Source organism: Nonomuraea sp. JJY05, from assembly GCF_043496855.1.
Classification (GTDB): domain Bacteria; phylum Actinomycetota; class Actinomycetes; order Streptosporangiales; family Streptosporangiaceae; genus Nonomuraea.
In genome coordinates this window covers 336,278-392,577 of the sequence record NZ_JBIEIS010000006.1, presented here as the reverse complement: position 1 = coordinate 392,577, position 56,300 = coordinate 336,278, and the positions used below count along the sequence as shown (strand labels likewise).

At 71.0% G+C, this 56,300-nt stretch carries 50 protein-coding genes (2 of these 50 running past the window's edge); 24 read left to right on the top strand and 26 right to left on the bottom strand.

The features are described from left to right. Positions 1–1,202 carry the 5' portion of an efflux RND transporter periplasmic adaptor subunit gene (locus tag ACFKCF_RS11400; protein ID WP_394492954.1) on the bottom strand. It extends 481 nt beyond the left edge of the window, so the window shows 1,202 of its 1,683 coding nt (coding positions 1–1,202); the start codon lies at positions 1,200–1,202; the stop codon falls past the left edge of the window. A 176-nt stretch (positions 1,203–1,378) separates the two neighbouring features. Between ACFKCF_RS11400 and ACFKCF_RS11395 the strand changes: the two genes are divergently transcribed. Genes ACFKCF_RS11395 through ACFKCF_RS11370 form a run of 6 tightly spaced genes read left to right on the top strand, consistent with a single transcriptional unit; the run spans position 1,379 to position 7,243 of the window. Beyond that, positions 1,379–2,500 carry an efflux RND transporter periplasmic adaptor subunit gene (locus ACFKCF_RS11395; RefSeq protein ID WP_394492953.1) on the top strand — a complete coding sequence of 374 codons (1,122 nt, stop codon included), beginning with the start codon at positions 1,379–1,381 and terminating at the stop codon, positions 2,498–2,500. Continuing rightward, positions 2,497–3,240, top strand: coding sequence for an ABC transporter ATP-binding protein (locus ACFKCF_RS11390; RefSeq protein WP_394492952.1), 744 nt, complete (start codon positions 2,497–2,499; stop codon positions 3,238–3,240). The genes ACFKCF_RS11395 and ACFKCF_RS11390 overlap by 4 nt, the downstream gene beginning before the upstream one ends. Next, positions 3,237–4,490 carry an ABC transporter permease gene (locus ACFKCF_RS11385; RefSeq protein ID WP_394492951.1) on the top strand — a complete coding sequence of 418 codons (1,254 nt, stop codon included), beginning with the start codon at positions 3,237–3,239 and terminating at the stop codon, positions 4,488–4,490. The genes ACFKCF_RS11390 and ACFKCF_RS11385 overlap by 4 nt, the downstream gene beginning before the upstream one ends. 10 nt (positions 4,491–4,500) lie before the next feature. Next, a complete protein-coding gene (locus ACFKCF_RS11380) occupies positions 4,501–5,043 on the top strand; it encodes a hypothetical protein (RefSeq protein WP_394492950.1) in 543 nt (180 codons plus the stop codon). Then, complete coding sequence (locus tag ACFKCF_RS11375; RefSeq protein WP_394492949.1) at positions 5,040–5,735, top strand: response regulator transcription factor; 696 nt, start codon at positions 5,040–5,042, stop codon at positions 5,733–5,735. Before ACFKCF_RS11380 ends, ACFKCF_RS11375 begins: the two co-directional genes overlap by 4 nt. 47 nt (positions 5,736–5,782) lie before the next feature. After that, on the top strand, positions 5,783–7,243 hold the full coding sequence (locus ACFKCF_RS11370; RefSeq protein ID WP_394492948.1) for a sensor histidine kinase: 1,461 nt from the start codon (positions 5,783–5,785) through the stop codon (positions 7,241–7,243). A gap of 195 nt (positions 7,244–7,438) precedes the next feature. Here the strand turns inward: ACFKCF_RS11370 and ACFKCF_RS11365 are convergent, their stop codons facing one another. Next, a complete protein-coding gene (locus tag ACFKCF_RS11365; protein ID WP_394492947.1) occupies positions 7,439–8,815 on the bottom strand; it encodes an FG-GAP and VCBS repeat-containing protein in 1,377 nt (458 codons plus the stop codon). Positions 8,816–8,935: 120 nt separating this feature from the next. Here ACFKCF_RS11365 and ACFKCF_RS11360 point away from each other — a divergent pair, with 120 nt between their 5' ends. Continuing rightward, complete coding sequence (locus ACFKCF_RS11360) at positions 8,936–10,165, top strand: cytochrome P450 (RefSeq protein ID WP_394492946.1); 1,230 nt, start codon at positions 8,936–8,938, stop codon at positions 10,163–10,165. Between the two features lie 100 nt (positions 10,166–10,265). On the opposite strand, the gene ACFKCF_RS11355 is transcribed toward ACFKCF_RS11360, so the two are convergent. From ACFKCF_RS11355 to ACFKCF_RS11325, 7 genes are all read right to left on the bottom strand, one after another. Continuing rightward, positions 10,266–11,693, bottom strand: coding sequence for an MFS transporter (locus tag ACFKCF_RS11355; protein WP_394492945.1), 1,428 nt, complete (start codon positions 11,691–11,693; stop codon positions 10,266–10,268). Between the two features lie 5 nt (positions 11,694–11,698). Next, positions 11,699–12,298 carry a TetR/AcrR family transcriptional regulator gene (locus tag ACFKCF_RS11350; protein ID WP_394492944.1) on the bottom strand — a complete coding sequence of 200 codons (600 nt, stop codon included), beginning with the start codon at positions 12,296–12,298 and terminating at the stop codon, positions 11,699–11,701. A gap of 868 nt (positions 12,299–13,166) precedes the next feature. Then, a complete protein-coding gene (locus tag ACFKCF_RS11345; protein ID WP_394492943.1) occupies positions 13,167–13,811 on the bottom strand; it encodes a heme oxygenase (biliverdin-producing) in 645 nt (214 codons plus the stop codon). A gap of 128 nt (positions 13,812–13,939) precedes the next feature. Beyond that, entirely contained in the window at positions 13,940–15,100 is a 1,161-nt protein-coding gene (locus ACFKCF_RS11340; protein ID WP_394492942.1) for an alpha/beta hydrolase, read from the bottom strand. A gap of 362 nt (positions 15,101–15,462) precedes the next feature. Then, on the bottom strand, positions 15,463–16,824 hold the full coding sequence (locus ACFKCF_RS11335; protein ID WP_394492941.1) for a phenylacetate--CoA ligase family protein: 1,362 nt from the start codon (positions 16,822–16,824) through the stop codon (positions 15,463–15,465). A 206-nt stretch (positions 16,825–17,030) separates the two neighbouring features. Beyond that, positions 17,031–17,687 carry a response regulator gene (locus ACFKCF_RS11330; protein ID WP_394492940.1) on the bottom strand — a complete coding sequence of 219 codons (657 nt, stop codon included), beginning with the start codon at positions 17,685–17,687 and terminating at the stop codon, positions 17,031–17,033. A gap of 55 nt (positions 17,688–17,742) precedes the next feature. Beyond that, positions 17,743–19,170: a sensor histidine kinase gene (locus tag ACFKCF_RS11325; RefSeq protein WP_394492939.1), complete on the bottom strand. Its 1,428-nt coding sequence runs from the start codon at positions 19,168–19,170 to the stop codon at positions 17,743–17,745. Positions 19,171–19,347: 177 nt separating this feature from the next. Between ACFKCF_RS11325 and lon the strand changes: the two genes are divergently transcribed. Next, positions 19,348–21,705: an endopeptidase La gene (lon, locus tag ACFKCF_RS11320; RefSeq protein ID WP_394492938.1), complete on the top strand. Its 2,358-nt coding sequence runs from the start codon at positions 19,348–19,350 to the stop codon at positions 21,703–21,705. A 96-nt stretch (positions 21,706–21,801) separates the two neighbouring features. After that, positions 21,802–22,899, top strand: coding sequence for a Fic family protein (locus ACFKCF_RS11315; RefSeq protein WP_394492937.1), 1,098 nt, complete (start codon positions 21,802–21,804; stop codon positions 22,897–22,899). On the opposite strand, the gene ACFKCF_RS11310 is transcribed toward ACFKCF_RS11315, so the two are convergent. After that, positions 22,896–23,321 carry a MarR family winged helix-turn-helix transcriptional regulator gene (locus ACFKCF_RS11310; RefSeq protein ID WP_394492936.1) on the bottom strand — a complete coding sequence of 142 codons (426 nt, stop codon included), beginning with the start codon at positions 23,319–23,321 and terminating at the stop codon, positions 22,896–22,898. The two genes, ACFKCF_RS11315 and ACFKCF_RS11310, sit on opposite strands and share 4 nt — an antisense overlap. A 110-nt stretch (positions 23,322–23,431) precedes the next feature. Between ACFKCF_RS11310 and ACFKCF_RS11305 the strand changes: the two genes are divergently transcribed. The 7 genes from ACFKCF_RS11305 to ACFKCF_RS11275 all read left to right on the top strand — a co-directional run bounded on the left by ACFKCF_RS11305 (position 23,432) and on the right by ACFKCF_RS11275 (position 31,599). Further along, complete coding sequence (locus tag ACFKCF_RS11305) at positions 23,432–24,595, top strand: FUSC family protein (RefSeq protein ID WP_394492935.1); 1,164 nt, start codon at positions 23,432–23,434, stop codon at positions 24,593–24,595. After that, entirely contained in the window at positions 24,579–25,886 is a 1,308-nt protein-coding gene (locus ACFKCF_RS11300; protein WP_394492934.1) for an alpha-amylase family protein, read from the top strand. The genes ACFKCF_RS11305 and ACFKCF_RS11300 overlap by 17 nt, the downstream gene beginning before the upstream one ends. 267 nt (positions 25,887–26,153) lie before the next feature. Further along, complete coding sequence (locus ACFKCF_RS11295) at positions 26,154–27,110, top strand: methionine ABC transporter ATP-binding protein (protein ID WP_394492933.1); 957 nt, start codon at positions 26,154–26,156, stop codon at positions 27,108–27,110. Continuing rightward, the gene (locus ACFKCF_RS11290) at positions 27,107–27,763 is read left to right on the top strand and encodes a methionine ABC transporter permease (protein WP_394492932.1); all 657 of its coding nucleotides are present in this window, start codon (positions 27,107–27,109) and stop codon (positions 27,761–27,763) included. The genes ACFKCF_RS11295 and ACFKCF_RS11290 overlap by 4 nt, the downstream gene beginning before the upstream one ends. A 9-nt stretch (positions 27,764–27,772) precedes the next feature. Further along, positions 27,773–28,594 carry a MetQ/NlpA family ABC transporter substrate-binding protein gene (locus tag ACFKCF_RS11285; protein WP_394492931.1) on the top strand — a complete coding sequence of 274 codons (822 nt, stop codon included), beginning with the start codon at positions 27,773–27,775 and terminating at the stop codon, positions 28,592–28,594. Positions 28,595–28,673: 79 nt separating this feature from the next. After that, positions 28,674–30,209, top strand: a complete 1,536-nt coding sequence (locus ACFKCF_RS11280; RefSeq protein WP_394492930.1) for an AMP-binding protein — start codon at positions 28,674–28,676, stop codon at positions 30,207–30,209. Between the two features lie 154 nt (positions 30,210–30,363). Beyond that, positions 30,364–31,599: a S1C family serine protease gene (locus ACFKCF_RS11275; RefSeq protein WP_394492929.1), complete on the top strand. Its 1,236-nt coding sequence runs from the start codon at positions 30,364–30,366 to the stop codon at positions 31,597–31,599. A gap of 67 nt (positions 31,600–31,666) precedes the next feature. Here the strand turns inward: ACFKCF_RS11275 and ACFKCF_RS11270 are convergent, their stop codons facing one another. The 8 genes from ACFKCF_RS11270 to ACFKCF_RS11235 form a co-directional block, all read right to left on the bottom strand. Continuing rightward, positions 31,667–32,407: an ABC transporter permease gene (locus tag ACFKCF_RS11270; RefSeq protein WP_394492928.1), complete on the bottom strand. Its 741-nt coding sequence runs from the start codon at positions 32,405–32,407 to the stop codon at positions 31,667–31,669. Continuing rightward, on the bottom strand, positions 32,400–33,281 hold the full coding sequence (locus ACFKCF_RS11265; protein ID WP_394492927.1) for an ABC transporter ATP-binding protein: 882 nt from the start codon (positions 33,279–33,281) through the stop codon (positions 32,400–32,402). The genes ACFKCF_RS11270 and ACFKCF_RS11265 overlap by 8 nt, the downstream gene beginning before the upstream one ends. 4 nt (positions 33,282–33,285) lie before the next feature. After that, positions 33,286–33,612 carry a transcriptional regulator gene (locus ACFKCF_RS11260; protein WP_394492926.1) on the bottom strand — a complete coding sequence of 109 codons (327 nt, stop codon included), beginning with the start codon at positions 33,610–33,612 and terminating at the stop codon, positions 33,286–33,288. Further along, positions 33,609–34,232, bottom strand: coding sequence for a hypothetical protein (locus ACFKCF_RS11255; protein WP_394492925.1), 624 nt, complete (start codon positions 34,230–34,232; stop codon positions 33,609–33,611). The genes ACFKCF_RS11260 and ACFKCF_RS11255 overlap by 4 nt, the downstream gene beginning before the upstream one ends. An 83-nt stretch (positions 34,233–34,315) precedes the next feature. Further along, positions 34,316–36,010, bottom strand: a complete 1,695-nt coding sequence (gene cydC, locus ACFKCF_RS11250) for a thiol reductant ABC exporter subunit CydC (protein WP_394492924.1) — start codon at positions 36,008–36,010, stop codon at positions 34,316–34,318. Further along, positions 36,007–37,719 carry a thiol reductant ABC exporter subunit CydD gene (gene cydD / locus ACFKCF_RS11245; RefSeq protein WP_394492923.1) on the bottom strand — a complete coding sequence of 571 codons (1,713 nt, stop codon included), beginning with the start codon at positions 37,717–37,719 and terminating at the stop codon, positions 36,007–36,009. Before cydD ends, cydC begins: the two co-directional genes overlap by 4 nt. 16 nt (positions 37,720–37,735) lie before the next feature. Continuing rightward, a complete protein-coding gene (locus tag ACFKCF_RS11240; RefSeq protein WP_394492922.1) occupies positions 37,736–38,500 on the bottom strand; it encodes a cytochrome d ubiquinol oxidase subunit II in 765 nt (254 codons plus the stop codon). Positions 38,501–38,513: 13 nt separating this feature from the next. Beyond that, on the bottom strand, positions 38,514–39,683 hold the full coding sequence (locus tag ACFKCF_RS11235) for a cytochrome ubiquinol oxidase subunit I (protein WP_394492921.1): 1,170 nt from the start codon (positions 39,681–39,683) through the stop codon (positions 38,514–38,516). Positions 39,684–39,935: 252 nt separating this feature from the next. Between ACFKCF_RS11235 and ACFKCF_RS11230 the strand changes: the two genes are divergently transcribed. Then, positions 39,936–40,292, top strand: coding sequence for a helix-turn-helix transcriptional regulator (locus tag ACFKCF_RS11230; protein WP_394492920.1), 357 nt, complete (start codon positions 39,936–39,938; stop codon positions 40,290–40,292). On the opposite strand, the gene ACFKCF_RS11225 is transcribed toward ACFKCF_RS11230, so the two are convergent. Further along, positions 40,264–40,932, bottom strand: coding sequence for a permease prefix domain 1-containing protein (locus ACFKCF_RS11225; protein WP_394492919.1), 669 nt, complete (start codon positions 40,930–40,932; stop codon positions 40,264–40,266). The genes ACFKCF_RS11230 and ACFKCF_RS11225 overlap by 29 nt on opposite strands. 106 nt (positions 40,933–41,038) lie before the next feature. On the opposite strand from ACFKCF_RS11225, the gene ACFKCF_RS11220 reads away from it, so the two are divergent. Genes ACFKCF_RS11220 through ACFKCF_RS11210 form a run of 3 tightly spaced genes read left to right on the top strand, consistent with a single transcriptional unit; the run spans position 41,039 to position 42,166 of the window. Continuing rightward, positions 41,039–41,392: a VOC family protein gene (locus ACFKCF_RS11220; protein WP_394492918.1), complete on the top strand. Its 354-nt coding sequence runs from the start codon at positions 41,039–41,041 to the stop codon at positions 41,390–41,392. Beyond that, positions 41,389–41,721 carry a helix-turn-helix transcriptional regulator gene (locus tag ACFKCF_RS11215; protein ID WP_192792535.1) on the top strand — a complete coding sequence of 111 codons (333 nt, stop codon included), beginning with the start codon at positions 41,389–41,391 and terminating at the stop codon, positions 41,719–41,721. The genes ACFKCF_RS11220 and ACFKCF_RS11215 overlap by 4 nt, the downstream gene beginning before the upstream one ends. Next, entirely contained in the window at positions 41,711–42,166 is a 456-nt protein-coding gene (locus ACFKCF_RS11210; RefSeq protein WP_394492917.1) for an SRPBCC domain-containing protein, read from the top strand. The genes ACFKCF_RS11215 and ACFKCF_RS11210 overlap by 11 nt, the downstream gene beginning before the upstream one ends. Here the strand turns inward: ACFKCF_RS11210 and ACFKCF_RS11205 are convergent. After that, complete coding sequence (locus tag ACFKCF_RS11205) at positions 42,163–43,527, bottom strand: pentapeptide repeat-containing protein (RefSeq protein ID WP_394492916.1); 1,365 nt, start codon at positions 43,525–43,527, stop codon at positions 42,163–42,165. The two genes, ACFKCF_RS11210 and ACFKCF_RS11205, sit on opposite strands and share 4 nt — an antisense overlap. Before the next feature lie 148 nt (positions 43,528–43,675). Between ACFKCF_RS11205 and ACFKCF_RS11200 the strand changes: the two genes are divergently transcribed. Together ACFKCF_RS11200 and ACFKCF_RS11195 are read left to right on the top strand one after the other, a co-directional pair. Continuing rightward, positions 43,676–45,334, top strand: a complete 1,659-nt coding sequence (locus ACFKCF_RS11200) for an ExeM/NucH family extracellular endonuclease (RefSeq protein ID WP_394492915.1) — start codon at positions 43,676–43,678, stop codon at positions 45,332–45,334. Positions 45,335–45,918: 584 nt separating this feature from the next. Then, on the top strand, positions 45,919–46,284 hold the full coding sequence (locus tag ACFKCF_RS11195) for a thioredoxin family protein (protein ID WP_394492914.1): 366 nt from the start codon (positions 45,919–45,921) through the stop codon (positions 46,282–46,284). Between the two features lie 15 nt (positions 46,285–46,299). On the opposite strand, the gene ACFKCF_RS11190 is transcribed toward ACFKCF_RS11195, so the two are convergent. From ACFKCF_RS11190 to ACFKCF_RS11180, 3 genes are all read right to left on the bottom strand, one after another. After that, positions 46,300–47,106, bottom strand: coding sequence for an SAM-dependent methyltransferase (locus ACFKCF_RS11190; RefSeq protein WP_394492913.1), 807 nt, complete (start codon positions 47,104–47,106; stop codon positions 46,300–46,302). A 275-nt stretch (positions 47,107–47,381) separates the two neighbouring features. Beyond that, the gene (locus ACFKCF_RS11185; RefSeq protein ID WP_394492912.1) at positions 47,382–48,719 is read right to left on the bottom strand and encodes a class II 3-deoxy-7-phosphoheptulonate synthase; all 1,338 of its coding nucleotides are present in this window, start codon (positions 48,717–48,719) and stop codon (positions 47,382–47,384) included. 92 nt (positions 48,720–48,811) lie between these two features. Then, complete coding sequence (locus ACFKCF_RS11180; RefSeq protein WP_394492911.1) at positions 48,812–50,008, bottom strand: FAD-dependent oxidoreductase; 1,197 nt, start codon at positions 50,006–50,008, stop codon at positions 48,812–48,814. Between the two features lie 119 nt (positions 50,009–50,127). Here ACFKCF_RS11180 and ACFKCF_RS11175 point away from each other — a divergent pair, with 119 nt between their 5' ends. Both ACFKCF_RS11175 and ACFKCF_RS11170 read left to right on the top strand, forming a co-directional pair. Then, positions 50,128–50,991 carry an anti-sigma factor domain-containing protein gene (locus ACFKCF_RS11175; RefSeq protein WP_394492910.1) on the top strand — a complete coding sequence of 288 codons (864 nt, stop codon included), beginning with the start codon at positions 50,128–50,130 and terminating at the stop codon, positions 50,989–50,991. A gap of 51 nt (positions 50,992–51,042) precedes the next feature. Further along, a complete protein-coding gene (locus ACFKCF_RS11170) occupies positions 51,043–53,262 on the top strand; it encodes a M64 family metallopeptidase (RefSeq protein WP_394492909.1) in 2,220 nt (739 codons plus the stop codon). Here ACFKCF_RS11170 and ACFKCF_RS11165 read toward each other — a convergent pair. The 3 genes in view from ACFKCF_RS11165 to ACFKCF_RS11155 are tightly spaced (at most 9 nt apart) and all read right to left on the bottom strand, a layout consistent with a single transcriptional unit that may run on beyond the window. Further along, complete coding sequence (locus ACFKCF_RS11165) at positions 53,206–54,201, bottom strand: phosphotransferase family protein (protein WP_394492908.1); 996 nt, start codon at positions 54,199–54,201, stop codon at positions 53,206–53,208. The two genes, ACFKCF_RS11170 and ACFKCF_RS11165, sit on opposite strands and share 57 nt — an antisense overlap. A 9-nt stretch (positions 54,202–54,210) precedes the next feature. After that, the gene (locus ACFKCF_RS11160) at positions 54,211–55,209 is read right to left on the bottom strand and encodes a LacI family DNA-binding transcriptional regulator (RefSeq protein WP_394492907.1); all 999 of its coding nucleotides are present in this window, start codon (positions 55,207–55,209) and stop codon (positions 54,211–54,213) included. Then, a protein-coding gene (locus ACFKCF_RS11155) for a GH1 family beta-glucosidase (protein WP_394492906.1) crosses the window boundary here: on the bottom strand, positions 55,190–56,300 show its 3' portion. It continues 299 nt past the right edge of the window; 1,111 of the gene's 1,410 nt are visible here — the last part of the coding sequence; the start codon falls outside the window, past its right edge; its stop codon occupies positions 55,190–55,192. Before ACFKCF_RS11155 ends, ACFKCF_RS11160 begins: the two co-directional genes overlap by 20 nt.

The window sequence follows — 56,300 nt, the reverse complement described above, 5'->3', positions numbered from 1 at the left end:
CCGAGGCTGACGAAGGTGCCGGTGCCCGCCTGGTCGCCGGCCGCGCCCGCCAGCGACAGGACCGTGCCCGCCGCCGGGGCCACGATGCGGGTCGCCCGTACGGCGTCGGCGGCCTGCTCGAGCGCCGCCTCCGCGCGGTCCACGTTCGCGCCGGCCTGCTCCACGCTGACGCCGCCCTGCCCTTGGCCTTGGCTCTGATCCTGGCTCTGGGTCTGACCCTGGCTCTGGCCGGCCGAGCCCGTGCCGCGGTCGCAGGAGGACTGCGAGTTCGGCCGGGCGGCGCCACCCGTCGGCCTGGTGCTCGGTCGCGCCGACGGCTTGCCGCTGCCCGTGGGGCGGCCGCTCGCCGACGGCTTCGCGCCGGTGGACGGCTTGCCGGAACTCGTGGCGGACGGGGTGGCGTCCGAGGTCGGGCGGCTCCCGGTCTGCTCGGAGCCCCCGCCCGGGGAGCCGCCTTGGGAAGCGCCGCCGGTCGCGGTGGCGGTGACGGTCGTGGTGACGGTGGCCGTCACGGTGACCGTGGCTGTGGCCGTGGCCGTGACCGTGACCGTGGGCTGCGGCTCGGGCCCGGGGTGGGTGGGGCCGGGGTCCGTGGGTACGGAGGTCGGCGTGCTGGTGGGGCGCGGGGTGGAGCTGGTGGCCGGGCTCCCGTTTTTCACGGAAACGCCCTGAGCGGGAGGAGCCGTCGGCCCCAGCGCGCCGTTCGCCCCGCCGGTGGGCGTCGCCGCGCCGTTCCCGGACGTGGCCGGCGCGGCGCCGTTCCCGGACGTGGCCGGCGCGGCGCCGTTCCCGGACGGCGTGCAGGCCGCGGGGCCGGCAGCGCTGGTCGTCGGGGACGCCGCCTTCTCCTGGGCCTCCTCCAGGGCCTCCTCGGCGGCGGCGAGATCGGCCTTGGCCGCCGTGTACGCCTCCCGCGCCGAGCGCCCGTCGATCCTGGCCAGCACCTGCCCCTTCTTCACCTTGGTCCCGACTTTGACGTACACCTTGGTCAGCGTCCCCGAAGAGCCGAACGCCAGGTCCCTGCGCGAGCCGTCCACGGTGTTGCCCGCCGCGCTGACCGTGGCCGTGACCTGGCCGCGCTGCGCGGCGGCGAGCCGTACCTGGACGGCGGGCGGGGCGTCGTCGCGCAGCGCCAGCGCCAGGCCGGACCCGGCCACGAGCACGGCCAGGGCGAGGCCGCCCAGCGCGAAAGTCGGTCTCATGGCGGCCCATCCTGGCGGAGCCGGCTCGCGCCAGGCTGCGAGCCGCCTAAGAGTTACCTGTGTGCCCGGAGGGGCCCCCAGGTTGTCAGCGAACGTTCAGCTCGCTCGCGGCTCCGGCGCAGCCTGGTGTGCAAGGGTCACCGCCTGTGAAGGTGTCGACAAGGCGCAGAGCGCTGATGACCAACGGAGCGCTGGTGGTGCTCCTGCTGGGCGGTGCCGCGCTCGCGTACGCCCAGCTCGGCACGGGACAGGCGGCGGGCCAGACGGTTGTCAGGACCGTGACCGCGAGCCGCGGCTCCGTGGTGGCCTCGGTGTCCGCGTCGGGCGCCGTCGAGAGCTCCAAGTCCAGGGCTCTCTCGTTCGGTACGACGGGGACGGTCGAGAAGGTCTACGTCAAGGCCGGCGACAAGGTGAGCAAGGGCGACATCCTGGCCAGGCTCGACGACGACGCCGCGCAGGAGAGCCTGTCGGCGGCCAAGGCCACGTACGACGAAGCCGTCGACGACGGGACCTCGACGGCCCAGCTCTACGCCTCCTACATCAAGGCCCGCAACGCCTACCGGGAGGCCCAGCGCACGGTCGCGGCCACCGTGCTGAAGGCGCCGTTCAAGGGCACGGTCACGGCGGTGAACGGCTCGGTCGGCGGCAGCAGCTCTGGGTCCGCATCCGGGTCGGGTTCGAGCGCGGGTTCCGGCCAGGGCACGGGCCAGTCCTCGGGCCAGTCCTCGGGCTCAAGCGGCGCTCAGAGCTCCGGCGGCTTCGTCGAGCTGGCCGACACCGGCAAGCTGCAGCTCGTGGGCACCTTCACCGAGTCCGACGTCGGCAAGCTCAAGAACGGCCAGGAGGCCACGGTCACGTTCGACGCCTTGCCGGGGGTGACCGCGACCGGCAAGGTCACCCAGATCCAGCCGGTCGCCTCCACCAGCAACAATGTCGTGCAATATCCGGTCACGGTGACGTTCACGAAGGTCCCGGGCCAGATCCGGCTGGGCCAGACGGCCACGGTCGAGGTCGTGGTCGGCCAGGCCGACAACGTCGTCACCGTACCCTCGACGGCCGTCTCCACCAGCGGCGGCCAGACCACGGTCACCCTGCTCAGGAACGGCACCCAGACCAGGACCCCGGTGGAGGTCGGCGTGCAGGGCACGACGCTGACCGAGATCAAGTCGGGCGTGTCCGAGGGCGACCAGATCGTGCCCCCGGCGACCACGACGACGGGCACCACGGGCGGCAACCTGCGCTTCGGCGGTGGCGGCGGCTTCCCCGGCGGCGGCGGGGTGCCGGGAGGCGGGCGATGACGGCTCCGGAGGTCCCCCCTGTCCTGCGGGTGCAGGACCTGGTCAAGGAGTACGGCGAGGGCGACGCGAAGGTCCGCGCCCTGCGCGGTATCAGCCTGGACGTCGAGCGCGGCGACTACGTCGCCATCATGGGCGCCTCCGGCTCCGGCAAGTCCACGCTCATGAACATCCTCGGCTGCCTCGACGTCCCCACCTCCGGCACGTACCTGATCGACGGCGCCGACGTGGGACAGCTGGACGAGCGTCAGCTCGCCATCCTGCGCAACCGCAGGGTCGGGTTCGTCTTCCAGTCGTTCAACCTGATCCCGCGCATGAGCGCGCTGGCCAACGTCGAGCTGCCGCTGGTGTACGGCGGCATCGGCCAGGCCGAGCGGCGCAGGCGGGCCCTGGCGGCGCTGGACCAGGTCGGGCTGACCGACCGCGTGCACCACGAGCCGAACCAGCTCTCCGGCGGCCAGCAGCAGCGCGTGGCCGTCGCCAGAGCCCTGGTCACCGCGCCCGCGCTGCTGCTGGCCGACGAGCCGACCGGCAACCTCGACACCGCCTCCACGAACGACGTCCTGGAGATCCTGGACCGGCTCAGCGAGTCGGGCCGCACGATCGTGCTCATCACCCACGAGAACGACGTGGCCGCGCACGCCAAGCGGGTGATCAGGCTGGTGGACGGCGAGGTCGTGGAGGACCGCCGCCAGGGCCCGGTCGGCGGCCCGCCGCCCCGGATGGCGGGAGTGGCCCGGTGAACCAGCTCGAGATCCTCCGCTTCGCCCTGCGCGGCCTGCTGGCCAACAAGATGCGCAGCTCGCTGACCACGCTCGGCATCCTCATCGGCGTCGCCGCGGTCATCATGCTGGTCGCCGTCGGCGAGGGCTCCTCGCAGAGCATCCAGCGCAACATCCAGCGCCTCGGCGCCAACACCCTGACGATCTCCCCGCAGTTCTCGGGGGGCGGCGGCGGTGGCGGCGGCGTGCGGGCGGCCGGCGGCGGCGCGAACACCGGCCCCCGCACCCAGGCCAGGCAGCTCAGCCTCGCCGACGCCAAGGCGCTGACCGACAAGACCCTGGCGCCCTCCGTCAGGAGCGTCTCGCCGGTCGTGACCGCCTCCTCCTCGACCGCCGCGTACGGGGCCGCCAGCCACGCGATCTCGCAGTTCGTCGGCACTTACCCCAGCTACTTCGAGGCCGTCAACAAGCCGGTCACGAAGGGCACGTACTTCTTCAACGACGACGTGCTGGCCGCCAGGAAGGTCGTGGTGCTCGGCCAGACCGTCGTGGAGGAGCTGTTCGGCACCGTCGATCCCATCGGCAAGCAGGTCAGCGTGTCCGGAGTGCCGTTCACGGTCGTCGGGGTGCTGAAGGAGGCCGGGTCCACCGGCATGCAGGACGCCGACGACGTGGCCATCGCGCCGCTGCCCGCCGTACAGCAGAGCCTGAGCGGGTTCGGCTCGCTCAACTCGATCGTCGTGCAGGCGTCCGGGGCGGACACCACGACGGCGGCGCAGGCCGAGGTCACGGCCATCCTCAACCAGCGGCACGGCATCAAGAACGACAACGCCGACTACCGCATCCTCAACCAGGCCACCTTGCAGGAGACCGTCAGCGCGGCGACCGGCACCTTCACCGTGCTGCTGGGCGCCGTGGCCGCGATCTCGCTGCTGGTGGGCGGCATCGGCATCACCAACATCATGCTGGTGACCGTCACGGAGCGCACGCGCGAGATCGGCATTCGCAAGGCGATCGGCGCGCCCAGGAGCGCGATCCTGGGCCAGTTCCTGCTGGAGGCCACGCTGCTGAGCCTGGTCGGCGGGCTGTCCGGGGTGCTGGTGGCGTTCATCGGGACCAGGTTCACCGTGGCCGGCATCGAACCGGTCCTCGTGCCGTCGTCGGTGGCGCTCGCGCTCGGCGTGTCGGTGGGGATCGGGCTGTTCTTCGGCAGTTATCCGGCCAACCGGGCGGCCAAGCTGAGGCCGATCCAGGCCCTGCGCCACGAGTAAGGAGAATGACATGGCCCAGCTCGACTCCTCGCCGTACCCCGACGACCTGGGGGAGGAGCTCGCCGTCCAGCCGCGGAAGGGCACCTCCAAGCTCACGCTGGCGCTTGCCGCCGGCGTCGTGCTGGTGGCCGGTATCCTCATCGGCATTCAGGCCGCCAACCTGTTCGGCTCGCCGGCCGCCTCTGCCGCCGGAGCGCAGCAGCGCCCCATGGGCGGCGGGTACGGCCAGCAACAGGGGGGTTCCGGCCAGCAGCGCGGCGGATTCGGACAGCCGCCCGGTTACGGTGGAGGCCAGCGGATGGGCGGCGGCGGGGGAGGCACCATCGGCACCGTCGAGAAGGTCGAGGGCGGCAAGGTCTACGTGAAGACCATGGACGGCTCCACGGTCACGGTCACCACCGACGCCCGGACCACCGTCCAGATCTCCAAGCCCGGGAAGGTGTCCGACCTCCAGACCGGCACCTCGGTGGTCGTACGCGGCCAGCAGGGCGGCGACGGCTCGGTGACCGCGACGTCGATCACGCAGGGGAACCTCGGAGGAGGCCCGCGATGACGCGTGAGCCCGAAGCCCGGCTGCTGGTGGTCGACGACGAGCCCAACATCAGGGAGCTGTTCTCGGCCAGCCTGCGCATGGCCGGCTTCGAGGTGCTGACCGCGGCCGACGGCATGGAGGCGCTGCGGGTGGCGGAGGAGAGCTCACCTGACCTGGTGATGCTCGACGTCATGCTGCCCGACCTGGACGGCCTGGCGGTCGCGGGAAGGCTGCGGTCCCGCGGCCGCCGGGTCCCGGTGCTGTTCGTGACCGCCAAGGACACGTTCGAGGACCGCATCGCGGGGCTGGGCCTGGGCGAGGACTACGTGACCAAGCCGTTCAGCCTGGAGGAGGTCATCGCCAGGATCCGGGCGGTGCTGCGCAGGACCCGGCGCGGCGTGCCGCCGCCGAACCGGATGCGGGTGGCCGACCTGGAGCTGGACGAGGAGAGCCACGAGGTGTGGCGCGACGGCATCCCGGTGAAGCTGTCGCCGACCGAGTTCAGGCTGCTGCGGTACTTCATGCTCAACGTGGGCCGGGTGCTGTCGAAGACGCAGATCCTCGACCACGTCTGGAACGGCGACTGGCGCACCGACGTCGGGCTCGTCGAGTCGTACGTCTCCTACCTGCGGCGGAAGGTGGACACGGGAGAGCGCAAATACCTGCACACGCTGCGCGGGGTGGGCTACATCCTGCGCCCGCCCCGCATATGAGCGGCGCCGTCTCTCCCGCTCGGCACCTCCGCGCGAAGGGCGCGGCGGTGCGCAAACACCTGGCCAGGTCACCGCTGTGGCTGCGGCTGGTCTCGGCGACCCTCCTGCTGGTCACCCTCGCCATCACCGTGACCGGCCTGTTCGCCGTACGGCTGATGCGTGGCTACCTCGTCGAGCGCGTGGACCAGCAGCTGCTCGCTGCCACCCGCCCGCTGCGCGAGCCGCCCCCGCCGCCCGTCGACCAGCCCCGTCCCGGCGCCCGCCCGCAGCGTTTCTTCGGCCTGTTCTACGCGGTGATCCTCGACTCCACCGGCGCCCCGATCAGGACGATCAGCGAGTCCACCGAGGACCACACGCCCGCCCTGCCCAAGCTCGACCTCCCCACGGTCGTGGCGCTCCACGGCCGGCCCTTCACCGTCGAGTCGCGCGCCGCCGGGGGCCCGAGCTGGCGCGTGGCCGCCGTGCCGGTCCGCGACGGCGAGACCCGGGTGATCGCCGTCAACCTGGGCGACGTGGACGCCACGGTCTCCCAGCTCGCCCTGATCGTGGGGGTCGCCGGCGGCGGCACGCTGGTGGTGCTCGGGTTCGCCTGCTACTGGCTGGTGCGCCGCAGCCTGCGCCCGCTCCGCGAGATCGCCCGTACGGCCAACGACATCGCGGGCGGCGACCTGTCGCGCCGCGTGCCCATGTGGGCGGGCACCACCGAGGTCGGCAAGCTCGGCCGTTCGCTCAACAGCATGCTCGCGCAGATCGAGTCGGCGGCGCGCGAGCGCGAGTCGGCCGCCGAGTCGGCCCGCCAGTCCGCCACGGCCGCCCGGCGCTCCGAGGAGCTGATGCGCAGGTTCATGGCCGACGCCTCCCACGAGCTGCGCACGCCGCTGACGTCGATCAGGGGGTTCGCCGAGCTGTACCGGCTGGGGGAGGAGAAGGACCTGGCCGAGGCCGTACGGCTGCTGAGCCGCATCGAGGGCCAGGCGGCCCGGATGGGGCTGCTGGTGGAGGACATGCTCCTGCTGGCCCGCCTCGACCAGCGGCGGGAGCTGGCCCGGCGGCCAGTGGACCTGCTCAGCCTGGCCGCCACCACCGTCATCGACGCCCAGACGCTGGCGCCGGACCGCCGGATCGAGCTGGTGCGGCTGTACGGGGGCGAGGGGGACGTGATCGTGACGGGGGACGAGTCGCGGCTCGGGCAGGTGCTCAACAACCTCGTCACCAACGCCCTCACCCACACACCGCCCGGCACGCCCTTCCAGGTGCGGGTGGGTGTGGACGGCGACCAGGCCGTGGTGGAGGTGGCCGACGAGGGACCCGGCTTCACCCCGGAGGTGGCCGAACGCGTCTTCGAGCGCTTCTACCGCGCGGACCCGGCGCGGAGCGCGGGCGGCTCGGGACTGGGGCTGTCGATCGCGGCGACGCTGGTGGAGGCGCACGGGGGCATCGTGATGGCGGAAGGCTCACCCGGCAAAGGCGCCCTTTTCCGCATAATCCTCCCCACCACTCCCACCTAACCCCCATTCCCGCCCCTTCCTCCGGCTCAGGCACGCCGGCGGCGGTCCCCGCGCCTTCCGCCCGCTTCGGCACGTCAGCGGCCGCACCGCGCCCTCGCCAGCGCGCCCACTTCCCTCTCCAGCGCGCCCGCTCCCCTTCCCAGGACGACACCGCCTCTCTTGAGGGCCCCGGCCGGAGTACGGCGGGGGAGCGGCTCAGCCGAAGGTGTACCCGTACAGCCCCGTCCCCTTGCCGAGCCGGCGCACCTTGCCCAGCTTCAACCCCGCCTTCCGGGACCCGGGAGCGTACATGACCAGCCCCTGGTCAGGCGCCGCCACCACGAGCCCGTACACCGGCCGCCGCGCCCCCAGCGCCCGATAACGCTCGCTCAGCGGCAGAGCGGCCAGGGCGGCGCCGAAGTCCCGCCCCTCGCCCTTGATGAGCAGGTTCCCCACCCGCGTGAGCCCACCGGAGGCCCGCCCCGCCAGCACCTGGACCGCCTTCTCCCCGGGCACGCCGACGGCCAGCTCGTCGTGCCCGTCCCCGTTGAAGTCCCCGGCGGCCAGCGACGCTCCGAACCGGTCGTAGTACCGGGGCACCCCCTTGAGCGTGTTCTGCGACCACGCCTCGCTCTTGCGGGTGGTCAGCCCGCCGCGCGACCCGTACAGGACGTCCACGGTGCCGTCGCCGTAGTCCATGGCCCGCTGGTTCGCGCTGAGCCCCTCACCCGGCACCCCGACGGCCAGGTCGGCCCGTCCGTCCCCGTTGAAGTCGCCCGTGGCCAGCGAGGCCCCGAAGGCGTCCCACTTCTCGGAGGCCCCCTTGACACCGGGGCTGCTCTGGGTGAGCAGCCGCGCCCGCTTCGCCCGTACGTCGACGACGGTCACCGACCCCTGCCCGTCCAGCGTGACGCTGTCGGCGGGCGCGCCCACGGCCAGCTCGTCCTTGCCGTCCCCGTCGAAGTCCCCGGTCGTCAGCGCGGCGCCCCACTGGTCGGTCACGCTCGCCGCCTGCCGCACCCACGACGTCTTCTGAGTGATCTGGTACGGCTTGCGCCCCTTCATCCAGTACACCGTCACCGCCCCGCCCGACCTGTGGCTGGGCGCGCCGACGGCGAGTTCGTCCTTGCCGTCCCCGTCGAGGTCCCCGGCGGCCAGCGCCGCCCCGAACCGGTCGCTCGACGGCTTGGCCGGCGCCAGCTCCTTGCCCGGGACCAGCCCGTCGACCGAGCCGTTGAAGATCTGGACGACCCCGTTCCCGTCCCCGCCCGGCACCCGCGCCCCCACGAACTCCTCCGACACCCCGACGGCCAGGTCGGCGCATTTGTCCCCGTTGAAGTCGCCCACGGCCAGCGCCGATCCGAACGAGTCACCGGGTTCGGCGCCGTTCTGGGTGAGCTTCACCTTCTTCCCGGACCCGTACATCACGGTCACCGATCCGGCCCGGGAGCCGTCGTAGGGCGCGGCCACGGCGAGGTCGGGCCGTCCGTCGCCGTCGAAGTCGAGAGGGTGCCCGCCGCACGACCGAGCCGCGGCGGGAGTCGTACCGGAGGCCAGAGGGAGAACCAGGCAGGCGGCGAGGAGAAGGTTCATAACGGAAGTAATGTCCACATAGGTCGAACCGTGCCTGAACAGCGCGAGAACGGCCCAGGAGAGCCGGATGCACATCGCTTGGCGATCCACGGCGTGGTGGGAACGTGCCAGGATAGACGCGTGGACATCGATCTCGCGGATCTGGATTTCTGGCGCAAGCCGCCGAAAGAACGTAACGAGGCGTTCGCCCGGCTCCGGCAGCTGGAGCACCCGGTGTTCTTCCCCGAGAAGAAGGTGCCGTTCCTCCGCTCGGGCAAGGGGTTCTACGCCCTCGTACGGCACGCGGACGTGGTCGAGGCCAGCCGCAACGCCAAGATCTTCTCCAGCGAGCCCGCCGTCACCAACCCGGAGCCGCCCGGCTGGGTGAAGCAGGTGTTCGGGGAGTCGATGGTCAACATGGACGACCCGCGCCACGCCCGCCTGCGCCGGATCGTGACCCGCTCGTTCAGCCCGAAGATGCTCGCCGGGCTGCAGAGCGACATCGAGGCCGCCTGCGCCCGCATCGTCGACGACGTCGTCAGGGACGGCCCGCGCGACTTCGTCTCCCAGGTGGCCGCCCGGCTGCCCATCCACGTCATCTGCGACATGCTGGACATCCCGCAGGAGCTGCGCGAGAAGGTCCACCAGCACGTCGACATCTCCACCGCGTACACCGGCGTGCGCCCCAGCCTGGCCCGCAGCGTCCAGATGGCCGGCCAGAACATGCTGGCCCTGCTCGCCCTGCAGCGCATGGTCATCAAGCTCGGCCACGAGCGCGTCGCCGACCCCAAGGGCGACCTGGTGTCCCTGCTGGTCAACGCCAACCCCGACGGGGAGAAGCTGACCGACAAGGAGCTCGGCTCGTTCTTCTCGCTGCTGCTGGTCGCGGGCAACGAGACGGCCCGCAACACGATGGCCCACGGCATCAAGCTCCTCACCGACAACCCGGCGCAGCGCGAGCTGCTGATGGGCGACTTCGACGCGCACATCAACGGCGCGATCGAGGAGATGGTCCGGTACGTGTCGCCGATCATGCAGTTCAGGCGCACGGTCACCGAGGACTGCTCGCTGCGCGGGCTGGAGCTGAAGCAGGGCGACAAGGTCGTCCTGTTCTACGGGTCGGCCAACCGGGACGAGTCGGTCTTCCCCGACGCCGACACGTTCGACATCACCCGCGAGACCAAGCCGCACGTCGGCTTCGGCGGCCCAGGCCCGCACTTCTGCCTCGGCGCCAACCTGGCCAGGCAGGAGATGCGCACGATGTTCCGCGAGCTGCTGACCAGGCTGCCCGACATCCGCTCGGTCGGCGAGCCGGACCTGCTGCTGTCCAACTTCGACAACAGCGTCCGCGCCCAGCCATTCACCTTCTGACGCCTGCTGTCACGCGGCTCAGCCCGGCTGGCTGGTTCTGAGGCCTGCGGTCATGGGACTCAGCCCGGCTGGCTGGTTCTGAGACCTGCGGCGCCGGGACTCAGCCCGGCTGCTCGTCGTCCTCGACCGCCAGCACGTTCGTCCTGATCGTCAAGAACGTGATCAGCGCCGCCACCACCATCATCCCGGCGCTGACCAGCATCGCCAGGTGGAACCCGGCGTCGAACACCGGCGGGTTCCTGAACGCGTCGCCCACCAGCCCGACCAGCGGCGGCACGGCCGCCACGGCCAGCAGGCTCCCGGTGCGGGCCACGGCGTTGTTGACGCCGCTGGCGGTGCCCGCGTGCCGCTCCTCGGCCGTGGCCAGCACGGTGGAGGTCAGCGGCGCGACCGCCGCCGAAAGCCCCAGCCCGAAGAGGGTCGCCGCGGGCAGCACCTGCAGCGCGTAGGAGGCGCCCGGCCCGATCGTGCTCATCGCGAGGAACCCGCAGGCCCCGAGCAGGATCCCGGCTGTCATCGGCCAGCGCGGCCCGATGCGCTTGGCGACCTCTCCGGCGCGGGGCGACAGCAGCAGCATCAGGATCGTCGTCGGCAGCATCGCCAGCCCCGCCGCGATGGGCCCGAACCCGGACACCACTTGGAGCTGGACCACGAGCAGGAAGAACACCACGCCCATGGCCGCGTACATGATCAGCGTCACCACGTTCACAGCGGTGAAGACCGGATTGCGGAAGATCTCCACCGGCACCAGCGCGTCGGGCGACCTGCGGATCTCGGTCACCACGAAGATCGCGCCCAGCACCAGCCCCGCGAGCAGCGGCACCAGCGCGCCCTTCTCGATCAGCCCGTACGTGATCCCGGCCAGCGCCAGCGCCGCCAGCACCGCTCCCAGCACGTCGAACCGCCCCACCGCCTGCTCGTCCTTGCTCTCCGGCACGTGCCGCAGGGTCACGAGCACGATCAGCACCGCGAACGGCAGGTTGATCAGGAACGCCCAGCGCCACCCCACGCTCTGCACCAGCCAGCCGCCCAGCAGCGGCCCGATCGCGCTGGCCACACCGCCCAGCCCGGACCACACCCCGACGGCCCGGGGCCGGTCGTGCCGCACGAACGACGCCTGAATGATCGCCAGCGAGCCCGGCGTGAGCAACGCCCCGCCGATGCCCTGCAGGGCCCGGGCCGCGATCAGGAACTCGATGTTCGGCGACAGCCCGCACAGCGCCGAGGCCACGGCGAACCACACGGTGCCGATCATGAAGATCTTCCGCCGCCCGTACCGGTCGCCCAGGGACCCGCCCAGCAGGATCAGCCCGGCGAGAGTGAGCGTGTAGGCGTTGATCGTCCACTGCAGGCCGTCCATGCCCGCGTCGAGCTCTTTGCCCAGGAACGGAAGGGCGACGTTGACCACGGTGCTGTCGAGCAGCGCCAGCCCGGAGCCGAGCACGGTCGCCGCCAGGATCCAGCGGCCGCGGGCGGACCCCAGCTGGACATGGCCGTTCACGGGCGCCGTCCCCGCGCCGTCGGTCATACCGCTCACGCGAGTCCGCCGATGGCCCGCAGCACGAACTCCGACACCAGCTCCCCGGCCCGGTCCACCGTCACGCTCCCGCTGATCAGCGGAACCCGCTCGGCGCCGACGACGGCGAGGATCATGCGAGCCGTGGCCTGCACGTCGAGCACCCGGAACTCGCCGGACTCGACCCCACTCTCGAGGATCTCCACCAGAATGCGCTGCATGGGCGCGACATGCTCGGCCAGCTGCTGGTAGGCGTCGGGCCCCAGCGCGGCACTCAGATCGGCGGCACCCGGGTGCGGATGGGCGAGCAGCCCGGCCAGCTGCAGCCGCACGAACGCCCGCAGCCGATCGGCCGGAGACGCGCCCCCCGTCAGCTCCCGCTCGTAGCTGTCGATGAAGTATTGGGTCACCCGCTCGGTGAACGCCAGCAGCAGCGCCGCCTTGTCGGGGAAGTAGTTGTACAGGACGGTTCTGGTGATCCCCGCCTCGCCGGCCACGTCCGTCATCGAGATCGCGTCGATGCCCTGCACCCTGGACAGCCGGGAGACGGCCTGCAGGATCCGGTCCCGCGTCTGCGTTCGATGCTCGCCGATCGTGGCGGCGGAGATCCGAGGCATACGCCCATGGTAGGCCGGGACCATAAGTAGCCGACGCCCACTCCCCTGATTCCCCCTCCCCTCCGGACCCCGCCACCACCGGTAGACACCGGACCAGCGAAGACTCCGCCGGCAGCCATCCCCGACCCTGACGACGTGACACGAGCGCCTGCCGCCGGCCGCCGACCCTGACGACGTAATGAGGCCCTCCGCCGACGGTCGTCAGCGGTCCCGACGGTGTGGTGAGGGCGCCCCTCAGCGGTTGTCGCCGATCCTGACGCTGTGGCGAGGGTCCCCTTGGCGGTTGCCGCTGGTCCTGACGGTGTGGTGAGGTGCCCGCCGGCGGTGGGGGACGGCCAGTGACGGTGTGGTGAGGTGCCCGTCGGCGGTGGGGGACGGCCAGTGACGGTGTGGTGAGGTGCCCGTCGGCGGTGGGCGAGCGGCACGTGACGGTGTGGCGAGCGCGGTCGTCGGTAATTGGAGCGGCAGTCGTGGGGGCGCGTCGGAGACTAGGCACAGCGACCAGCACGACGGCGCCCAGCAGGGTGGCAGCCGTGACAGCGCCCTAAGGTCAGCTGTCGGGCGTTAGCCGACAGCTGTGACGATGGGCGGTTGGTAGATAGGCGACGGTCGTGCCGGCGGCGCGCTGGTGGTGAGGCGGCGGCTGTGACGGCGGTGCACCGGTGGCCAGGCGACGGCTGTGATAACCGCGCGCTGTTGGTCAGATGGCGTCGAGCTGGTGGTTGGGCGACGGGTGTGATGACGGCGCGCTGTTGGTCAGATGGCGTCGAGCTGGTGGTTGGGCGACGGGTGTGATGACGGCGCGCTGTTGGTCTGGCGGCGGGGCGGTGATGATTGGGCGGCGGCTGTGACGGCGGGAAGCCGGCGGTCAGGCGGCGGTTTTGACGACGTGGAGGAGTTCGGCCAGCACCTCGGTGTTGAGCTGGTACGCCAGCTTCACCTCGCGGATCATGCGCTGCCGCTCCCGGTCGTCCAGCTCGAGCTTGTCCAGCCGCGCACGGTACTCGTTCTTGAACCTGGGCAGGCTGCCCAGCCCGTCGAAGGTGTAGAAGTCGACGCCCCCGCCGGTGCCGTACCCGTAGATTTTCTGCAGCTCCATGCGGATGAACTGACCACCGGAAAGATCGCCCAGGTAGCGCGTGTAGTGGTGGGCGATGTAGCCGCTCGGCCAATCGGCCACCTGATGGATGCGCGCGACCAGCGTGCGGGTGGCCTTGGACGGCACGATCCGGCTCCGCCAGCTCGGACCGTAGATCGTCGCCAGGTCGCGCTCCAGCGCCCGCTCCCGATACAGCTCAGGAAAGACGAACCGGCCCGCCACCGGATGATCGGCGAGCTGACGTGACACGCCGTCAAGCGCGATGTACGCGAAGTAGTGTTGAGCTACCATCTCGCCGTATTCGTGCTCGCTCAGCCGGCCGCCCATGAGCTCCGCGAGATAGCTCTCGCCTTCGGCGGACTCGTGGTCGGTCCAGGTGGCGTTCTTCAGGGTTTCGGAGAACGGCGTGGTCACGGCCTACCTCAACTCGCACGGACTTTTCATGACAAAGTGTCACAAACATTGGCATCCGGCGTCAAGCTGATGACGACACCATGTCATCAAAATCCGGCTCTCCTCTCTCGTACCCAGGAAACGCCACGTCAAGAGGTCACCTCGCTCGCGCGACCCAAAGCGATAAGGGCGAGGTTGCGCAGGGACGGGGTCCCGGGGGTGAAGTAGTCGCTGTGGCCGCCCGAGCCCACCGCGAACACGCGGGCCCCGAATGAAGGGCTCATGGGGTCGGCGCCAAAGCCCACAGGCCCGAGCTTGGCCTTCGGCACGAACCTGACCCAGTCGTTCTCCCCCAGCCCTGCCCAGACCCGCAGCGGCACCGCCGCCGCCCCCGTCGCGCTCCCCTGAACACCCTGCACGTCTGCCGTGGTCCGGGCGTCCGGCAAGTCTGCCGTAAACCAGGCGTCCTGCAGGTCGGCCGTGTGCTGGGTGTCCTGCAGGGCTGCCGTGCGCTGGGCGTCCGGCGAGTCTGCCGTGGCTTGCGGACCTGTCGCGCGCCGGGAGTCCTGTGCGCCCGGGGCATCTTGAGCGCTGCCCGAGCCTGCCACTTTCTGGACGCTGCCCGAGCCTGCCACCTTCTGCTCGGCGACCGAGCCTCCCGTGTCCGGCTCGTCCTGCGCGTTGGTCCTGCCGCGAGTGTCTTGCGGGCCGGTTGCACCTTGAGCATCGTGTCCGCCTGTCATGCCGCGAGTGGTGTTTGCGGTCGGCGCGGTGGCTCGGGCGGTCTCTGCGTCGCGGGGAGTCTGGGTCAAGGCGGTGGCAGAAGGGGCGTCGAGGCCAGGGCTGCCGAAGACCGCGAGGTCGGTCACGGGTAAGCCGGGGACGGCTTTGGCGCACAGGACCGAGCCGTAGCTGTGGCACAGCAGTGCGATAGGGGCAGGCGTGCGCGCGTGGAGGTCCGTGATGGTGTGGCGCAGTGCCTGGGCCCCTTTGACCGCCGCGTCGCTGGTGATCACGCTCAGGCTCAGCGTGGGTGGGGAGTCGTAGCCCAGCCATGCCACCACCGCCAGTCGCTCGCGTGGGGCGAGCCGCGCGGCCTCCGCCAGCAGGGCCCTCGCCGCGCCTCCGGGTCGCTTTGTGCCGTCGTCGAACGTGGCGACCGTCGTGTCGGCGCCGGGCACGATGATCGCCACTCGGTCGGCCGCGGCCAGGTCGCCGTAGACGCGCACCAGCCGCCCGCCCGGCTGCCCCGGCCACACCACGAGCGCCCCCATCGTCACGAGTCCCGCGAGGAGAAGGTTTCTGAGCATGCCGGGAACGTTACGGAGAGTGGCCTGTCGTCCGCGTCGCCGCAGGGTTTGACCTTTTCCGTAGTACCGGAGGGGGACACGGCGCTACGGCGTGATGCCGGGCGGCGGGCTGGGTCCCTGGTGGGTGCTGTGGGCTGAGGGTCTGTGGGTGTTGGTGGGTGCTGTGGTGACGGTCTCTGTGGGGTTGGTGGGAGATATTGCCGGTATGCGACTACGACCTGCGAGGCAGGGCTGGGGCGTGCTGGGCACCGTGTACGGCGATGGCCTGACGTGCGTACTGACTGGGAGACCGCCGCTCCGCGTCTACGACCGGGTCAGGGGCGAGCGGCGGGTCGTGGAGGTCCGGTATTGCCCACTCCGGGTCAGCGTGTGTAGCGGTGTTTGGCGCCCGGGGGGAAGTATTCGGGATCGCCGGACTCCCGTAGCCGGATGAACGGCACCTGCTGCGGGACGGGCACATAATTGGCGAACTCGCTGTTCAGCCGCCGCAGCTGGACCAGGATCGACTCGCCCACGGTCTGGGCGATCTCGTCGGTCGGCTTCTCGCCGGGCATCAGCTCCACCGTGATCGTCAGGTGGCGGTCCCGGTTGGCGTCCTCTGCCACCTCCATCACGAACTTTCCGGTGACCGTGCCGCTGACCTCCGGTTGTTCCAGGCCGACGGCGATGTTCTCCGGGTAGACGTTCGCGCCGTAGTAGGACACGGTGAAGTGGCTGCGGCCGAAGACGTACACGAACGGCCGCTCCGGCCCCTCGGCCGCCGGATCGAAGCCGTGCCGCCGGACGAAGCCCAGCATGTCCTCGTACGGCACCACGCCGCCCTCGTCGGCGATGTGGTAGCGGATGAGCGGGATGCCGTTGTCGCCGGAGAAGAGCAGGGTGCCCTCGTGCTCCTCGAAGAAACGGACATCCGGGTCGTACTGGACGAGCGTCGGAAGCCTGGACTCGCCGAACAGCTCCCTGGCCGTGTCCGGGCGCGTGGACAGGAAGCGCCGGATCTCCACGGACAGCGGGGTCTCGTTGCCCAGGACGCCCGCGTCGGCGGTGCCGTACAGGGAGGCGATGCCCCTGACGGGATCCGCGATGCCCGCCCTTCGCGCGACCAGCGTGCGCCACTCCTCGCTGAACACCTCGCCGGCCGTGACGAGCCTGATGTTCCAGTCGGCCCAGGGGAGGTCCTCGGTGTCGATGACGTTCTTCAGGAACGGCGGGTAGCCCAGGAGTACGACCTGGTCGAAGTGGGGCGCCAGCTCGGGGAGGACCCGCAGGATCTCCCTCCGGTCGGTGCCGGGGGCGACCACGGTGATCGGGTAGCCGCGTTCGGCCAGGTGGCGGCAGCAGTTGACGGTGAACAGGCCGCCGACCCAGGTGCCCAGGGCGAAGCAGACGACGGCGAGGGTACGGCGCTCGCGGGCGTCGAAGGAGTCCCTGAAGACCTCCTCGAAACGGGCGGCGATCACGCGCTCGTCCACCGCCGAGCGCGGCCAGAAGGACGGGACGCCGGTCGAGCCGGAGGACACGGCGATGATGTCCCCGATCTCGCCGTTCCTGCACAGGTGGGGGAGAGGGTGACGACGGGTGTAGTTCTCCTTGGACGTCATCGGCAGCCCGACGAAATCCTGAAATGTCGTGACCTGCTCGGGGTTGATGTCGTTCTCCGCCAGAAAGGTCCTGTAGGCGGGAACGGTCGCCGCCACCTGATGGAAGAGCTCAACCGGGTCCATCAGCCGACTGTACGGCGGCGGCCCGTCAAGGGGAACGGGGCCGCGTAAGGGAGGGCGCACCGGGCCGGTCCAGGGTTACCAGCCGGGTGGATCAGTGGGGTGTGGGATTCGTGGTTGGGGTGGATCAGTCGGGTGTGGGGTTGGCGGCTGGGGCCCATCGGGCGGGTGCGGAGTTGCCAGCCGGGACGGGCCCGACCGGTGCCGGGTCACTCGCCGGGGCGGACCAGGCCGGTCTCGTAGGCGAAGACGATCGCCTGGGCGCGGTCGCGCAGGCCGAGCTTCATCAGCACCCGCCCCACGTGCGTCTTGACCGTCTGCTCCGCCACGAACAGCTTGTCCGCGATCTCCTGGTTGGACAGCGCCTGCGCGACCAGCGTCAGCACCTCCGTCTCGCGCTCGGTCAGCTCGGCCGGCCGCTTGCCCGTCACCGGTCGAGACCCGCCCAGCTTGGCGAACTCGTGGATCAGTCGCTTGGTGATCCCCGGGGCGATGAGCGCCTCCCCGGCCGCGACCACCCGCACCGCCTCCGCGAGCTGGGCGGCGGAGGCGTCCTTGAGCAGGAACCCGCTGGCCCCGGCCCGCAACGCCTCGTAGACGTAATCGTCGAGGTCGAACGTCGTCAGGATGAGCACCTTCGGCGCCCCACCACGGGACAGGAGCTCCCTGGTCGCCTCCAGGCCGTTCATGACCGGCATGCGCACGTCCATGAGCACCACGTCGGGGCGCAACGCCGAGGCCCGCTCCACGGCCTCCCGCCCGTTGGCCGCCTCGCCCACGACCTCGATGTCGGGCTGCCCGCTCAGGAAGACGGTGAACCCCGTGCGGACCATCCCCTGGTCATCGGCGATCAGAACCCGGATCAAGCGCTCTCCCTCTCAGCTGTGATGAATCCCCGTCGTGATGAATCGCCGCGGGTGCTCATGGAGCGGTGGCCTCCTCGCCGGTGCCGGTGTCGGTGTCGGTGACGGGCAGCGTGGCGCGTACCTCGAAGCCTCCATCCGCGAGGGGACCGGCGTCGAGCGTGCCGCCGAGCAGCGTCGTCCGTTCGCGCATGCCCACCAGCCCCTGGCCCGCGCCGGGTCCCGCGCCGGGCGCGGCGCTCGGGCCGTTGGCGACGCGCAGCCGCAGCTCACCGCGTCGGTGTGCGATGTCCAGCGCCACCGTCGAGCCGGGCGCGTGCCGCATGGCGTTGCTGAGCGACTCCTGCACGATCCGGTACGCCGACAGCCCCACGGCCGGAGGCAGCCGGTCGAGCGGGCCGGAGCGCTTGACGAGCACGGCCAGCCCGGCGGCGCGGGCGTTGGAGATCAGCTCGTCGAGCCGGTCGAGCCCGGGCTGAGGGGCGGTGTCGACGCGTCCGTCCTGGTCGCGCAGCACGCCGAGGACCTGGCGCAGCTCGGCGATCGCCTCCAGCGACAGCCCGCGGATCTCGGCCAGCCCCGCCTCCAGCTGGGCGGCATCACCCCTGGCCTTGAGCGGCACCGCCTCCGCCTGGATCGCGATCACCGACATGTGGTGCGCGACCACGTCGTGCAGCTCCCTGGCGATGCGGGCCCGCTCCGCCAGCACCGCCTGCGCGCTCTCGGCCTCCCGGGTGCGCCGCTCCTCCGTCTTCAGCCGGGCCGTGGCGGAACGGCGGACCCGTACGTTGTAGCCGAACAGCACCGCCACCGACACGACGACCATGACGAGCGGCATCGAGTTGGGGTCGATGATCCAGGTGGCCAGGAACGTGACGATCCAGACGGCCACCGTGATCCGCCGGTCGCACCGCACGGCCACGGAGTAGAGGACCAGCAGATAGGAGAGGCCCAGCCACTGCGTGTACGGCATCTCGCCGGGAGAGGACCCGATCGTCCTGGTCACCCCGACGGCCACGGGCATCAGCACGATCGACACCCGCCAGGCCGCCAGCGGCCACCGGTCGCGCAGGGCGATGGGCAGCGCGACCGCCGCGGCGGTGAGGTAGGCGAAGCCGTCCCAGATCGGACCGGGGCCCGGCGACTCGGAGTTCCACGACCACACCCTGCTCTGCGTCTCCGTGTAGAGCATCAGCGCCAGGATCAGCTCTGCCATCTGGACGAGGCTGATCGTGGTGATCGGGACGAGCAGCCTGAGCCACTGCGGCGCCCCGAACGCCAGCCGCCGCGCCTTCGGCGGCGGATCGGCGTCACCCTGGAAGAAGGCGAGCCCGAACGGCCCCGCAGCGGCCCGCACCCATGCCCCGAGCCGCACCAGCGCCCCGTGCGCAGGATGCCGCCCGCGCCGAACCCGAACGGGGAACCCCCGCCCGCCGTCCGCGCGACGGCGGCGGCTGAGGAAGCGGACGCGGGGGACGGAGATCACCTGGTCAAGGGTACGGGCGCGGGCCCCGCCAGGCGTCACACCAGGGTTTGATCCAGCACATCCCCCTCAGGTATTGCTTACACAATTACGATCGCCGTGAGCGAACATCGGCAAGAGAGGGAACATCTACGGGCTCCAATGAATTGAGTCGGTATAACTCAACCCTTTGGAGTTCGCATGAGTGAGAGCTTGATCCTTCCGGTCCTGCCTCTGGACGACGAGGTGGTCCTGCCGGGCATGGTGGTTCCGCTGGACCTGTCCGACTCAGAGGTGCGGGCTGCCATCGACGCGGCCCGTGCATCCGGTGGCAACAAGCCGCGGGTCCTCCTCGTTCCCAGGATCGACGGCCGTTACGGCGCCATCGGCGTGCAGGCCGTCGTCGAGCAGGTCGGGAGGCTGCCCGGCGGCGAGCCCGCCGCCGTGGTCCGGGGCGTCAACCGCGTCCGCGTGGGCACCGGCACGACGGGCCCGGGTGCCGCGCTGTGGGTCGAGGCCGACACGATCGACACCGTCGCCGCCGGCGAGCGCGCTCAGGAGCTGGCCAAGGAGTACAAGGCGCTGGCCACCACGATCCTCCAGAAGCGCGGCGCCTGGCAGGTGGTCGACCAGGTCAACCAGATCGACGATCCCTCGGTGCTGGCCGACAGCTCCGGCTACACCCCCTGGCTGACCACGGCGCAGAAGGTCGAGCTGCTCGAAGCCGCCGACCCCGCCGAACGGCTGGCCAAGCTGATCGAGTGGTCCCGCGAGCACCTCGCCGAGCTCGACGTCGCCGAGACGATCCGCAAGGACGTCCAGGAGGGCATGGAGAAGCAGCAGCGCGAGTTCCTGCTGCGCCAGCAGCTCGCCGCCGTGCGCAAGGAGCTCAAGGAGCTCAACGGCGACACCGGGACCGAGGAAGAGGACTACCGCGCCCGCGTAGAGGCAGCCGACCTGCCGGAGAAGGTGCGCGAGGCCGCGCTCAAGGAGGTCGACAAGCTGGAGCGGACCTCCGACCAGTCGCCTGAGACGGGCTGGATCCGCACCTGGCTGGACACGGTGCTCGACATCCCGTGGAACGACCGTACCGAGGACAACTACGACATCACCGGCGCGCGGGCCGTGCTCGACGCCGACCACACGGGCCTGTCCGACGTGAAGGACCGCATCATCGAGCACCTGGCCGTGCGCAAGCGCCGCCAGGACAAGGGCCTCGGCGTGGTGGGCGGCCGCCGCAGCGGCGCCGTGCTCGCCCTCGCCGGCCCTCCCGGAGTCGGCAAGACGTCTCTGGGCGAGTCGGTGGCCCGCGCGATGGGCCGCAAGTTCGTCCGCGTCGCGCTCGGCGGCGTGCGCGACGAGGCCGAGATCCGCGGCCACCGGCGCACCTACGTCGGCGCGCTGCCCGGCCGCATCGTCCGCGCCATCCGCGAGGCCGGCTCGATGAACCCGGTCGTCCTGCTCGACGAGGTCGACAAGGTCGGCGCCGACTACCGCGGCGACCCGACGGCGGCCCTGCTCGAGGTGCTCGACCCGGCCCAGAACCACACGTTCCGCGACCACTACCTCGAGGTCGAGCTGGACCTGTCCGACGTGCTCTTCCTGGCCACGGCCAACGTGCTCGAGGCCATCCCCGGGCCGCTGCTCGACCGGATGGAGATCGTCACGCTCGACGGCTACACCGAGGACGAGAAGGTCGCGATCGCCCGCGACCACCTGCTGCCCAGGCAGCTCGAGCTGGCCGGCCTGAGCGCCGAAGAGGTCAAGGTCGAGGACGACGCGCTGCGCAAGCTGGCCGCCGAGTACACCCGCGAGGCGGGCGTCCGGTCGCTGGAGCGCTCGGTCGCCAGGGTCCTGCGCAAGGTGGCGGCCAAGGATGAGCTGCCCGTCACGGTCGGCGAGGGTGACCTCGTGGGCTACCTCGGACGGCCGCGGTTCGTGCCGGAGTCGTCGCTGCCCGAGTCCACCCAGCGCACCTCGGTGCCGGGCGTGGCCACGGGACTGGCGGTCACCGGAGCGGGTGGCGACGTCCTGTACGTCGAGGCGTCCATGGCCGACCCGGAGACCGGCGAGACCGGCCTCACGCTGACCGGCCAGCTGGGCGACGTGATGAAGGAGTCGGCCAGGATCGCGCTGTCCTACCTCCGCTCGCACGGGGCGGAGCTGGAGCTGCCGGTCACCGCGCTGAAGGACCGCTCGGTCCACGTCCACTTCCCGGCGGGCGCCGTGCCCAAGGACGGCCCCTCGGCCGGTGTGACGCTGACGACCGCGCTGGCCTCCCTCCTGTCGGGCCGGCTCGTACGCGGTGACGTGGCCATGACCGGCGAGATCTCCCTGACCGGGCGGGTCCTGCCGATCGGCGGCGTCAAGCAGAAGCTCCTGGCCGCGCACCGGGCGGGCATCAGGACCGTCCTCATCCCGGCCCGCAACGAGCCGGACCTGGACGACGTGCCCGAGGAGGTCCGCAACGAGCTGACCATCCACGCGGTGAGCGACGTACGGGAGGTTCTGGACATCGCGCTGACCCCGGCGCAGGTGGCCTCCACGGTAGCCGCCTAATCACGGCAAAATGCGCGAATCATTCGGTCATTTGACTGAATGATTCGCGCATGCTGTCATGAGGGCATGCTGTACGAGACGCCGGCGCTCGAGCCCGTGGACAAGGGCGTCCTCGAGGAGATCGAGGAGATGCGGCGCGACCTGAAATACCGGCTCGCCGAGACGCATCGGTGGGACAGGCAGCTGCGCAGGCAGCTGCAGGCGCGGGCGATCCAGGGCTCCAACTCGATCGAGGGCTATCGGGCCAGCGTCGAGGACATCGAGTCGATCATGGCGGGGGAGGAGCCGCTGGAGACGTCCGCGCCGGTGGCGCGGGAGATCGCGGGCTACCAGCAGGCGTTGACCTACATTCAGATGCTCTCTCGCGCATCGGTATTCCGATTCGACGTGGGGCTCCTCAACTCGCTCAATTTCATGATGATCGGCCATCATCGCGACAAAACTCCTGGTGTGGTGCGACCGGGCGGCATCTATGTCCGCAATTCCGCGACCGGGGAGGTCGTCTACGAGGGCCCGGATGCCGACCAGGTGCCCGGGCTGATGGAGCGCCTTGTCGAGTGGCTGAATGGCGGGGATCTCGACGCGCCGAGCTATGTGCGCGGCGCGATGGCGCATTTCAACCTCGTTGCGATCCATCCCTGGCGTGACGGCAACGGCAGGATGTCGCGCGCTCTGCAGACGTTGGTCCTCGGCAGGGATCAGATCCTCACCCCCGAGTTCTCTTCCATTGAGGAGTGGCTCGGCTTGGGCGAGAACACGATCGACTACTACCGCGCGCTTCGCGAGACTCAGCAGGGCGCGTGGCGGCCGCATGGTGAGATGCTCGGGTGGGTGCGGTTCTGCCTGAAGGCGCATCACATGCAGGCCCAGCGGGTCCGCCAGCGCCTGGCCGAAGCCGGAGAGATCTGGATGCTCCTGGAGGAACAGGTCGACGCCGACGGCCTCAACGGCCGTACCGTCTCCGCGCTCTACGAGGTGTTCGTGAACAGGCGGCTGCGCAGGAGCCGCTACCAGTCCGACGAGGGCCTCAGCCAGGGGCAGGCCGCGCGTGACCTGCGTGATCTGGCCGCCAAGGGCTGGCTTCGGCCGTACGGCGAGACCAAGGGCCGCTTCTACGCCCCGGGGCCGCGCATGGAGCGGATCAAGGCCGACTTCGCCGAGCGCGTCACCCCGCTGCGCGACCCGTACCGCTAGCGGAGCTGTTCGAGCAGGTCGGCGGCCACCGCCAGGAGGCGGCACTCGGCGGGGGTGAGTTTGCCGGCCATGGCCTCGGCCAGCCACAGATCCGTGGTGCCGACCTGCTGGGTGAGCGTCGCCGTGCCGCGCTCCGTGAGGACGATGTGGTGCCTGCGGCGGTCGCTCTCGCCGCGCGAGCGGCGGATCAGGCCCTGCTCCTCCAGCGAGGCGAGCGCGCGGGTGACCGACTGGGGCTGGAGGTGTTCGGCGGCTGCGAGCTCACCCGCCGTCAGCGCGCCGCGCCGGTGCAGGTGGCCGAGCAGGGAGAGCGCCAGGCGGCCGAGGCCGTGCGCGGGGCGCTCGTCGCGCAGGCGCCGCGCCAGGCCGATGGTCGCCCGGCGGAGCGCCACGGCTGTGGCCCGCAGTTCCTCGTCGTCCATGATTATTACGATAGCACTTACTAATGCGACGGGATCTTCCCGTGAAAACGGGAAAACTACTACGCAGTGCGTAGCAGATTGGAGTAGGCTCCCGCGTCGGGAGGTGCTGCGTGCGGGTCGAGCTGCGGCACATGGTCGCCGCCGGGCTGGGGCTCGGCGGGCCGGTCGCGTGGGGAGTCGCCTCGGGGCGGCCCGCGCTCGGCGCCCTGGCCGCCATCGGAGCCCTCGCCGTGAGCGGCCTGTCCACAGAGTCGGGCCTTCGCCGTCTCCTGGGCCACGGAGCCGCCGCGGTGGCGGGCACGGCGGTGGCAGGGCTCGCCGGGGTGGTGATCGCGGGGCGCGGGTGGCTCACCGCCGTCACCGTCGTGCTGATCGCGGGCCTGCTCGCGGTGGCCGGTGGGATCAGCCGTCCCATGGCCGAGCACACCACCCGCTTCATCGTCTTCATGGTCATCAGCACCGGCGTCGCGAAGGGCGTCGAGCCGGTCGCCGCCGCCGTGCTGTTCGCCGGAGGGGCGGTCTGGGGCCTGCTGGTCGCCGCGCTCTGCCTCCACGCCCGAAAGGGGCCCGCCGATCCGGCCGCCGCCGAGCCGGGAGACGCCGATCCGGCCGCCGCCGAGCGGGGAGATGCCGAGCGGGGAGATGCCGAGCGGGGAGATGCCGAGCGGGGAGATGCCGAGCGGGGAGATGCCGAGCGGGGAGACGTCGAGCGGGGAGATGCCGGGCCGGAAGGCGTCGCCCGTCCGGCTCCCTCGGCGGGAGCGCTGCTGCGGCGCTGGTGGAGGACGCTGGGGAGCGCGTCCGGATGGCAGTACCCCATCCGGCTGACCGCCTGCCTCGCCGCCGCCGAGGTCGCCGGGCTCCTGTGGCCGCAGCCGGCCGCGTCGTGGATCGCCGTCACCGTGGTGATCGTCGTCCGGCGCCGCCTGGACGGCGCGGTGCGGCGGTCGGTCGAGCGGGCCGCCGGCACCGCCGCCGGAGTGGCCGCCGGATCAGCCGCGCTGCTGTGGGTGCCGCCGTCGTGGCTGTTCGTGCTGCTCGTCGCCGCGCTGGCCGCGATCAGGCCGGTGCTCAAGGAGCGCAATCACACCCTGTACGCGACCGTCATGACCCCGCTCGTCCTGCTGCTCATGGAGGGCGGCGCACGTGTGCCACCCGCCACGATCGGGTACCGGGTGGCGGACACGGTCATCGGCTGCGTACTGGCCCTGGGGCTCGGGTATCTGCCCTGGGTGGTACGCCGGGAAAGGAGCGTTCGTGCCGTCGTGGGCTGAACACGCGATCTGGTGGCACGTCTACCCGCTCGGCTTCACCGGAGCCCCCGCCACCGCGGCGGAGGAAACGGCGGCCATGCCCCCGCACCGGCTGCGTCATCTCGAGTCGTGGCTGGACTACGCGGTCGAGCTGCGCTGTTCGGGCCTCCAGCTCGGCCCGATCTTCGCCGCCGAGTCCCACGGGTACGACACCGTCGACCACTTCAGAATCGACCCGCGCCTCGGCGACGATCGCGACTTCGACTCCCTCGTCGCCAAGGCGCGCGACCGCGGGCTGCGGGTCGTCCTCGACGGCGTGTTCAACCACGTGGGCCGCTCCTTCGCGGCCGGCGAGCAGTGGTTCAAGCGGGGCCCCGGCGGCTACGAGGTCTTCGAGGGCCACCACGGGCTCGTCACCCTCGACCACGCCGAACCGGCCGTGCAGCGGCACGTGGCCGGCGTGCTGGACCACTGGCTCCGCCGCGGCGCCTCGGGGTGGCGGCTCGACGCCGCCTACGCCGTACCGGCCTGGTTCTGGCGGAAAGTCCTGCCGGAGGTACGCGAACGGCACCCCGAGGCGTGGTTCGGCGGCGAGGTGATCCACGGCGACTACGCCGGTTACGTCAGGGAATCGGGGCTCGACTCAATCACCCAGTACGAGCTGTGGAAGGCCATCTGGAGCTCGCTCAACGACCGCAACCTCTTCGAGCTCGCCTGGGCCCTCGACCGCCACGACAAGCTGCTCGACGCGTTCGTGCCGCTCACCTTCGTCGGCAACCACGACGTCACCAGGCTCGCCACCCGGCTCGACGACCCTCGCCACCTGGGCCACGCGCTGGTCGTGCTGTTCACCGTCGCGGGCCTGCCCAGCGTCTACTACGGGGACGAGCAGGCGTACCAGGGGCTGAAGGAGGAACGGGCGGGCGGCGACGACGCGATCAGACCGGCGTTCCCCGCGGAGCCCGGCGGACTGGCGCCGTACGGGGCCGAGGTTTACCGGCTTCACCAGCGGCTCATCGGCTTCCGCAGGCGTCACCCGTGGCTGCATCGAGCCCGGACCGCCGCCGAACAGCTCACCAACACCGCCGTCGCGCTCCGCAGCCGCCCGCCCGCCGGCTCCGGGCGACCCCGCGAGGAGGTCGTGACGCTGCTGAACCTCGGCGACCAGCCGCACCGCTTCCTCATCGACGACGCGCGGGCCGCCTTCCAGGACGACCGTGGGGATCCCGCCCTGGTCCCGGCCCACGACTGGCGCATCGTGACTCAGATCACCAAAGAAGTAGGGAATAAGGGGAGTCAAGGGATCCGTTGAATCGGGCGTGAACGAGGCATACGCGTACGACACGAGCGCCCACCGGGACGGCTCGTGTTGTCGTATGGGGCGAATGCCGAGCTGAAGCAGAGATCCGCCCGTTCCTCCCCGAAGGTCATCATGATCGCACCTTGTTTCGTGCTGCGCAGGCTGAGCCACCTGCCCTTCCATCCCGGCACCCGCTGACGCCGGCCCCCTTTTCTTCCTTCATGTGATGTACGTTTGCGCGGCCCGCCGACGGGCCGCTCTCAGTCGTGGGGATATTCCGTGATCCAGGCTTCAGGCCTGCGCAAGCAATATGGGGACACCGTCGCGCTGGACGGCGTCGACCTGCACGTGCGCGAAGGCGAGATCTACGGCGTGCTCGGCCAGAGCGGCGCCGGCAAGAGCACGCTCCTGCGCTGCGTCAACCTGCTCGAACGGCCCACCGCCGGCACCGTCACCGTCGCGGGGCAGGACCTGACCGCGCTGCGCAGCGCCGAGCTCAACCGAGCCCGCCAGCGCATCGGCATGATCCACCAGCACTTCGCGCTGCTGAACTCCCGCACGGTCGCGGGCAACGTCGCCTTCCCCCTGGAGATCATGGGCGTCCCCAGGGCCGAGCGCGACCGCCGCGTGGCCGAGCTGCTGGAGCTCGTCGGGCTCGCGGGCCGCGGCAAGGACCGCCCGAACCAGCTCTCCGGCGGCCAGAAGCAGCGGGTCGGCATCGCCAGGGCGCTCGCGGGCAACCCGTCCGTGCTGCTGTCGGACGAGGCCACCTCCGCGCTCGACCCGGCCACCACCCAGTCGATCCTCGCGCTGCTCAAGCGGCTGAACGCCGAGCTGGGCCTGACGATCCTGCTCATCACCCACGAGATGAACGTCGTCAAGAGCGTCTGCGACTCGGTCGCCATCATGGCGAACGGGCGCATCGAGGAGTCGGGCGCCATCGCGGACCTCATCCGTACCCCCGGATCCCGCTTGACCAGGGAGATCTTCCCGCTGCCCGAGCCCGCCCCGGCCGGTTCTGTGACGCTGACGTTCACCGGCGACCCGCGGCAGCCGGTGGTGTCGGAGGTGGTCAGGAAGTTCTCCGTGGACCTGAGCATCCTGGGCGGCTCGATCGAGGACCTCGCCGGCGGCTCGGTGGGCCGCCTGCGGGTGGCGCTCGACGGCGCCGAGTCCGCCGCGGCGCTGGCGTACCTGCGTGACGCGGGCCTGATCGTAGAGGTGGAAGGCGCATGAACTGGGACGAGATCCTGCCGCTGCTCGGTCCGGCGACGCTGGAGACGGCGCAGATGGTCGGCTGGTCGACGCTGTTCACGGCGCTGCTCGGGCTGCCACTCGGCGTGGCGCTGGTGGTGTTCGACCGCAACGGGCTACGGCCGGCGCCGGCGCTCAAGTCGTCCCTCGGATTCGTGGTCAACGTCGGGCGGTCGCTGCCGTTCATCGTGCTGATGATCGCGATCATCCCGTTCACCCGGCTCGTCGTCGGCACGACCATCGGGACGGCCGCGTTCGTGGTGCCGCTCACCGTCGGCGCGGTGCCGTTCTTCGCCCGGCTCGTCGAGACCGCGCTCAGGGAGGTCGGCCCGGACGTGGTGCAGGCCGCGCAGGCCATGGGCGCGAGCCGGGCCACCATCGTGCGCAAGGTCCTGCTGCCCGAGGCGCTGCCCGGGCTGGTCGCGGGCCTGACCGTAACCGTCGTCGCGCTCATCGGCTACAGCGCCATGGCCGGCACGCTCGGCGGCGGCGGGCTGGGCGACCTGGCGGTCCGGTACGGCTACCAGCGGTTCGAGACGCTGCTGATGATCGTGACCGTCGTCCTGCTCCTCGTGATCGTGCAACTTCTGCAAAGCCTGGGCGACTGGGTCGCCCGGCGCCTTTCTTACAAATAAGGAAAAATCATGAAATTTCGTTATATAGCGGGTGCTGTTGCGCTGGCCTTGTCGCTCACCGCATGCGGAACGTCGCAGTCCGCGACGAAGGTCGCCGAGTCGGCCGACACCGTGCTGAAGGTGGGCGCGAGCCCGGTGCCGCACGCGGAGATCCTCAACTTCGTCAAGCAGAACCTGGCCCCGGCCGCCGGGCTCAAGCTCGAAGTCGTGGAGTTCACCGACTACGTGCAGCCGAACGTGCAGCTCGACGAGGGCCAGCTGAGCGCGAACTTCTTCCAGCACAAGCCGTACCTGGACGACTTCAACGCCTCCAAGGGCACCAAGCTGACGTTCGCCACGCCGGTGCACCTGGAGCCGCTGGGCCTCTACTCCAAGAAGATCACCTCCGTGTCCGCGCTGGCCGGCGGCGCCATCGTGGCCGTGCCGAACGACGCCACCAACCTGGGCCGCGCGCTCAAGCTGCTCGCCGACAACGGCCTGGTCAAGCTCAAGGACGGCGTCGGCACCGCGGCCACCGAACGCGACGTGGTGGACAACCCGAAGAAGCTGCAGTTCAAGCCGCTCGAAGCCGCTCAGCTCCCGCGCTCGCTCGAGGACGTGGACGCCGCCGTCATCAACGGCAACTACGCCATCGAGGCGGGGCTCAAGCCCGCTTCGCAGGCGCTGGTGCTGGAGAAGACCGAAGGCAACCCGTACGTGAACGGCCTCGTCGTCAAGGCCGGCCACGAGAAGGACGCCAACATCGTCACGCTCGGCAAGCTCCTGCAGGACCAGAAGGTCAAGGACTTCATCAAGCAGAAGTACGAGGGCTCCGTCATCCCCGCCGAGTGAGCTCGGAGGGCGGCGGGGCATCGTCTCGCCGCCCGCCAGGGTGCTGGCGTGGGGCCGGGGGACCGAATAGTGTTCGGTCATGTATCCGGGAGCCATCGCAGCAGTCACCCCAGACAAGCCCGCTGTGATCATGGCGGGCTCCGGACGGATCATCACCTACCGCGAGCTGGACGAAGAGTCGAACCGGCTGGCCCACCTCCTTCGCGCCGCCGGGCTGCGCCCCGGTGACCACATCGCCTTCATGATCGCCAACCACCCGCTCTTCCTGGCCGTCGCCTGGGCCGCGCAGCGCTCTGGGCTGTACTACACGCCGATCAGCTCCCGCCTGCAGACCGACGAACTGGCCTACATCGTCAACAACTGCGGCGCCCGGGCCTTCATCTCCAGCGCAGACCTGGCCGCGGTCGCCACCTCCATCACCGCCGCCACGCCCAAGGTCGAGGTGCGGCTCATGCTGGACGGCACGGCCGAGGGCTTCGAGCCGTACGAGGAGGCGGTCGCCCCACAGCCGGCCACCCCGATCGACGACGAATGCATGGGCGTGGACATGCTCTACTCCTCGGGCACCACGGGACGGCCGAAAGGCGTCAAGATCCCGTCGGCGCACGGCCCGCTCACCGAGCCGGGCACGCTGCTCCAGCTCATCCAGGCGCTGTTCGCGCCGTCGGCGGACAGCGTCTACCTCTCGCCGGCCCCGCTGTACCACGCCGCCCCGCTGCGCTACAGCCTGACGTTCCAGCGGCTCGGGGCCACGGTGGTGGTGATGGAGCGCTTCGACCCCGAGCAGTTCCTGGCGCTGGTGGAGCGGTACGGGGTGACGCACGCGCAGCTCGTGCCCACGATGTTCATCAAGATGCTCAAGCTGCCCAAGGAAACTCGGACAAAATACGATATTTCCTCGCTAAAGTTTGCGATCCACGCCGCCGCCCCCTGCCCCGTTCCCGTCAAGGAGCAGATGATCGACTGGTGGGGCCCGATCATCCACGAGTACTACGCGGGCACCGAGGGCAACGGCTTCCTCTACGTCAACTCCCAGGACTGGCTCCGGCACAAGGGCACGGTCGGCCGCTCCCTGCTCGGCATCGTGCACGTCTGCGACGAGGACGGCAACGACCTGACCCCGGGCGAGCACGGCACGGTCTACTTCGAGAAAGGCGGCCGGTTCGAGTATCACGGCGACCCGGACAAGACCCGCTCCGCGGAAGACCCCCGGGGCAGGGGCTGGACCACGCTCGGCGACATCGGCCGCCTGGACGCCGACGGCTTCCTCTACCTCACCGACCGCCGCTCGTACATGATCATCTCCGGCGGCGTGAACATCTACCCGCAGGAGGCCGAGAACGTCCTGTCGGTGCATCCGAAGGTGGCCGACGTGGCGGTGTTCGGGGTGCCGGACGAGGAGATGGGCGAGCAGGTCAAGGCCGTGGTGGAGCCGGTCTCCATGGCCGAGGCGGGCCCGGGGCTGGAGGCGGAGCTGATCGCCTACTGCCGCGAGCGGCTGGCACACTACAAGTGCCCGAAGTCGGTGGACTTCCGCGAGCAGCTGCCCCGCCACCCGACGGGCAAGCTCTACAAGCGCCTGCTCAGAGACGAGTACTGGCCGGCTTCCGGGTAAATTTTCCGCATTTTCTCCAGGCGGTCGCCGGCGGTCCCACCTTGGCTGATAAGGCCTCCGTTCGGCCTTCTCATAAAGCTCTGATCAGCCGCTTAACGTGCGCTTACGCGTCTCTTGGCACCCTTGAGTCATCGGTACTCGAGGGAGATGACAGATGAACGCGAACGAGCCTCACGAGCAGGGGACCGGTGGGTGGAGCCAGTTCGGCAGCACCCCGCCGGCCGCCGGGGGCTTTCCCCGGCGAGACACACAGATCATGCAGCAGCCGGCCCCGCCTTCCTCGCCACCGAAGAAGCTCGGCTTCGCCGCAGGCCGCAAGGCCGTCGCCGGGCTCGCCCTGGCGGCCACCGCCATCGGCGGCGGCGTCGTGGGAGCCGTCGTCACCAACGCGTTCCAGCCGACGCAGCTGGCCAGCAGCGCCACGCCGAGCCCCGTGTTCAAGTCGGCCTCCAACCAGCTCACCGTCGCGCAGGTGGCCGCCAAGGTGCAGCCGACCGTCGTGATGATCCAGGGTCAGAGCGGTGAGGGCTCCGGCGTCGTGCTGTCGGAGGACGGGCTCATCCTCACCAACAACCACGTGGTCGTGGGCGCCGGCCAGGGCGGCGGGCAGATGACCGTCAAGTTCAACGACGGCAAGACCGCCAAGGCCAGCGTCGTCGGCACCGACCCCTCCACGGACCTGGCCGTCATCAGGGCGGAAGGCGTGTCGGGGCTGACCAAGGCCACGCTCGGCGACAGCGACATCGTCAAGGTCGGCGACCCCGTACTGGCCATCGGAAGCCCGCTCGGCCTCGACGGATCCGTCACGGCAGGCATCGTCAGCGCGCTCGACCGCACGCTCACCGTCGGCGGCGAGCAGCGCCAGCAGATCCCGCCCGGCTGGGGCTGGGGCCAGCAGCAGGACCAGGGAAGCGGGACCACCACGATCGGCGGCGCGATCCAGACCGACGCCTCCATCAATCCCGGCAACTCCGGCGGCGCGCTGGTGAACGCCGCGGGCGAGCTGATCGGCATCAACACCGCGATCGCCTCGGACGCCGCGGGCGGCGGCGTCGGCTTCGCCATCCCGGTCAACACCGCCAAGCAGGTCTCCGAGCAGCTCATCAGCAACGGCAAGGTCAGCCACGCGTTCCTCGGCGTGAGCGTCACCGACGCGACCGGCGACGTGCCCGGAGCCCTCGTCAGGCAGGTCACCGACGGGAGCCCGGCGGCCAAGGCGGGACTGCAACAGGGCGACCTGATCACGAAGATCGGTGACAAGGCGGTTGACGGGGGAGATACTGTAGTTGGGCAGGTCAGAGGTTTTAAACCGGGCCAACAGGTCAAGATCACATACGTGAGGGACGGCAAGACGTCCGACGTCACCGTGACCCTCCAAGAGAAGAAGTAAACAAGGACCCCCTCCCGGACGGGTGTGCCGTTGAGATCGCTGCGGACTCGGCGGCACACCCCCCATTTCAGGAGAAGCGTCTGCCCTCGTCGCGGCGGTAGGCCCAGCCCGCGGCGAGGGCGAGGACGACCGTCCAGACGGCCAGCATGACGACGGCGACCACGTTCGGGGTGCGGTCCGCGGTCACCGCCCAGAGCAGCTCCGCCGCTCCCCGGGCCGGCGTGTACGGCGAGACGGTCTCGATGAAGCCGGGCAGGACCTGCGGCGGCAGCAGCAGCCCGCCCAGCACCGCCAGCGGGAAGAATAGGATCTGCGACACCGCGATCGCGCCCTTCGAGCTCAGCAGGAAGCCGATGAGCAGGGCGAGCAGCATGAACGGGATCCCGCTGACGACCAGCACGGCCAGCCCGAGCAGCAGTTTCCCCGGCGTGATGGTGGCCTCCGTGAAGAACGCCGCCACCAGCAGCACGGGGATCACCGAGACCAGCATGACGGCCACCGTCGTCAGGATCCGCCCGGCGAAGCGGGGGAACGGGCCCGCCGGGAGCGTGCGCAGGTAGGGGTTCCAGGGCTGCTCGCGGTCCTGGGCGACGGTGATGCTGAGCCCGATCAGGGCCCCCGACATGGCCCCGAAGAACATCAGCGAGGCCGTCGCCATCGTGGCCCCCCGCGGATCCTGTCCCGCGAACGGCACCACGAACGCCAGCATCGACACGGCCGGGAAGAACGCGCTCGCCAGGAGGCTGATCGGCACCCGGAGCTGCTCCAGCACGAGGTAGCGGGTGTGCGCGAGGACCAGGCTAGACATGGGCCGTCTCCTTCGAGGTGATGGTGAGGAAGGCCTCCTCCAGGGTGGTCGGCCTGATCTCGAGGCCGGAGAACGGCGTGCCGCTGCGCACCAGTTCGACGACCAGCCGGTCGGGGTCGGTGGTCATCAGGTGGGTCCGGCCGTCCTCGTGTTCGGTGCCGATCACGCCGGGCAGCTCGGGCAGGTTCTCGGCGACGAGCGAGACACGCCGCACGCCCACCATGTCGCGCACGGCCCGCACCGTGTCGTCGGCCAGCACGCTTCCGTGGCCCACCACCACGACCCGCTTGGCCAGGGCCTCGATCTCCTCCAGGTAGTGGCTGGTCAGCAGGACGGTGCCGCCGCCCTCGTGGAAGGATCTGATGCCCTCCCACAGCGAGCGCCTCGCCTCGACGTCCAGGCCCGTCGTGGGCTCGTCCAGGAAGACCAGCCGCGGCTCGCCCGCGAAGGCCAGCGCCACGGCCAGCCGCCGCTTCTGCCCGCCGGACAGGCCGCCGACCTGACGCTTGACCAGGTCGTCGAGGCCGAAGCGCGCCAGCAGCTCCCCTTTATCCACTTTTTTCGGGAAATGTGAGGAGACGAAGTCGACGATCTCGCCGACGCGTAACGACTCCGGCAGCCCGGTCTCCTGTGGCGTCACGCCGATGCCGCGGCGCATGACCGGGTCCTGCGGGGAGCCGCCGAGCAGCTCGACCGTGCCGGAGGTGGGGCGGCGCAGCCCCACGAACAGGTTGATCAGGGTGGACTTGCCCGCGCCGTTCGGGCCGAGCAGGCCGACGAGCTCGCCCGCCCGGATGTCGAGCGAGACGCGGTCGAGTGCCAGCACGTCGCCGTAGCGGCGGGTGGCCTCGATCGCTCTGGCGAGGATGGTCATGGCATCACTCCAGCGTTGTCCCAGCGTTGTCCAGCAAGGCGCGGATCGCCTTGGTGTAGTCGTCGAAGGCCAGCCGCCCCCGTTTGGTGAGCGCCACGAACGTGACCGGCGTGCGCCCCTTGTGCGTCTTGATGATCTGGACGTATCCGGCGTCCTCCAGCTTGCTGAGGTGCACCGACAGGTTGCCCGCGGTCATGCCCAGCAGGTCCTTCAGCGCGGGGAAGGCCATTTCGTTCCCTTCGCCGAGCACGTTCAGGGCGGCGACCACCCGGAGCCTGGCCTGCGCGTGGATCACCGGGTCGAGCTCCGGCGGCGCGTTGTCCGCGCTCACCGGCAGCGCCTGAGCCACAGGCCCGCGACGATGAAGCCGCCTCCCAGCAGCACCGCCGTCAGCAGCGCGTGCCAGCCGGCGCCGAGCAGCACGCCCACGGCGTCGACGCCCGCGACCCACGCCCCGATGAAGAACATCGGCCAGTTGAGCCAGATCGCGCCGCCGGCCATGTGCATGACCGCGACGATCATGAGCGACGCGCCTCCCCAGACGAGGCCGCTCTCGCTGGGTGGCAGGAGGTCGCTCACCCTGGTGGCGATGACGACCACGAGCATCATCCCGGCGAACCACGCGTACCCGTACATCGTGCCCCTGGCCGTGTGGTCGCCGCGGATGCCCTTGTTCATCCGGACGATCCCGAACGCGGCCACCGCCCCGGCCACGATCTGCGCGCCCATCAGCACGGCCAGCGCCTGCATCTGGGAGATCGGCGCGTAAGGGCGGCCGTCGAGGCCGTAGTGCAGGAAGAACGCGGTGAAGCCGAGCAGCCAGGCGACGCCCCAGGGGGCGTAGAGCAGGACCGGGTCGCCGTGCAGCCATCTCGCGGTGGCGACGCGCTGCTCCTCGATGAGGCGCAGCATCTCTTCGGGGCTCGTCACCTGCTCGTCGTCGCTCGTCATCGTAAACTCCTCGATCCTTCAAACTGGTTTGTACTCTAAACCAGATTGCCGCGCCAACTCAATCCCCTTGTGCGCCAGGGGGCTCAGCGCCTGGTCAGGACCTCGGACTCCCACAGATCGCGGTAGTAGCCGGGCACGGAGACGAGCTCGTCATGCCGTCCGCGCTGGATGACCCGGCCCTCTTCGAGCACGACGACCTCGTCCACGCTCTCCAGCCCCTTGAGCCGGTGCGTGACGAGGAGCGTGGTGCGGTCGCGGGTGACGTCGAGCAGGTCGCCCATCAGCCGGTCGGCCGTCTCCTCGTCGAGCGCCTCGGCGGGCTCGTCGAGCAGCAGCACCGGCGGGTCGTACAGCAGGGCCCTGGCCAGGGCCAGACGCTGCAGCTGCCCGCCGGACACGGTCCTGCCGTCCTCGCCCAGCTCAGCGTCCCACCCGGTCCGCTCGACCCAGCCGTCGAGCCTGGCGTCGCGTACGGCCCGCTCGAGCTCCTCCTGGTCGGCCTCCGGGCCCGCGAGGCGCAGGTTGTCCTTCAGGCTGGCGCGGAAGATGTACGGGTCCTGGGTGAGGCCGGTCATGAGCGTCCGCACGTCGTCGCCGGCGAGGTCGCGTACGTCCACGCCGTTGACGCGGATGCTGCCCGACTCCGGCTCGACCAGGCGCATCAGGGCGGCCAGCAGCGTGCTCTTCCCCGCGCCGCTGGGGCCCACGATCGCCACCCGCCTGCCGGGCGTGAGCGTCAGCGACACCCCGTCGAGGGCGGCCCGCGTGCTCGCGTCCGTCGTCGCGGTGGGGTGGCGGACCACCAGGTCGTCGATCTCCACGGTCAGCGGGGCCTCGGGCCGGGGCGCGGGCCGGGCGGGCTCCGCGACGGCCGGGGTGGCGGAGCGGACCTCGCGCAGGCGGCGCAGCGCCGCCGTGATCCCGGCGAGGCGCTCGCCCGCCGCCGCCAGCGGCAGCACCGGCTCGAACGCCACCAGGGCGGTCAGCGCGAGCACGGCGGTCGCGACCGAGCCGGCGCCCGAGCCCTGCGCGAGCAGGACGACGGCCGCCACCGTCAGGCCCTGTACGAGGGTGCCCCCGGCCAGGGCGGCGGCGTGGACGCGGGCCTGGCGGCGTTCGAGGGCGGACAGGGACTCGTCGGCGGCCAGCGCCTTGGTCAGGGCCTCCTCGTCGGCGCCGTAGGCGGCCAGGTCGGCGGAGCCGTGCACCAGGTCGGCCACCCGGCCCGCCAGCGCCGCCCTGGCCGGGGCGATCCTGGCCGACCACCGGCGGGCCGCGGCGGCCGTGCCGGCGGGCAGCGCCACCCCGGCCAGCACGAGCCCGGCCACCAGCACGAGCGCCGTCACCGGCAGGACGGTCAGCCCGATGACGACGGCCGCGAGCCCCGCCAGCGCCGCCGCCGTGGCGGGGAGCAGGCAGCGCACGAGCAGGTCCTGAACGGCCTCGGTGTCGTCGACCATGCGGCTGAGCAGGTCGGCGCCGCCGTGGCGGGGCTGCTGGGGCGGGATGAGGGCCCGGTAGAGCTGCTCGCGGGTGCCCGCCTGGGCGCGCAGCGCGACGTCGTGGCCGGTGAGGCGTTCGGCATAGCGGAAGACGCCCTTGCTCGTGGCGAACGCCCTGGTGGCCACGATGGCCACGCTCAGGGCGGCCAGCCCCGGCTGCTGCGCGGCCCTGGTGATCAGCCACGCGGCGGCGGCGATGAGCCCGAGCCCCGCCAGGTCCGCCGCCGCGCCCGCCAGCACGGCCCAGACGAGCCGCGTCCCCATGCGCCGGTTCACCGCCCGCTCCCTTCGCCCCGCCGCACCGCGGGCTCGGCCTTGTGGTGCATGCGGGTGGTGTCGGAGACGACGCGGCCCTCGTGCACGCGGATGACGCGGTCGGCGAGGTCGATCATGGCCGGCCGGTGCGCGACGATGACAGCCGTGCGGTCCTGGGCCAGGTCCGCGGTGGCCGCCACCACGGCCGCCTCGCTGCGCCCGTCCAGGCGGGCCGTGGGCTCGTCGAGCAGCAGCATCGAGGCCGCGGGCCGGCAGAAGGCCCGCGCCAGCGCGATCCGCTGCCGCTGGCCGGCGGACAGGTTGGCGCCGCGCTCGCCCACCACCGTGTCGAATCCCTGCGGCAACGCCTCCACGAAGTCGGCGTGCGCCGCGGCCGCGGCCCTGCGGACCTCCTCCATGGAGGCCGCGGGAGCCCCGAGCCGGATGTTGCCGGCCACGGAGGTGGCGAACAGGTGGGGCCGCTGCGCCACGAAGGCCAGCCGCGCCCGCCAGTTCCCCAGGTCGAGCTCGCGCAGGTCGGTGCCGTCGACGAGCACCCGGCCCTGCGACGGCTGGACGAACCCGAGGACGAGATGGAGCAGGGTGCTCTTGCCCCCGCCGCTCTCGCCGACGAGCGCCACGCGTTCCCCCGGGCCGATCGTGAGCGAGACGTCCTCCAGGGCCGCGACGTCACGGCCGGGGTAGCGCACGGTCACGTTCTCCAGGCGGATCTCCGGCGCCCCGGACGGCGGCGCCCCCTGAGCCCCATGAACCGGCCCGCGCACCGGCTCGGGCTCGTCCGCGCCGTCCAGCACGGCGAAGGCCGCGTCGGCCGCCGCCACTCCCTCCATCGAGGCGTGGAAGCGCGTCCCCATCGCCCGCAGCGGCAGGTACGCCTCCGGCGCCAGCAGCAGCACCAGCAGTGCCGTCGTCAGGTCCAGCGAGCCCCCGAGCAGCCGCAGCCCGATCGGCACCGCCACCAGCGCCAGCGACAGCGACGCGCACAGCTCCAGCACCAGCGACGACAGGAACGCCACCCGCAACGTCCGCATCGTCGCGCTCCGGTGCGCGTCCGCGACCTGCTGGATGACGCCCGCCTGGTAGCGGGCCCGGCCGAAGGCGCGCAGGGTGGGCAGCCCGCGCACGACGTCGAGGAAGTGGCCGCCGAGCCGCGACAGGGCCAGGAACTGGCGCTCGGTGACGGCCTTGGTGGTCATGCCCACCAGGGCGCCGAAGACGGGGATCAGGGGCAGCGTGACCAGGACGATGAGCGCGCTCGCCAGGTCGGCGGCGAACAGCCGTACCAGCACCGCGAGCGGCACCACCCCGGCCACCGCGATCGACGGCAGGTAGCCGGTCAGGTACGCGTCGAGCCCGTCGAGGCCGCGCCCCGCGAGCGTGACCAGCTCGCCCGAGCGGTGCCGGGTGATCCGCCCGGGGCCCAGGTCGCGCAGCCGGGCCAGCAGCCGGTGGCGCAGCGCCGACTTCACGCCGGTGGCGGTGCGCCCGGCGAAGACGCCCTGCGTCCAGGCCAGCAGCGCCCGCACGCCCACCACCGCCACCAGCCCCGCCAGGGCGACGGCGGTGAACCTGCCGGACAGCACCCCGGCCAGCAACTCGGCCTGCACCAGTACGAGCAGCCCCGCCAGCACCGCCGCGACCATGGTCACGGCCAGGTGGAGGCGGACCGACCGCTCGGCCCGCATGAGCCGTAGGAGATCCTTGTGCACGAGCCCTCAGAAGCCCTCAGAAGAACGACGGAAGCAGGACAGCGTCCTTCCCTGGGCGGAAAGTGCGCCACACCCATACTTGCGCGCCCAGGAGGATGGGCGCGAACGGCAGCACCATGACACTGAGCACATTCAACGTGGCCGCCGGCGCGGTGTGCGCCAGCAGGTACGGCATCGCGCCCACGAGCACGCCCACCGCCGGGACCGCGGCCACGACCCCCGACACCACCAGGGCCCGCCCCGACCTGGACGCCCCGAAGACCCCGGGCGTCCGCCACGCCAGGAACGTCCACCCGTGGAAGGCGAACAGCAGCGTCACGACCGCCCCCAGCATCACCCCCACCGGATGCACCGGCGAGGCCGCGAACCCCGTGGCCGCCGCGTGGATCGCCATGCCCCACCCGAACGACAGCCCCAGAGACCCGAACGCGATCATCGCGTCCCAGAACCCCCGCCACCTGAAGCCGTCCAGCCTGCGCCGGAACCACAGCCCCGCGTCCCGCACGACCCAGCTCAGCAGCATGGCCACCACCAGCGGGTACAGCTTGAACAGCACCTCGCCCTCCAGCAGCGGGTAGACGCCGAACAGCGTTCCGGCGACCGCCACCAGCCACACCTCGTTGGCCAGCACGTACGGCGCCATCGCGGCCACCATGCGGTCGCGGCCCTGGCGGGTCCTGCCCAGCAGCGGCAGCAGCAGCCCCACCCCCAGGTCGAACCCCTCAAGGGCGAAATATCCGGCCAGCAGCACGGCGAAGAGAACGAACCAGATCACTTCCATGTCGGCACCTCACTCAGTAACTCAGCGCGGGGGAGCGGGTCTCACCGGCGGGGACGGCGCCCAGGGCCACGTCGCGCGGCCCGCGCCGGACGATCCGGGCGATGAGCACGTAGTCGACGACCGCCAGCAGCCCCAGTACGCCCGCGAACCCGGCGAGCGAGGCCGTGACCATGCCCGAGGTCAGTCCGGGGGACATGGCGTCGGCCACGGTGAGCTTCTGCCAGATCATCCACGGCTGCCGGCCGACCTCCCGCGCCAGCCAGCCCAGGATCGCCAGGATGAACGGCAGCGGCGTCATCACCATGAGCAGCGGATGCGTCCACCGCCACCGCGGCAGCACGCCGATCATCGGCAGCATCACGAACAGCACGACCAGCGCGAGCAACTGCCCGAACTCGATCATCAACCCGAGCGGCAGCGCCGCGCCCACGTTGCCGTCGAACTTCCCGTCCTGGATCCCGGCGAACTGCGCGTACCCGAACCCGATCGTGACGAAGATCCCGATCGCCGCCGCGACCACGCCGGTCCGCAGCGACCTGGTGAAGAACTCCACGTGCTCGGTGCGGCGGCGCAGCTGGTACGCGCTCGCCCCCACCATCACCATGGCGCCCGTGAACAGGCCGGCCCCGATGACGTGCGGGAAGGAGAAGATCAGGCTCTTGTTCGTGAGCAGGGCGCCGAAGTCGACCAGCTCCAGGCGGTCGCCGCGGGCGACGGAGCCGACCGGGTTCTGCAGGAACGAGTTGGCGAGCATGATGTAGAAGGCGCTCGCGTACGCGGTCAGCGTCACGAGCCAGATGCAGGCCAGGTGCGCCCATCGGGGCAGGCGTCCCCAGCCGAAGATCCACAGGCCCAGGAACGTGGACTCCAGGAAGAAGGCCACCAGGGTCTCCATGGCCAGCGGCGCGCCGAAGACGTCGCCGGCGTAATGGGACAGGCCGCTCCAGGAGAGGCCGAACTGGAACTCCATCACCAGCCCGGTCACGATGCCCAGAGCGTAGTTGACGACGTAGATCTGGCCCCAGAAGCGGGTCATGGCCTCGTGGAGCGGTTTGCCCGAGATCACCCAGCGCGTGTTCATGATCGCCACCAGGGGGGCCAGGCCCAGGGTCAGCACGACGAACAGGAAGTGGAGGCTTCCTGTCACGGCGAACTGCGTCCGGGCCAGTTCGAGTGCATCCATCGCGAACTCCGTTGTTGTGTCTGGCTACATATAGACAGCCTACATGTAGACTGCCTACATGAGCGCGCGCGTCCGTACTTCGGCCGGGGTCCTTCGGTGGGAGGGGCAGGCCAGCCCGCCGCCTTCGGTGGCGGTCCTTCGGGCGCGAAGGAGGCGGCCGGGCGTCCCGCCTCTTCGGGCCGGGGTGCCTCGGGTGGCGGCGCGGTGGTCAGGGCATGCCGGGTCGCCCGTGCGGTGTCTAGGATCGGAATCATGAATCCGGACGCGCTGCGCGGGCACATGGACGCGCTCCTGCTCTCCGTGCTGGAGCGCGAGCCGCTGCACGGCTACGCCATCATCGAGGCGCTGCTGGAGCGCAGCGGCGGCGCGCTGAACGTGCCCACGGGCACCGTCTACCCGGCCCTGCGCAGGCTGGAGCGCATCGGCTACCTGTCCAGCGAGTGGGCCACGGTGGGCGGGCGCAAGCGCCGTACCTATCGGCTGACGGCTTCGGGCAGGAAGCACCTCGAAGGGGAGCGCTCGGCGTGGCAGGAGTTCGCCACCGTGATCGGCAGCGTGCTGCGCGCCGAAGCCGTCGAGGTCAGCGCCGTGCGAGCCGCGAACGGCTGACGCGCAGGCAGCGCGTGGCGCCGTAGATCTGCAGGCCCCAGAAGGTAGACGTCACCATGTTGGCGAGCAGGGAGGGCAGGGCGTCCAGATGGCTCCCGCCCGTCGCGCCCAAGGTCAACGCCAAGCTCAGCGCTCCGGTGACCGGCAGCATGATCCACACGAGCAGGCCCAGCGACCTGGTCACCAGCCGGGGCCGGTGGATCCACCGGGCGCCCCGGCTCAGGGCGAAGAGTGCGAGCCCGCCGTACAGCCCGACGCAGAGCTGGAGGATGTCGAGCAGTCGCGAGACCACCGGGAACCAGGCGGGCGCGTGCCGCCAGGCGTCCGCGTCGCCGGGATAGACGCGCCACATCATCGACCACATCAGAGTGGTGATCGGCACGCTGATGAACAGCAGCGAGCCCAGCCGGCGCCCCGCCACGGCGGTCAGCTCGGACTGGTAGCCGGGGGCGACCTCCGCGACCTCCCCGAACTCCGCCACCGCGACCCGCTCCGCCTCCGCCCGTTCGAGCCCCTCGGCCTCCAGCGCGTCGGCGGTGTCGGTCAAGCTGTCGCGCGCCTCGACGACCAGATCGCGCTTCGCCCCCTGCGGGCCGGCCAGGGCGCGGTCGAGCTCCGCCACGTAGTCGTCGATACGCATGGACCCCAGTCTACGGAGGACGATCTCGGTCTCCCATCGGGGAAATCCCCGAGATTCCGGGGTGCCGGGTTGATGTGTAGGAAAATTCCTACGTATAGTGTTCGACATGCCGATATCCCAGATTCTCACCATCACCGTGCCCGTCGCCGACCAGGAGCGGGCGCTGGCCTTCTACACCGGCGTCCTCGACTTCGAGGTGCGCACCGACAACCCGTTCCCGATGGGCCGCTGGCTCACCGTCGCCCCCAAGGGGTCCGGGACCGCGCTGCTGCTGGCCTCCTGGTTTCCAGGCATGGCCCCGATCGGCGGCCTGGTGGTGGCCGCGCCCGACCTCGACGCCCTGGCCGCGCGGCTGCGCGAGCACGGCGTCTCGTTCGAGGGGCCGAGCGACGAGCCGTGGGGGCGTCAGCTGCTGTTCCAGGATCCGTTCGGCAACGGGTTCGTGGTCAGCCAGGCATGACGGCCGACCACGTGTTCACCGCGCTGGCCAGCCCGGCCAGGCGGGAGCTGCTGCGCCTGCTGCTCGACGAGGGCGCCCAGCCCGCCGGCCGGCTGGCCGAGCGGTTCGACATGAGCAGGCCCAGCGTGTCGGAGCACCTCAAGGTGCTCAGGGACGCCGGGCTCGTGGCCGAGACCCGCAAGGGGCGGGAGCGGCACTACCGGCTGGAGGCGGCGCCGCTCATGGAGATCCGCGACTGGCTCACCCCGTACGAACGGTTCTGGCGGGAGAAGCTGGCCGACCTCACGACCTTGCTCGACGAGATGGAGGACGACGACCATGCCCCGTGACACGGCGGCTGAAGACCTGCGCGCGATCAGGATCGACCAGTTCATCGCGCACCCGCCGAGGAAGGTGTGGCGGGCGCTCACCGAGCCCGAGCTGGTCGCCCGCTGGCTCATGCCCAACGACTTCAAGCCCGAGGTGGGGCACCGGTTCACCTTCACCACGGAGCCCAAGCCGCAGGTGGGCTTCGACGGGATCGTCTACTGCGAGGTGCTGGAGCTGGAGCCGGAGAAGCTGCTGAAGATCAGCTGGAGCGATCACAAGCGGGCCGACTGGACGGTCACCTGGCGGCTGGAGCCGGAGGGCAGGGGCACCAGGCTGTTCCTCGACCACGAGGGCTTCGAGCCGGACGACGAGCTGCAGCAGCTCTCCCGCCGCATCATGGGCGGCGGCTGGCGCTCGCGCCACTTCCGCGCCATCGCCGCCGTCGTGGAGGGGCTGGACGCCTAAGGTCGCAGGGCCGGGCTCGGCGGCTCGGCCTGGCGTTCGGCGTGCGAGGTGGACGTCCACATCACGGCGGCCGTGGTGATCGCCAGCAGCAGCGCGAACCAGCCGGCCGCCCGCCCCATGCGCATTCCGTACCCGCACAGGAGCCACGAGACGGACAGCCACCAGCGGTGACCGGCCTGGCGCCGCATCTCCATGGCCGCGAACGCGAAGTCGGCCGAGGTGGCGCGGTCGCTGGGCTGCAGCCCGGCGTAGAGGTCGGCCAGCCGGTCGGGGGTGGCGCCGGGATCGCCCGGCGCCGCCCAGCCGCGCATGGTGTGCTCGTCGGCCAGCGCGCGCCGGCGCGAGAACCAGCGCAACATCGGCCAGCGCAGGCTCACCCGCAGGCCGCGCGGCGTGAGCGCGAACGTGCAGTCCTTGACCCGCACCCCCGACGGATGGGCCAGGCCGGCGAACCTGCACGCCGACAGGTCCAGCCCGTACAGCGCCAGGTCGCTCGCGTCCACCTGCCGCAGCGACGTCAGCACGGACCTGCCCCGGCCGGTCACGGTGGCGGGGCCGCGCAGCACCGCGCCCTCCAGATCGGCCTGGGAGTCGGTCAGCCGCAGCGTCGTCGCGCCCGCCACCTCGACGCCGCGCAGGTCCACGCCGCACCGGGACACGGCCACGTCCAGGAGCCCGTCGGCGCGGGCCCTGGCCGCCGACAGCCTGCCGGTGGCCGAGAGGTAGGCGTCGGCGGCGAAGTGCGCGGCCTCGAACCCGGCGTGCCCGCTGACCTTGCGGAAGGACAGGGTACGGCCGAAGCGCGCCCCTCTGAAGGCGGCCCCGCCGCCCAGCCTGGCCCCGTCGAAGGTGGCGTACCCGTCGAACCTGGCCCGCTCGCACGACAGCCCGTGGCCGAAGACGGCCTGGCTGAACAGCGCGTCGCGGGACATCACGGCCCGGTCGAGGCAGACGTGCCCGCGCACGGTGACGCCGTGGAAGGACAGCTCGCGGGTGAACCTGGCGCCGGCCAGCGACACGTTGCCCTCGAAGCGGGCGCCGAAGAACGAGGCCAGCCGCTCGAACCTGGCGCCGTCGAGCGACACGTCGCCCGTGAACGTCACACCGGACAGCCGTACGTCGCCGGTGAACCTGACCCGGTCGAGCCGGGCCCTGCCGGGCCTGCCGCCGGTGGCTTCGAGCACCCGGGACAGCAGCTCGCCGCTGACGGTGGTGCCGCGCAGGTCGAGCAGGCGGCCGGGGGACATCTCGTCGAGGGCCTGGGGGAGGTCGTCGGGTGCGAGGTGTGCGAGGCAGAAGCCGGTCGTCCGGCCGGCGATTCCGGTGCAGGCAGCCGAATACGCGCAGGTGACCCAGTCCATGCAGAGGTCATACCCGCCGGGGGAGGGTGTCAAGGTTCGATGTTTTAATGTTCTATCCACTTTTATGTGGAAATATGCGCTCTAAATAGGCTCTAAAGTGCCGGGCATGCGCGCTTTATCCCGAGCATCCCTCGCTGCCCTAGTTGTGGTGGCTCTCTCCGCCTCGCCCGCCGCGGCGGATCCCGCGTCCCCCTGCGACACCCCTGCCACGCATCGCATCGCCCAGGTGCAGGGCGGCGGGGACGCGACCCCGCTGCCCGGCCAGACCGTACGGGTCGAGGGCGTCGTCACCGGCGACTTCCAGCGGACCGACCAGCTCAGCGGCTTCTTCCTGCAGGATCCGCGGCCGGACTCCGACCCCGCGACCTCGGAGGGGCTGTTCGCGTTCGCCCGCGAGTCGTTCAAGGACGTCAAGGTCGGCGACCGGGTCCTGGTCACCGGCCGGGCGACCGAGTTCAACGGCTGGACCGAGCTGTCGCCGGTCACCGCCGTGGACGTGTGCGGCACCGGGAGCGTGGCGGCGCAGCCGTACAAGCTGCCCACCGAGACCGCGGGCGGCCTGGAGCGGGTCGAGAACATGCTGCTCACGTTCCCGCAGCCGCTGACCGTCAGCGAGCACTACAACCTGGGCCGCTTCGGCGAGGTCACGCTCTCCTCGCAGGGCCGGCTGTTCCAGCCGACCGACCGGCCGGGCGTCGACCCGGCGCTGGACGCCCGCCGCCAGCTGCTCATCGACGACGGCTCCACCAGGGAGAACCCGGCCACCCTGCCGCCCATCGTGCGTACCGGCGACGTCGCGTTCGCCGTCACGGGCGTGCTCGGGTACGGCTTCGGCAAGTACCGGCTGCAGCCGACCAAGCCGATCGACTACAAGAACGCCAACCCGCGCCTGCCCAAGCCGTTCCCCGTGATCGGGAACGTCAAGGTGGCCTCGTTCAACACCCTCAACTGGTTCACCACGCTCGGCTCGCGCGGCGCCACCAACGCCGCGGAGCAGCAGCGCCAGCTCGCCAAGCTGGTGGCCGCGCTCAAGGGCCTCAACGCCGACGCGGTCGCGCTCATGGAGGTCGAGAACAACGGCCAGACCGCGCTGCAGACGCTGGTGGACGCCCTGAACGCCGAGGTCGGAGCCGGTACGTACGCCGCGCTCACGCACCCGTACCCCGGCACGGACGCCATCCAGGTCGCGCTGATCTACAAGCCCGGCAGGCTGACCCCGGTCGGCGAGACGAAGGCGTCGCAGGACCCGGTGTTCAGCCGCCCGCCGCTGATCCAGACGTTCCGCCGCAAGGGCGGCGGCCAGCCGTTCACGATGCTGGTCAACCACCTCAAGTCCAAGGGCACCTGCCCGGCCGACGGCCCCGACGCCGACCAGGGCGACGGGCAGAGCTGCTGGAACGCCACCCGCGTCAAGCAGGCCCAGGCCCTGCTGGGCATCGTCGCGGACCAGGACCTGCCCAACCCGATCGTGCTCGGCGACCTCAACGCCTACGGCGAGGAGGACCCGATCGACACCCTTGAGGCGGGCGGCCTGACCAGCGTCACCAAGCGGTTCGTGCCCGCGCCGCTGCGCTACAGCTACCTGTTCGACGGCCTGGCCGGCGAGCTCGACCACGCCATGGTCGGGCGGCAGCTGCTCAAGCGGGTGACGAGCGCGACGATCTGGCACATCAACTCCGACGAGCCGCGCATCCGCGACTACAACACGGAGTACAACCCGCCCGGCCTCTACCAGCCGGACGCGTACCGCTCCTCCGACCATGACCCGCTGGTCATCGGCCTGACCCTGCCGGGAGACAAGGGGTAAGCACGGGAAGAGGGGACAGTCTCGCGATATTTCGTAAACGGTCCCCTCTTTTCTTGTTGTAGATCGGCCGTACGGGGCTGCGGCGCGTCGAGGGCCGGCGATGTACGGGACCGGGTCCGCCGGCATCGCGCCGGCCGCCGGAGTCCCCTGGGGCGACTGGCATTTCTACGACAAGGCGCTCATGACCGCGCGCGGCTGGCGTACGGTGGGCGCATGATCGCGGTCGGCTGTCTGCACATGGTGCCCTTCCACCGGTTCGGGCGCGTGCGGAGGACCCCGGCTTCGGCCACAGCCGGGAGCAGGTGGCCAAGGAGGTCGCCTACGCCCTGCTGCCTCTCACGTTCGTGGGCGGCGACTCCAACACCGACCGGCGCGACCTGCCACTGGTCGCGGCACACCGGGACGGCGCGGACACCATCCTGCACACGCCGCCGGCCCCCGGCCGGCCGCCGGACTCCATCCCGACCTGCTCGACCATCCGTGCCGGGTGGCGGAGTTCGCGCCGGCCCAGACACTGGAATGCGGGCGCGAGGGTAGGGGTTCATACCGATGAACAGTTTTCAGCGAGGGACGAGGAGCCACTTGTGGCGACCATCGAAGTAACAGAGCAGAACTTCAACGACATCGCCGACAAGGGGATCGTGCTGCTCGACTTCTGGGCGGAGTGGTGCCCGCCGTGCAAGAAATTCGGTCCGATCTTCGAGCAGGCGTCCGACCTGCACGGGGACATCACGTTCGGCAAGATCGACACCGACGCCGAGCAGGGGCTCGCACAGGGCTTCGACATCACCTCGATCCCGACGCTGATGGCCATCCGCGACGGCATCGTGGTCTTCGCCCAGGCCGGCGCCATCCCCGCGCCCGCACTCGAGGACCTGATCAGGCAGGTGCGGGCGCTCGACATGGACGCCATCCGCGCCGAACTCGCCGAGGAGATGAAGCAGAACTGACCCTTCCCAAGGGTCTCAGGGCTTGCGGGCGACCCCGACGTACCCGAACGTGATCCCGTTCCCGGGCGCGTCCGGGTCGTCGGGCCGCCAGCCGTTCGGGTACGTCAGCCCGGGCTCCTCCAGCTCGTAACCCTCGAAGAAGCGCAGGATCTCCTCGCGCGTCCGCAGGCTCAGCGCGGCGGTGGCCCGCCGGTAGATCTCGACGGCCTGCGGGGTGGTGTCCGGCGTGGTGTCGATGGCATGGCTGATCATCAACCGGCTGCCGGGCGCGCTCGCCGCGCGCAGCTTGGCCACCATGTCGTAGGCGACGTAGTCCGGGATGAAGTGCAGGATCGCCAGCATCAGGAACGCCACCGGCCGGTCGAAGTCGATCAGGTCGTCCAGTTTGTGCAGCAGCGTGTCGGTCTCGCGTACGTCCGCCTGCAGGAAGCTGACGTTCTCGGTCCTGGCCAGCAGCGCCCTGCCGTGCACGCAGACCACGGGGTCGTTGTCCACGTAGACGACCCGCGCCTCAGGGGCGATCTCGTGCGTGTTCCCCTGAGTCGGCAGCCCCGCGCCGAGGTCGACGATCTGCCGCACGCCCGAATCGACCAGGTGCCGCACGGCGCGGCGCAGGAACGCCCTGTTCGCGCGGGCGCCCTCCTTGGTATTGGGGAACGTCTGCAGGATCTGCTCGGCGGCTGCCCGGTCGGCGGCGAAGTTGTCCTTGCCGTCGAGGAAGTAGTCGTACATCCGCGCGACGTTGGGGACGTTAGGGTCCACCCCCTCGGGGGCACTGTCCACGATTTCTCCTGAAATATCGCCCTTTTTGCGGGCGATCATAGCCGTGGATTCTCCGGTTGCCCTGGAATTTGGTTCTACTCGCGGCACCAGTGAGACGTACATCACTTACGCCCATCACCCCCCGCCGCATGCCCTTCGCACCCCGTGACTCCAGGGCCCAGCCGGCCTCCTGAAGACCACCTGCCACCGAGCCCCCCGGCGCCGTCGCCCTCCCGCCCGATCGCCCCGTCGCGGGGGCGTCTCAGAAACCGGGCGGGCAGCAGAAAGGGGACGCGTGCCTGGAAGGCGGGCGCGTCCCCTCAGGTGCGGGTGAGTCAGCCGCGGTAGAGCTCGGCGACGCGGAAGGCGAGGTCGAGGGACTGGCTGCGGTTGAGCCGCGGGTCGCAGGCCGTCTCGTAGCGGGTCGCGAGGTCGTCCTCGACGATCTCGTGCCCGCCGCCCACGCACTCCGTCACGTCGTCACCCGTGAACTCGATGTGGATCCCGCCGGGATGCGTGCCCAGCGACCGGTGCACCTCGAAGAAGCCCGCCACCTCGTCCAGCACGTCGTCGAGGCGGCGCGTCTTGTGCCCGCTGGGCGCCTCGAAGGTGTTGCCGTGCATCGGGTCGCAGATCCAGGCGACCCGAGCCCCGGTGGCCGTGACCTCCTTGACCAGGGCCGGCAGGTGCTCGCGGATCTTGGAGGCGCCCATCCGGGTGATGAACGTGAGCCGCCCCGCCTCGTTGCCCGGGTTGAGCTTCTCGATGAGCGCCACGGCCTCCTCGGGCGTCGTGGTGGGCCCGAGCTTGACGCCGATCGGGTTGCGGATGCGGGCGAAGAAGTCGACGTGCGCCCCGTCGAGCTGGCGGGTGCGCTCGCCGATCCAGACCATGTGCGCCGACACGTCGTACGGCAGCCCCGTACGCGAGTCGATGCGCGTGAGCGCACGGTCGTAGTCGAGGATGAGCGCCTCGTGCGAGGAGTAGAACTCCACGGTGTGGAACTCCTCGGGATCGGCCCCGCAGGCCCGCATGAACGCGAGCGCCTGGTCGATCTCCCTGGCCAGCTGCTCGTAGCGGCGCCCGGCGGGCGACTCGGCCACGAAGTCCTGGTTCCACGCGTGCACCTGGCGCAGGTCGGCGTAGCCGCCCTTGGTGAACGCGCGGGCGAGGTTGAGGGTCACGGCCGAGGAGTGGTACGCCTTGAGCAGCCGCCACGGATCGGGCCGGCGCGCCTCGGCGGTGAAGTCGAACCCGTTGACCATGTCGCCCCGGTAGGCGGGCAGCTCGATCCCGTCACGGACCTCGGTGCCCTTGGAGCGCGGCTTGGCGAACTGGCCCGCGACCCGGCCGATCTTCACGACCGGCACCTTGCCCGCGTACGTCAGCACGATCGCCATCTGCAGCAGCGTCTTGAGCTTGTTGCGCACGTTGTCGGCGGTCGCGCCGGAGAAGGTCTCGGCGCAGTCGCCGCCCTGCAGGACGAAGGCCTCACCCCGGGCGACGGCGGCCAGCTGCTCCTTGAGCTGGTCGCACTCGCCGGCGAAGACCAGTGGGGGCAGGCCGCCGAGCTCGGCGACGACCTTGTCGAGCTCGCCGCGGTCGGGCCAGTCAGGTTGCTGCGCCGCGGGGAGGGCTCGCCAGGAATCGAGATCCACGAGATTGCTGCTCACGAGATACGAGGGTAATCCACTGGCTCCGGGCCCACGGACCTCGATGTCCACGTTGTGAGAATGCAGTCATACCCCTGAGGACTGAGAGGCGGTCAAAGTTCCTTTACGGATACGTGCTCGGGCCGTACCCCCAGCCCGATGAAGCGCCGGGTCACCCGGTTGAGCAGGGGGATCCGCCCGAGGTCGCGGGGCATCCTGGACGGGTCGAGCCTGTTGCTGAGCGCCCGCTTGATCACCACATTCTGGACCACCCGCTGGGCCGCCTGCGTGAGCCGCGTGGGCGGCATCCGCCGCTTCTGCACCAGGCGCAGGGTGGACTCCGGGATCGGCGCGCCGGACCTGAGCGACCCGGCCAGCAGGTTGGCGGTGGCGACCGCGTCCTGGACGGCCAGGTTGATCCCCACTCCGAACACCGGCGACATGGCGTGCGCGGCGTCCCCGATGCACAGGAATCCGGGCCGGTGCCAGCGGCGCAGCCGGTTGAGCACGACCGTGAGCACGCTGACGTCGTCGTAGCTCCCGATCTGCCCGATCCGGTCGGCCAGCCACGGCAGCAGCGCCGCGACCGGTTCGCGGAGCGCGTCGATCCCGGCACGCACCAGCTCGTCGAACCCGCCCTTGGGGATCACGTACGCGAGTTGCCAATAACTTTGCCTGTTGATGGACACCATCATGCGTCCCCCGGAGATCCGAAGGAACGTGTCGTCACGGTCGGACGGTTGCCGGGGCAGCCGGAACCACACCACGTCCATCGGCGCGCCGAGCTCCTCCGGCACGAGCCCGGCGCGCTCGCGCAGGGTCGAGTGCCGCCCGTCGGCGGCGACGGTCAGGTCGGCCCTGATCTCGTGCTCGCCCGACTCGTCCCGGTAACGCAGTCCGCGCACGGTCTGGCCCTCGCGGATCAGGTCGTACGCCTCGGCGTTCATCAGCAGCCGGAAGCTCGGATACCGGGCGGCGGCCGACGTGACGAGGTTGAGGAAATCCCATTGCGGTACGAACGCGATGTAGTCGTACTTGCCGGGCAGCCCGCGCAGGTCCGCGAGCCTGGCGTCGCCGCGGTCGGTCACCATGCTGATCCCGTACGCCTTGCGGTGGGGGATCTTCAGGAACTCCTCGGCCAGCCCCAGCTCGTCGAGCACCTGCAGCGTGGACGGATGGATCGTGTCGCCCCGGAAGTCACGCAGGAAGTCGCCGTGCTTCTCCAGCAACGTGACCTCGACCCCTGCCCTGGCCAGCAGCAGCGCCAGCATCGCGCCGGCCGGCCCGCCGCCTGCTATTACACAGCTCATAATTCATCACCCAATGAGATTGTCTCATCCCGGGAGAAAAGAGCAAGCCTCGCAGCCATCCGACATGCCCGGGTCGCCGAAGTACATGCGTGAGCCGCCTCTCACAAAGGGAGTGGACGATGACGGACGAACTCCACACCCTCTCGGGCGCCTACGCCGTGCACGCACTGCCGTACGCCGAGGGGGTGCTGTTCGAGGAGCACCTGCCGGCGTGCCCGGCCTGCTGGGTGGAGGTCCGGCGGCTGCGCGAGACCGCGGCCAGGCTCGCCGAGGCGGTGGCCGAGCCGCCGCCCGCCACGCTCCGGCAACGCCTGCTCGCCGCCGCCCACGAGCGGCGGCCCGACGAGCGGCGGCCCGGAGTTCGGTGGCGGCCCGGGGAGCGGCCGGAGGGGGTGCCAGGAGCGGTGCCCGACGACAGCCCGACCATCTGGCGGCCCCCGGCGTCACGCACGCCCGCAGCCCCGCCTGTGGCCCCGCCCACGGCGCACGAGGGCGGCCGGGTCCTGCCCCTCAGGCGCGGCCGGTCCAGGGTGATGGCGGGCCTGGCGGCCGTGGCCACGGCGGCGGCGGTCGCGCTCGGCGCCGTCGCCCTGGACGCCCGCCGCGACCTGAGCGACCTGACCGCCAGGAACGACGAGGTGATCGCCGTGCTGGCCGCGCCCGACGCCGAGACGGTACGCCGGCCCGCCACCTCCGGCGGCACCGGCACGGTCGTGATCTCCCGCGCGAGGGGACGCATGGTGTTCGCCTCGTCCGGCCTCGCGGAACTGCCCGGCTCCAAGGGGTACGAGCTGTGGCTGATGGGCCCGGACGGCCCCCGCCCCGCCGGGATGCTCGACCGGGCCGAGGACGGCCTGACCACCCCCCTGCTGATCACGCCGGAGCGGGGGGACGAGCGCGTGGCGCTCACGGTCGAACCGGCGGCAGGTTCCGGCAAGCCCACGACCAAACCGATCCTCCTGGCCGAGCTCCCCGAGGCCTGACACGCAGTTAGGGGGTTGGTCACGCGCGTTTGATCGTAGATAGTGCAGGGCATGCGTATCTTCGCGGCCCTGGTGCTGGCCGCCGCACTGTTACCCGTCTTACCCGTGCCCGCGGCGGCCGCCGAGGCGGGCGCGGCCACCGTGGTGCCCGTCCAGGTCACGGGCTCCCCGGCCAGGCGATTCAACCTGATCATCATGGGGGACGGCTACACCGAGCCGGAACAGGCCAAGTTCCGCGCCGACGTTGACCGGCACCTCAACGTGATGTGGTCGATCGAGCCGTTCAAGACGTACCGCAACTACATCAACGTCTACCGCGTCGACATAGTCTCCGGCGAGTCGGGCATCAGCTGCGACCCCGGACTGGACTCGCCGAAGAAGACCACCCCGCTCGGCATGGGCTTCTGGGGCCGCTGCAACCCCGGCAGCGTCCAGCGCCTGATCACCATGGACAACGCCGCCGCCACCCGGTACGCCGACCTGGTCACCGGCACCACCTCCGGCAACCGGCAGATCCTCGCGCTCGGCAACAGCGGCACGTACGGCGGCGCGGGCGGCTCGTACGCCACCGCCTCGGGCAGCAACAGCATGTCCGCCCTGATCAGCCCGCACGAGCTGGGCCACTCCCTGGGCGGCCTGCAGGACGAGTACGACTACTACCAGCGCGGTGTCCCCGGCGGCGCCTACCCCGGATCCGAGCCGTCCAGCGCCCACCACACGCTGCTGACCGAGCAGCAGCTGAAGGACCAGCAGAAGAAGTGGTGGCGCTGGCTGGGCGAGCCCAGCGAGTCGGGCGGCCCCATCGGCCGCTACGAGGGCGGCCTGTACTACACGACCGGGGTCTGGCGGCCCAGCCGGCACTCCATGATGAAGACCCTCGGCTACTACTACGACCAGGTCAGCCGCGAGGTCATGGTCCAGCGCATCACCGCCAAGACCATGGTCATCCAGGACGCCACGCCCAACCAGCAGCCCGTCGGAGCCGACCGGGTGCTGTGGGTCGAGCCGATGCGCCCCGTCGGCCATTCGCTGACGACCACCTGGAACGTGGACGGCAAGGACCTCGCGAGCCACGACGACGCCCTCGACCTGCGCACGCTCGGCCTCACCCCGGGCACGCACACCGTCACGGCCACCGTCTCGGACCCGACCGAGTTCGTCAGGGACCCGGCGGTCAGGGCGGCCGTCACCAAGTCCCGCACCTGGACGGTGGACACCTCGCTGACCACCCCGCCGGACGGAGCCGAGGCCGCGTTCGTCTCCTCCACCCCCACCGACCGGCCGCTGGGCCGCGCCGACGTCGTGTACGTGGAGACCACCCATCCGGCCGCGGCCGTACCCGAGGTGACGTGGACCGTGGACGGCCGCCCGGCGGGCACCGGCGCCGACCTCGACCTGGGCAGGCTGAACCTGCAACCGGGCACGCACACCCTCACCGCCGCCCTCGGCGGCCAGACCCTCAACTGGCAGATCGACGCGAGCCGGCCCGCCACCCGCTACGAGCTGTCCGAGCCGCTCGCCGCGGCCGGTGACGCCTACGTCTACAACGGCCCCTTCTCCATGCGGCTGACGGGCGAGGACGACCGCGGGGGCTACGTGGTCTCGGAGTCCAGGGTGGACGGCGACGGCTGGTTCAACTACTTCGGCTGGCCCACCTCCTCGGAGCTGCCGTGGACGTTCAGCGAGGAGGGCACGGTCATCGACTCCCTCGTGTACGGGAAGCTGCCGCGCGGCCGGCACACGATCGAATACCGCTCGATCGACGCCGCGGGCAACCAGGGCACGCCGAAGAGCTTCACCGTCACCACGATCGCCCCGCCGCCCGCCTGCACCCGCACGCTCACCGGCGTCTACCAGGGCCCCCTCGCCGTCGACGGCGGCGTCACCTGTCTCGACGGCGCCCAGGTCAGCGGGCCCATCACGGTGAAGCCCGGCGCCTCGCTCGTGGTCAAGGGCGGCCGGATCGCCGGCACGCTGACCGCGGCGCAGCCCGCCGCCGTGCACCTGCTCAAGGCGTCCCTCACCGGCGCGCTCAACGTCAGCGGCGCCAAGGCGCTGACCATCGTCGGCGCAGACCTGCGCGGCGCCGTCCTGCTGACCGGCAACACGGCGCCGATCCTGTCGGGCAGCACGATCAGCGGCGCGCTGCTGTGCACGGGTGACAAACCCGTCGACCTCGGCGTGCCCAACAAGGGCGCGAGAACGTGCGTCCGGCTAGCCCCGGCCGCCAGAGGAGGCGCCTACGAGGCGGTCGAGCACCGTGGCAAGTGAGCCGAACGAGGCCTCGCGGAGCCCGGCGTACTCCTCCTCCGGATACTGCCGGGGTCCGTTCTCCACCAGCAGGATCAGGTAGAGATAGGCGCGGTAGAGGTCGATGCGGGTGCGCGCCGCCGGGGTGAGCTCCAGCGGCGTCACCTCGCGGTAGCCCGCCAGCAGCGGGTCGTCCTCCGTCAGCTCGCCGAAGATCGTCGGCGTGACGAACTCGGCGAGCGGGTCGCCCCAGAAGGCCCGTTCGTGGTCGATGATGGCCTGGATCCGGGGCCGGCCGCTGACGTCGAGGAAGACGTTGCCCGGCCAGACGTCGAAGTGCACCAGCCGCGGCGTCGTCACCTCGTCCAGCACCGGCGACGCGGCCTCGATCACCGCCATGATCTCCCCGGCGGAGCGCGGCAGCGGCGTCGGGTAGCGCTCGGTGTCGCCGACCAGCGCCGCCATCATCGCCAGGAACGCCTGCCGCCAGGTGGCGCCGACGATCCCGGCGTGCGGGTAGCCGAAGACCTCGCCGCTCACCGCGTTGAACCTGGCCAGGTGGCGGCCCAGCTCCCGGCGCAGCACGTCCTCGCCCTCCGGCTTGACGTCGTTCCACGAGACGCCGTCGAGCGCGTCGAGCAGCAGGTAGTCGCCGCCCAGCACCGGGTCGTCGAACTCGGCGCGCAGCAGCGTGGCCACCGGCACGCCCGCCTGCGCCGCCAGCTCGTACGCGGCGGCCTCCATGCGCAGCAGGTTGCGCTCGTAGCTGAGCTGGTCGAGGTCGGGCGGCGGGGACAGCTTGAGCACGACCTCGCGCCCGTCGTCCAGCTTCAGCCGCCAGACGGCGTTGGCGTAGCCGTCGGTCAGCTCGGTGACGGCCACGACGCCCGTGCCCAGCGCGCGGCGGAGCAGGGCGTCGAGCTCGGCGTCGGATAAACGGCGCTTGGTTCTACTGTCCACGGGAGCCTTTCACGCTGACTGCCGGCGTACGAGGTGGGTGTCGAGGATCACGACGGGCTGGCGCAGCTCCTCGCCGTTGATGCGGGCCACCAGCAGCTGCGCCATCTGCCGGCCCATCTGCTCGGTCGGCTGGTGGACGGTGGTCAGCGGCGGGTCGGCGTGCAGCGCGGCCTTGGAGTCGTCGAACCCGATCACCGCCACGTCCTCCGGGATCGCCCGCCCCGCCGTCTTGAGCACGCGCATCGCGCCCAGGGCCATCGGGTCGGACGCGGCGAAGACCGCGTCGAGATCGGGATGGCTGGCCAGCAGCTGGGTCATCGCCGCCGAGCCGCTCTCCTCCGAGAAGTCGCCGTACACCACCAGCTCCGGCAGCCCGGCGGGCAACAGCGCGTCGCGATAGCCGGCCAGACGGTCGACGCCCACGCCCATGTCCTGGTGACCGGCGATGGCGGCGATGCGCGTGCGGCCGAGGCCCAGCAGGTGTTTGACCGCCTGCCGGGCTCCTGCCCTGTTGTCCATGTCGACGTAGCTGTAGGGGTCGAGCCCGACGGGCCGGCCGCCGAGCACGGTCGGCACGCCCATCTCCTCGAGCCGCCCCGGCAGCGGGTCGGCGCCGTGCAGCGACAGCAGCAGCACGCCGTCGACGTGCTGCCCGGTCAGGTAGTGCTCCAGCCGGTCGTACTCCTCGGGGGTGCGGGCCATCGCCAGGATGAGCTGCAGCCCGGTCTCTGACAGCGCCGAGCCGATGCCGCGGATGGTGCCCGCGAAGAACGGGTCGTCGAACACCCGCAGCTGCGACTCGGACACCACCAGGGCCACCGCGTCGGTGCGGCGCGTCACCAGGGCGCGCGCCGCACGGTTGGGCACGTAGCCCAGCTCGCGGATGGCCAGCTCCACGGCCTCGCGGGCCTTGGCGCTGACGTTCGGCGAGCCGTTGATGACTCTAGACACCGTGCCCCGGCCCACCCCGGCCCGAGCCGCGACTGCCTCAAGAGTCGGTCGGTTCATGGCGCCTATTCTGCCGGATGATCTCCGAGTACCAGAGCGCGCTGTCCTTGATCAGCCGTTCCTGGGTCTCGAAGTCCACACGCACGAGGCCGAACCGCTTGCCGTAGCCCCAGGCCCACTCGAAGTTGTCCATCAGTGACCAGGCGAAATAGCCCTCCAGGGGCACGCCGGCCTCGATGGCCTGCTTGCAGGCGCCGAGGTGCGCCTCCACGTACGCCCGCCGCTCGGCGTCGTGGATCCGGCCGTCCTCGAGCACGTCGTCGAAGGCGGCGCCGTTCTCGGAGACCACCATCGGGATCGGCGGGTACTCCCGCGCCACCCTCGTGAGGACCTCGACCAGGCCGCCCTCGTCGATCTCCCAGCCCATGGCCGTCACCGGCTGGCCGCCGCTGACGAACGACACGTGCTCGCTGCCCACCCACGGCGACCCCGAGTCCGTGGGGGCCGCCGCCGCCGACTGCCTGCCGCCTGGTGCTCCCGAGACCGTGAAGCGGCTGTAGTAGTTGACGAGCAGCACGTCGATGGGCGCGTTGATGACCTTCATGTCGCCCGGCTGGATGAAGTCGATCTCGCCCGGCACGTCCTCCAGCACGTCCTCCGGGTAGCGGCCCAGCAGCAGCGCGTCCAGGAAGAACCGGTTCTGCAGCCCGTCGATGCGCCGGGCCGCGTCCAGGTCCTCCACGCTGTCGGTGGCCGGCGTGATCGCGTACAGGTTCACGCAGCCGCCGACCCGGCGGGCGCCCATCGCCTGCACAGCCAGCCCGTGCGCCAGGTTGAGGTGGTGCGCGCCCCTGATCGCGTTCTCCGGCTCGCGCCGGCCCGGGGCGTGCTCGCCCGAGGCGTAGCCGAGGAACGCGGCGCACCATGGCTCGTTGACGGTGCTGAAGGTGTGCACGTGGTCCTTCAGCGCCTCGTGGACCGTCGCCGCGTAGTCGGCGAAGCAGTACGCCACGTCGCGGTTCGGCCAGCCGCCCTTGTCCTCCAGCTCCTGCGGGAGGTCCCAGTGGTAGAGGGTCAGCCACGGGTCGATGCCGTGCCCGCGCAGCTCGTCGGAGAGCCGCTTGTAGAAGTCCAGCCCCTTCTGGTTGACC

Bases quoted from the DNA above. Each gene is read 5' to 3' on its own strand.
- lon (WP_394492938.1), top strand. From the start codon at position 19,348: ATGAGTGAGAGCTTGATCCTTCCGGTCCTGCCTCTGGACGACGAGGTG.
- ACFKCF_RS11290 (WP_394492932.1), top strand. From the start codon at position 27,107: ATGAACTGGGACGAGATCCTGCCGCTGCTCGGTCCGGCGACGCTGGAG.
- ACFKCF_RS11365 (WP_394492947.1), bottom strand. From the start codon at position 8,815: ATGAACCTTCTCCTCGCCGCCTGCCTGGTTCTCCCTCTGGCCTCCGGT.
- ACFKCF_RS11280 (WP_394492930.1), top strand. From the start codon at position 28,674: ATGTATCCGGGAGCCATCGCAGCAGTCACCCCAGACAAGCCCGCTGTG.
- ACFKCF_RS11170 (WP_394492909.1), top strand. From the start codon at position 51,043: ATGCGTATCTTCGCGGCCCTGGTGCTGGCCGCCGCACTGTTACCCGTC.
- ACFKCF_RS11220 (WP_394492918.1), top strand. From the start codon at position 41,039: ATGCCGATATCCCAGATTCTCACCATCACCGTGCCCGTCGCCGACCAG.
- ACFKCF_RS11240 (WP_394492922.1), bottom strand. From the start codon at position 38,500: ATGGAAGTGATCTGGTTCGTTCTCTTCGCCGTGCTGCTGGCCGGATAT.
- ACFKCF_RS11270 (WP_394492928.1), bottom strand. From the start codon at position 32,407: ATGTCTAGCCTGGTCCTCGCGCACACCCGCTACCTCGTGCTGGAGCAG.
- ACFKCF_RS11215 (WP_192792535.1), top strand. From the start codon at position 41,389: ATGACGGCCGACCACGTGTTCACCGCGCTGGCCAGCCCGGCCAGGCGG.
- ACFKCF_RS11180 (WP_394492911.1), bottom strand. From the start codon at position 50,008: ATGAGCTGTGTAATAGCAGGCGGCGGGCCGGCCGGCGCGATGCTGGCG.
- ACFKCF_RS11390 (WP_394492952.1), top strand. From the start codon at position 2,497: ATGACGGCTCCGGAGGTCCCCCCTGTCCTGCGGGTGCAGGACCTGGTC.
- ACFKCF_RS11340 (WP_394492942.1), bottom strand. From the start codon at position 15,100: ATGCTCAGAAACCTTCTCCTCGCGGGACTCGTGACGATGGGGGCGCTC.
- ACFKCF_RS11395 (WP_394492953.1), top strand. From the start codon at position 1,379: ATGACCAACGGAGCGCTGGTGGTGCTCCTGCTGGGCGGTGCCGCGCTC.
- ACFKCF_RS11230 (WP_394492920.1), top strand. From the start codon at position 39,936: ATGAATCCGGACGCGCTGCGCGGGCACATGGACGCGCTCCTGCTCTCC.
- ACFKCF_RS11190 (WP_394492913.1), bottom strand. From the start codon at position 47,106: ATGATCGCCCGCAAAAAGGGCGATATTTCAGGAGAAATCGTGGACAGT.
- ACFKCF_RS11275 (WP_394492929.1), top strand. From the start codon at position 30,364: ATGAACGCGAACGAGCCTCACGAGCAGGGGACCGGTGGGTGGAGCCAG.
- ACFKCF_RS11285 (WP_394492931.1), top strand. From the start codon at position 27,773: ATGAAATTTCGTTATATAGCGGGTGCTGTTGCGCTGGCCTTGTCGCTC.
- ACFKCF_RS11175 (WP_394492910.1), top strand. From the start codon at position 50,128: ATGACGGACGAACTCCACACCCTCTCGGGCGCCTACGCCGTGCACGCA.
- ACFKCF_RS11235 (WP_394492921.1), bottom strand. From the start codon at position 39,683: ATGGATGCACTCGAACTGGCCCGGACGCAGTTCGCCGTGACAGGAAGC.
- ACFKCF_RS11265 (WP_394492927.1), bottom strand. From the start codon at position 33,281: ATGACCATCCTCGCCAGAGCGATCGAGGCCACCCGCCGCTACGGCGAC.
- ACFKCF_RS11210 (WP_394492917.1), top strand. From the start codon at position 41,711: ATGCCCCGTGACACGGCGGCTGAAGACCTGCGCGCGATCAGGATCGAC.
- ACFKCF_RS11205 (WP_394492916.1), bottom strand. From the start codon at position 43,527: ATGGACTGGGTCACCTGCGCGTATTCGGCTGCCTGCACCGGAATCGCC.
- ACFKCF_RS11225 (WP_394492919.1), bottom strand. From the start codon at position 40,932: ATGCGTATCGACGACTACGTGGCGGAGCTCGACCGCGCCCTGGCCGGC.
- ACFKCF_RS11255 (WP_394492925.1), bottom strand. From the start codon at position 34,232: ATGACGAGCGACGACGAGCAGGTGACGAGCCCCGAAGAGATGCTGCGC.
- ACFKCF_RS11355 (WP_394492945.1), bottom strand. From the start codon at position 11,693: ATGACCGACGGCGCGGGGACGGCGCCCGTGAACGGCCATGTCCAGCTG.
- ACFKCF_RS11310 (WP_394492936.1), bottom strand. From the start codon at position 23,321: ATGGACGACGAGGAACTGCGGGCCACAGCCGTGGCGCTCCGCCGGGCG.
- ACFKCF_RS11350 (WP_394492944.1), bottom strand. From the start codon at position 12,298: ATGCCTCGGATCTCCGCCGCCACGATCGGCGAGCATCGAACGCAGACG.
- ACFKCF_RS11335 (WP_394492941.1), bottom strand. From the start codon at position 16,824: ATGGACCCGGTTGAGCTCTTCCATCAGGTGGCGGCGACCGTTCCCGCC.
- ACFKCF_RS11375 (WP_394492949.1), top strand. From the start codon at position 5,040: ATGACGCGTGAGCCCGAAGCCCGGCTGCTGGTGGTCGACGACGAGCCC.
- ACFKCF_RS11380 (WP_394492950.1), top strand. From the start codon at position 4,501: ATGGCCCAGCTCGACTCCTCGCCGTACCCCGACGACCTGGGGGAGGAG.
- ACFKCF_RS11160 (WP_394492907.1), bottom strand. From the start codon at position 55,209: ATGAACCGACCGACTCTTGAGGCAGTCGCGGCTCGGGCCGGGGTGGGC.